Consider the following 57,671-nt stretch of genomic DNA (forward strand, 5'->3'; position numbering starts at 1 on the left):
AAAACCTGCAGTCGGTTCGCGGTGAACATGATCTGGTAAAATCAGATCTCGATGTGCAGAAAAACGATCTGGTCCGGCTGCACCGCGATCTCGAAGCCGCAGCATTACTCCGGTCTACCCTCCAGGGAGACATTGCTACAGCCTCTTCCCGGATCAAAGAGCTGGAGTACGATCTGAAATCAGCCGCACAGGAAAAGGACCGCACCGGTCAGCAGTCCCGCTTGCTGACAGAAGAACTCGGTGCAATAAAAGCAGCGCTCAATGAAGCGCGGGCTTCTCTCTCCTTAGAAAAAGACCAGCGCACTGCTGCTGAAGAACAGCTGAAGACTGCCCTTGAACAGGAAAGAATGCTTCAGGCAGCAGTTGTTGAGAATGCCCGTGCTGCCACCCTGGGAACGGAGACAGCAGAGCCCGAGAATACGTATGCTGCAACGATACAGGTACTCAAAAGGGATCTCGAAGAAGCCCTCGCCCGGCAGCGCATGCTCGAACAGGAAGTAAAGACCCTGGTGTCACAGAAGGCAGAAGCAGAAGCAAGAGCAGAAGCCCTGTCCAATGAGATCGAGCAGGCGCGAACTGCTCTTGCTGATGAGTGGGAAGATCACATGAATGATGAGGAGCGACTTGCTGCTTCCCAGAAGAAAGCCGTTGTTGTCACCCATGCAGGCCTTCCTGTGGAGATAAGGCCTGCTGTACAGGCAGTCGTTGTAACAACCCCGCCTGCATCGCCTGAGGGGACAATACCCCGGGCGATTTCAAACACCCTTAAGGATGAAGCACCCATTTTTGGGATTGAGGACTTGTTTGAAGATGATCCGTCCGTTCCGGCAGCGAGCGATCAACCCTCAGTTATTCCTCAGCCTGCTATACCAGAACCTTCGGCAGAAACGCCGGATAGGATTATGGATGATGCACCGGCACAAGAACCGGATTCTGTTGATGAACCGGAATCAGGGCAGGATACCGGTGACGAAGAGGATGAACCCGATGAGACCGATGAGACTGATGAGGGTGCTGATAAGGATGCAGGAGATGAGAGAGAAACTCTTGATGATTTTATAAAAACCCCGTCCGGTCACGGCATCTCGTTCAACCGCCAGCAATGGTTCGATCTCCTCCAATGGTCGCACCACTCGGGAGCTCTTTCCCAGGTGCAGCGCATGCAGATCGTCCGGATGGGCCGGTTGATCCAGAAAGGTCGCAAGCTGACCCAGAAACAGGATGAACAGGTCAGGGAAATGCTTGCGCTTGTCCAGACGCTCGGGTACCAGATCCACTGACATTTTTTTAACAATTCCAATATGCTTATCCCTCGGGAAATCTTACTAAACGAAATAATTATGGCAGGACGTTCTCCCAAACGAAAAGACATTAACCCCAAAGAAAAAATGAAGAACCGGCCCAACCAGAAATCCGGTTCAGATTACCGGCTTGCGGTTGTCCTTGGTGGAGCGATCATTCTTGCTATTGCAATTATTTGCGCAGTTCTCTTAACTCAACCCCAATGAATCCCGGATTGCAAATGCAGGGTGTATAACCTCCTGTAAGCATTGGGCATTTACCGATCTCTTTTGAAAAAAAATCAGACAAACCGATCCATTGAATTATTGGGTTTTTCATTCCGGATCCAAAGGGGATTGTGCCGATGTTCCCAACGGGACTTCATGAACAACAATCCAAATAACCGGTTCTCACATTTACTGATCTGCTTGGCGAGGCCTCGACAAGGGATTGGGCACCCGCTTAATTGAGTGTGAGTGGAGGTACAAAACACCGGAACCTGCTTGATGATCTGCAAGCAACTGCCCGGCCAACTTTCAGCACCCTGCTTTGTGTCGTGTCCATCGCCTTTAATCTGGCACAGGCATACCGCTGAGCAATCCCCTAAAAAAGTATGTCTGCCGTCTTCTGACCCTGTAAGGATCCCGGCACGTATTCTTACTTGACGATCAGGACCGGGCACGGTGCAAGATGAGCGATCTTCTGGCTGACACTTCCCATAAGCACGCCTTTTAAGGTACCTAACCCCCGGCTGCCAATCACTACCAGATCGACTTTCTCTTTCTGCACATGGGTAAGGATTTCCTGTGCAGGATCGCCAATAGCTACTTTCAGCGTGTAAGTAATACCTGCTGCATCACAACGGCCGAGAGTTGTGCTGATGAGGGTACGTGACTCCTCTTCAAGCAGTGAGTGGACATCGAATTTTGCCTGTACCATGCGGGATTCTGACGGGGGAGACGTCACGATATGGACAATGGTGATGGACGATAAAGAGAGTGCCTGTGCAAGACTGATCGCCGCATCAGCCGCACGGTTGGCATTGTCTGATCCATCGGTTGCAAGTAACATTTTTGTAAATATCATAATCCCTCACTACCCTTTTAGCTCAATATCCTTTTAACCCAATACCAGAATTAATTCTCTGCTCCTTTTTTAAACCACATCATTAAAATAACCAGTTCCCCGGTATTCCGGTAACAAGGTCCTGGATTACGGATATTGCCCGGATAGTGAAGGATGGTCCCCGATTCAACGGGAAATTATTCATTTTGCCAGAATCTGCATCCGCAACAATGTCAGGATCCACAAGTTCCGGTGGAATGTTGATTAAAAACCTGCCGAATGTTAATTGGGTTGCATGCTGATATTGTAGGACAAATTACTTACAGCGTACATTTTTTTATTATAAAAAAATACTATCACGCAGAAATTCTGAGGTTTTTGTGAATTTTCACGCACTCAAACGAGAATGGTTTTCCAATCTCCGGGGCGACTCCCTTGCCGGCATAACCGTAGCACTTGCCCTCATCCCCGAAGCAATTGCATTCTCCATCATTGCCGGTGTCAACCCCATGGTGGGATTATACGCGTCCATCTGCATTGCCATTGTTATCGCATTTGCTGGCGGCAGACCCGGTATGATATCGGCAGCAACCGGTTCAATGGCGCTGATCATGATTGTGCTTGTGCGCGATTACGGGCTTGAGTACCTGCTCGCAGCAACCATCCTTACCGGCATTTTTCAGGTTATTCTCGGGTGGCTGAATGTCGGGCGGTTTATTACGTTTGTTCCCTATCCGGTTGTGCTCGGTTTTGTCAATGCTCTTGCCATCCTTATCTTCCTGGCCCAGGTGCCATTTTTCATCAACGCAACATGGGTGATGTATATCATGGTTGCCGGCACGCTGGCGATCGTTTACTTCCTTCCCCGGTTCACCCGGCTGGTCCCGTCGTCCCTTGCAGCGATCGTTGTGATGACGGCGATTGCGATCGGCACCGGCATCCAGGTCCTGGCCGTAGGAGACATCGGCACGATCACCCAGTCCCTGCCGGTATTTCACCTGCCCGCAGTTCCCATCTCGTTAGAGACACTGTTAATTATCCTGCCCTATTCCTTAACCCTCGTTATCGTCGGGCTGCTCGAATCGTTGCTTACCGCGTCGATCGTCGATGAGATGACCGATACCCGAAGTAACCGCGACCGCGAGGTCCGGGGACAGGGCTATGCAAATACCATTACCGGGTTCTTTGGCGGTATGGCCGGATGTGCGATGATCGGACAGTCAGTCATCAACATCAAATCCGGGGCCACCGGGAGATTGTCATCCCTGGTAGCCGGCCTGTTTCTCCTGTTCCTCATCATCGCTCTCGGGGATGTACTGGCCCGGATACCCATGGCAGCCCTTGTGGGGGTAATGATCATGGTTGCTTTGAGTACCTTTGACTGGAAATCCGTACAGGACCTGCCAAAAGTTCCGGTCAGTGATGCGGCAATCATGGTCATAACCATTGTAATTGTTGTGTTCACCCACGATCTTGCGAAAGGAGTGATCGCCGGAGTCATCCTGAGCGCACTGGTGTTCGGGTGGAGGATATCGGCCATCAACGCAACGGCCACGATCCGGAGCAGCGGGGTTAAAATTTACACGGTAAAAGGGCAGGTCTTCTTCGGTACAATGGCGGCATTCATTGATCTCTTCGATTATGCAAACGATCCGCAGCGGGTGGAGATCGATCTGGCCCAATCACACATATGGGATCAATCCGCAGTGGCAGCGATTGCAAAAGTGGTGGACAAGTACCAGCAGCAGGGCAAATCCGTCTATGTAACCGGGCTGAATCCCGAAAGCCAGGAAACCCTCGATAAAGGATTTTCATAAATTGTCAGGAAAAGAAATGACGATTCTCTCTTTAAAAAAAATAAGCGTTCACGACAGGGCAGGTACACTGCTGCACGGTCGTGTATAGGATCCGATGTCAGGGAGCCTGTCCGGCTCCTGTCGGTTCCCTGTTTTTTCCTGTTCCGGGTTGTCCGGAATCGTTTTTGTTTTCCTGGGCAAACCAGACTGTGCGCTGCGGAAACGGAAATCCGATTCCTTCCAGTTCAAGCGCCAGTTTGATCTTCCAGAGCAACTCGGTCCTGACTGCCCACCATTCGAGGGACGGGGCCCAGATCCGTACCATGAGAATGACCCCGTTATCTCCCAACTCGTCTACATAGATGGAGGGGGGAGGGTTCACGAGAACAAACGGCTCTGCTGCTACAAGATCCGTGATGACCTGGATTGCCCGCCCGGCATCATCGCTGTACCGGATCGCAATACGGTACTCGAACCTCCGTGCGATATTGGCAACATAGTTGGTGATCTCAGAATTGAAGACTGTCTCATTCGGGATGCGTATATACACGCCCTCAAAGTTCTTGATGGTCGTAGAGAGAATCCTGATATCCTCAATGATCCCTTCGGTCTCGCCAATTTTGATGGTATCGCGGATCTTGACCGGGCGTTCGATGAGAAGGAAGATGCCGGAACCCACATTGGTGACGAGCCGCTGGCTGGCAAAACCAATGATAATACCAGCAGTTCCGCCAATCAGGAGGAGTTCTCCTATATCAACCTTAAAACTGGGAAGGCTGATAAAAATGCCCCCGAGTATGATGACTGCCTGGGTGACCTTGATGATCTTCGTCATCTCATCCTGCCGGATGCGGTCAGAGAGGTTCTTTTTGATATATCCTCCGACAATTTTTGCAATAATGACCGAAGCACTGACGATAATGAAAAATATAATGAGATCGAGGACCGTGACATCCCCGATAACCGGTGTTGAAAGAATGACCATCCGGTTTCACCCCATCCCATGTTCCATCAAAAATCCTTTCTTCTCTACATCCACTGAAAGGAGCTTGCGTGCCTTGATTGCCGGTATCGCCCGTTCCATTCCTTCCCGGAACGGCCGTTCAAATATCCGGGTTTCAGCGATCATTTTTGAAAAGATTACCATTTCACCGGACATTACAACAATGTCATCAAAATAGATCGGCATAAAGTAGGATTCAAAAACCGCACGCGACACCTCAACCCACCCCCGGCTCGTATTTTTGATCTCCAGTTGCAGCACTCCCTCGCAGGCAGGATCCGTTTTTTCGCAATGTTCAGAGATCGTGCTCTCGTGGTACCGGGTTATCACGCCGTTTTCAGGAGAGCCGTAAAGGGAATATTTTGGCAGGCATCGTGAGAATACATCGAGGAGCTGGTAATCATCCTTTGCGGTTAAAAAGACCCCAATCTCAAGGGGGAAAGTTAGGAAAACCGTTTTTTTCGATTCCGGCTCGATGACGACTGGCGGGAAGACAATCTCAAGATACCGGGTCACCTCTTTTGGGAGGTTGATCGGTTCAACCGGGTGGATAAAAACGGTTGGGCCTGTCGAAGAGATGATCTTTTCCACACGTTCCTCCTGGCACTCCCTCCGGTACCGGAAAAAATTTCCATCCTTTTCGATACTGATCGAGAACACTTTCCCTGCATGTTGGCATGGATAATTGAAACGGCCATACATTTTTTTAAATCACTCCAGTCAGCATCATGATTTTTTTATTGTTCTTCGTGAGGTTGGGCAGATTGTGTCCATCATCGGACCGCTGTTTTTCTGTTAACTGCAATCCCTTTCTCCAATTCAGATAGTAAGGAAGTAGTTCTCCTACTTCTGCCATTTTATTGCTTAAACTATAAAGAATGCCATGCGTGAAAGACGGATGCGGATATTATTGTTTTTTCCATGCATGCCAATACCGCTCGTAACTATCTGGCAATCGTATGACGTGATTCATCCGCTGATATAAACCGGAACGGGAACCCGGATGTGTTCTCCGGGCGGGGGATGGTCCCAGAAAATGATTGTTTCTGCCCCCGGTGTCTCATTTTTTCCAGGAGACCTGTGGAGATCAGATCCATCCTTTTGAAAATAAGTAGTAGCCTGCGCCGGTATAGGCACAACCTGTGATGATGATTGCAAGAAGCACAAACAGAATGCTGCGGTAATCCCCAGTGCCGATAGCGCTCCAGAGCCAGGAGAAAAAAAAGAGTATGGCAAGAATTCCGGCAATGATAACGGCAAAGAATGCCACGAGCGCCAGGGTCCCGGTCAGCACCAGATCATCCATGGTCAAAGATGCGCTCTCGATCTATTTGAACCGTGCCGGCATTATTCGAGATAGTCTGCCAGCAGGTTGTTATAGAGCCTGCTGACATTTTCTTCGGTTGATGGCATGTCGGGAAACCCGGAATATCCCTGTGCAGCAGGAAGGTCAACGGCAAGATCGAGATGATACTGGCTCTGGGAATGGAACCAGCCCTGCTTCTGGTAATACCACGAGAGATATTCCTGTTCGGTCTGGCCGGGCGTAGGGATGAACAATCCCCGTTTCTTTTTGAGTTCTGCAAGTTCCATCATCGTGGTATACCCGGAACGGCAGATAACAAACTTTGCCCGGTTCATCAGCTCAACTTTCTCTTCATTGGACACATACCCTTTGACTATGCAGTTCTCGGTGCCGGTAATCTCGGTCTTCCTTTTCGGGCTGCCGAGAAGTACCACGCTGTTACCCTCGAGTTCGTGAATGGACGGAAGCAGTATCTCTTCAAGTTTTGTGCGCTGGGGTTCAGGTCCCGATATCAGGACAAGGTAATCGAGATCTTCTGCGCAGTCCCGTTTCTGGATACTGGTGAGAATGCCGGAGAAGAATGCCTTTTTCTGGGTCTCATCGGATCCGGGACGGGAGAGTTTTCCCGCAAGCGCGAGGGGGCCCGGTTGGTTGTCCGGTACAATGATCCGGTCATATTTCTGGTGGAGGAATGTATTGATCCTGATTGCGAAGAGCTCAACGGGCCAGAGGGCAAGAGGCATATGGTAGTGCAGCTGGTGGGTGATGAAGAGCGAGGGCACTTCCGATGAATACGCACCCAGCCGGTTGTCGCTGATGATCAGATCATAGCGATCCTTTGCCAGGATCTTTGCAAGATTCTTTCGTTCGTTTGAGACTGCGTTGAGCAGGATAGGGAGGTACAGGAAGAATTTCGGGAGGAAGAGGCTGCCCGAACTGTATGGCGAGGGGTAATCCTCAAACTCGATGAACCGGCACTGGGGAAATTCCTGTTTGAGGGCAGACAGGGCATTGCCGCATGCGGCAATCGTGACATCATGATCGTGTGCAAGGAGTTTTTTTATGAGGGGAATATCCCTCATCGCATGACCGAGTCCCCAGCTCAGTGGTGAGAGCAATACCTGTGCCATCGTCTAGTCCCTCATATTCGTGTATAGGTGTTCTACTTCGACCTATATTGAATTGTTCGAAGTATTTTCACTCTCTCCGCATAATCCATAAATTCTTTTACGGCCATTTTAGTGTAGACATCAGGAAGATATCTGGAGAGAATTTTTATGTATCACCCAATGAAACGACTCATACGGTTCGAGGCTTATGGCATTCTTTTTGTGATTGCCGGGATTTTCGGGGCGCTCCTTGCTGCGGGCCGGTTCGATTTCTCCCTGCCGGTCTTCCTGATCTTTATTGCGGCATCGTCTGCCTTTGGTTTTGTTATCAACGACATCTCGGATATGGCACTGGATGCCCGTTCTGCAAAACCCCGGAACCCGCTTGCCGATGGGTCCATGACCTGCCGGACCGCAAAACTGGTCAGTGCGGTGCTCTTTGTAATCACCCTCATCTGCATGGCACTGCTGCCGTCATCCCTTCTCATTGTCGAACTGGCAGTCCTGTTCGTTTTTATCACCTACTCGTTCTGGATTGAAGTGAAGAATATCGCAGGACTCGACCTGATATATCATGCCCTGTTCCCGGCCCTCTACGGTCTGATGGGGTACCTGCTGTATCACCCGCTGGATCTTACCGGCCTTGTCTATGTCGTCCTGCTCGGGATATTTGGTGCAGTCGGGGAACTGGGCAATGAGATCCGGGATCTCGAGAAAGACCGGACCGAACGGAAAAATACTGTTGTGATTATCGGAGAGCGGGCGGCATTTTTCTTAACTATTGCGTTCATGGCCTGCGCCTTTTTTATCATTGCGGTATTTTCCATCCTCGAACCGGGCTTTTTCTGGCTCCTGCCGTTTGTGCCGTTCGGACTGTTGCTTATCCACCCGGTAGTAAAGGCAATGAAAGAGCCTGAATACAAGCTGCAGTTTGTGGATGCAATCAACAACCGGGCGATCATACTTGCAGCGGCAATGCTGGTTGTGTACAGTTTTTTGAGATTCGTCGCTGTCCTGTGATCTTTCTTTTTAAAAAGGATCAGGTATTCAAGGATCCATGGTGAATAATTCATCAGGTACTCCAGTGAAAAACGATAATAATCCGGAAACAAAAATGCCCGAAAAAAACAGCCAGGATTCAGGAAAGTCAGGACAGCAGCCCTTTTTTAACAAAACTGCTCTCGCAGCCATTATCGGCATCGCAGCAGTGATCATTATCCTGCTCGTGTACGGAGTCATGCAAAGCACCCCGGGCCAGGGCGCGGTCGTACCTGCACAGGCCTGCACTGAAAAAACCCTCCGGTATATTAATAATAATCTTGTTTCTCCCGGCACATCAGCCTCTCTTGTCACGGTCACAGAATCGCACGGAATGTATGAGATGAAGATTGCATACCTGGGCCAGGAGATGTTGGTGTATACATCGCGGGACTGTTCTTCCCTGTTCACCCGCAGTATCGATATGAATGCGGCAACCGGGGGAAGCGGAACTGCTGCAGCACAACCCGCTGCGGCTCCGGTAAAAACCGAACGCCCGGTCGTTGATCTCTATGTCATGGCCTTCTGCCCGTACGGCACCCAGGCTGAGATCGTGATGAAACCGGTTGTTGCCCTGCTGGGTTCCAAGGCCGATATCCGGGTGCGGTATATCACAACTGCGACAGGGTCTACGGTTGCTTCTGTCTATTCATTGCATGGCCCAAAAGAGGTCCAGGAGGACCTGCGCCAGATCTGCATCCTCAAGAAGAGCCCGGAAAAATTCTGGGAGTATATAGGCCGGTTCAATGACGCGTGTTATTCCCAATACCTGAATGCAGACACGTTTGACGCATGTCGGGGAAATGTCACGGCGGCTCTTGGGATTGATACCAATGCGATCGAAACCTGTGCCAGTGGTGAAGAAGGACTGGCGCTGCTCAATGCCGATGAGGCACAAGGAAACCGGGATGGGGCCAGTTCATCACCGACCCTGATCATCAACGGGCAGGTGTACCGTGGCTCGCGGACCCCTGAAGCGTATAAGCAGGCCATCTGTGATCGTTTTGTAACCGCTCCAAGCGAGTGTTCCACGGTCCTTTCTTCGGTGCAGGGAGTCGCGACCGGTAATTGCGGGTAACTGCTAGGAAAAATCCCCTATACCTATTTCTTTTATCCTGCCCTATGGGTACACAATGGCAGTCGAGCCCGAATTCCGGTATAAGCAGTGCCTCATCATACGAAATGATGTCAAGATGAGCTGCGGTAAGCGGTGCGCCCAGGCAGCGCATGCATCCATTGGTGCATACAACAATGCCGACAAGACACTGGCAAAAGCCTGGATCTCGGAAGGGCAGAAAAAAGTCGTGCTCAAGGCCAATGACGAGAGAACCCTGCACGAGCTCCGGGTGATCGCAGAACGGTCCGGTATCTCCCACTCCCTCATCCAGGATGCGGGCATGACCGAGATTCCCCCGGGCACGATCACCGCGCTCGGGCTGGGTCCGGCAAAGAGCGAAGACCTCGATAAGATCACCGGCACACTCACCCTGTTATGAAACCGAGCACGTATCCTCTTGAACGCGAGCTCGGTATGCGGTATTATGCGAGCGATGCCGATGGGATCGGTGGCAGGCTCCGGTCAGCACCCGAGGATTTCCTTGTCGAAGAGCTCCCGCTTCCGGAAAAGGGCGGTACCGTCGGCCCCTATCTCATCTGCCTGCTTGTAAAAAAGAACTGGGAACTCCAGCATGCGGTCAAGGAGATCGCAAAACGGCTCGGTATCAGCCACCGCCGTATCGGCTGGGCAGGCACCAAGGACCGGAACGCGATCACCCGCCAGTGGATCTCGATCTATAACGTGACGGCAGAACAGGTTACAGCAATCCATCTCAAAGATATTACCTTAGAACCGCTCCGGCAGTCCAATGAGGCATTGTCGCTGGGCCAGCTGCTTGGCAACCGGTTTGACCTCGTCATACGGGATACGCAATCTCCTGATCTTGCAGGGCAGGTTCAGGCTCTCACGGTCACTGCATCCGAAGGTGTCCCCAACTATTTCGGGCTCCAGCGGTTCGGGGCGATCCGACCGGTGACCCACCGGGTCGGGGAATGGATCTTACGCGGGGATTATGAACAGGCTGTTGTCACCTACGTTGGCCAGGAATTTCCCGGTGAGGTAGACCCGGTAAAAACAATACGGGCTGACTTTTTAGCCACCCGGGATCCCGAACCCGCCCTGCGCAATCTTCCGGTTCACATGGCATTCGAACGGGCGATGCTGCACCATCTCTATACCCACCCGGGCGATTATCCCGGTGCTCTTAAGGAGCTGCCGCCAAAACTGCTCTCCCTGTTTGTCTCTGCCTTCCAGTCGTACCTGTTCAACTGCGCACTCAGCCAGCGGTTCGATGACGGGCACACCCTCAATGATCCCATACCCGGTGATCGTCTTCTCTTTGCCAACGGGCGTACGGACGTTGTTACCGCTACGAATGCCAACGCAGTCTCGATCCACATAAAGCGTGACCGCTGCACGATTGCGCTGTTCATGCCGGGCAAGGGAAAATCTGATGTAGCTACGTACGGGGAGCAGATCATGGAATCGCTCCTGCAAAAACACCAGATCACGGCAGCAGACTTTGAAAGGGCATCGGCTTTTGTCAGCACAAAATTCGATGGTGCATGGCGCCCGATCACGTTGAAAACGGCGATTGAATCCTCTCTTGAGAATTCTGATGTGCGGCTGAAGTTTACCCTGCCCCCGGGCCATTACGCGACAACAGTCTGCCGGGAATTTATGAAAGCAGATCCGTTGCAGATGATATAAGCGAGACTGGAGAAATGCGCATATTACCGTCTGGTTTCAACCTGAAGCATGGAAATAAGTTCTAATTTTTTAGATATTAGGATTCTCCCCACCCCCTTCGGGGGTCGCTCGGCCGCCTCGTCGGGGCCTCGCTGGGCAGATTGGTTTAAGGATATCGCCAGTCCATAAATCCCCTTTTCCAATTTGCAATGTTATGTAACCTGTTCTGGGGTTATCCTATTCGGGGGGAGCCACAGCAGCAGGGGGGTGAAACCCCCCATGAGCGTTTAGGTTGTTATCAGATTTTTTCAAATCTAAATCATTAAAAAAAAATTAATCCCGTGACTGTGCCATCTTCTTTGCACCGTCAATCGCATCGTTTAAGTTGCCCAGTTCATCGACAACATTTATTTTTACTGCATCAGCGCCACGGATCACCCTGCCATCATCAATATCGGACCGGGAGATCATGCGCTGGGATGTCACGTCAGAAATAAAGGTGTCGAAACTGTCATCCACTATCTTCTGGGCGTAGATCTCTTCATCCATGCTGAGCGGGCGGGCAGTAGATCCCATATCCTTCTTGCTGCCGGACTTGACAACGCTCAGGTTGTAGCCTTCATTTTCCATCCAGCGGCTGATATCCGAGAACTTCCATATTACGCCGACTCCGGAAGTGAAAGTATCCGGGTTGGCATAGATCCTGTCTGCATGGGCGCTCACGTAATAGGCAGCCGAGGTTCCCATGTCGCCCATGGAAACAACCACCGGCTTTTTCGATTTCGCGTACTCGAGATCCCCAATGATTTCCTGTGCGGCCGCAGGTGTACCGCCGGGACTGTTCACCCGCAATACAATGGCTTCTACCATCGGGTCATCGGCAGCCTGGCGCAATTCTTTTCCCACCACTTCACTGCCAATGTTTTCCCCGTCTGCGATCTCGCCGGTCATCATGGTGCCTTCCATGCGGACCACCGTCACGCCCATCTGGTCACAGTGGGTGACGTAGTATGCGGCAAAAATACTCCCAATCGCCACGATAAAACCGAAAACGATAATCAAAAGCCATTTCAGTCCTGCATGGGACGGGGGGGATGGGGATTTTTGAGAACCTGAAGGAACAAGGGTGTAGGTACCATCCATATATTACTCCTTAGTATAGAGGACATCGAACTCGGAGACCAGGTTGCTGCCGCACATATAATATTTCTTGAGATTGAGCCGGATCATCTCGTCTTCTGTATTGATATGCATGCCGCCTACCAGTGACGGGGTATCGGCACCACCGACAATGAACGGCAGGTGTATCAGGCGGATCTCGTCAACCAGCCGGTCATGGAGCATGTGCCAGTTGAGTGTAGGTCCGCCTTCGATCATCAGCTTGTTTATGCCAAATTTTTCCTTAAGAATTTTTAAGAGCAGCGGGAGCTCGACATGGGTCTTGCCGGCAACAATCACATGGGCGCCTTTCTTTTTTATTGCATCAATGCGGTCTTTCGGAGCTGCTTCACAGACCGCAATAGCCGTTGGCGCATCGGTTCCCAGCACGTTGGCATCGAGCGGGATATCTGCCAGGCTGCTCGGTATCACCCTGAGCGGACTCTTGCCCTCTACATAGCGGACCGTGAGAAATGAGTTATCGATACGGATCGTGTTGGCACCAACCATAATCGCATCATATTCCGCCCGGGTGTTATGGAGCAGCAGCTCGGTTTCGTGGGCCATATATTTCATGAGTATCTTGGAAGAGGCGCCCTTTTTTAATGTGAGCTTGCCATCAGCGGTGATCTCCGACATCATCAGTACATGCGGGCGATCGGCAGGTGAGACCATGGAAATTCAACTCTCCGGTAACATTGTGCGTGTGATATAAATAAAGTAATGATAGGGCTATTCAAAGTTACCGACGACATAGTGCAATTATTAAACGTTTAGTTCCTATGATTTGAGCTATGAACATTACTGCACTCCGTCCAAGGTTCACCCGGTACCTTGAGCCGGTCGCAGAGGTCTTTGTCAGGATTGGCATAACCCCCAACCAGATCTCCCTGCTTGCGCTTCTTGCCGGTATTGTGTGTGCGTTTTTATTTTTCCAGCGCCAGTTCCTGTTAGGAGCGCTCTTTCTCCTGCTGTCAGCGATCTTTGACCTTGTGGATGGAAGTGTGGCGAGAAAGACCAATGCCCATACAAATTTCGGAGCCGTCTTTGACTGGATCGTTGACAAGTATGTCGATGCCCTTGCAATCCTTGGCGTAGGGCTGAGCGGGATTGCGATTGTCAGCCAGTACTTTCCCGTTCCCCCGCTTGCGGACTTTGCCGTTGTGACGCTGGCCATCATCGGTTCTCTGATGAACACATTCATAAAACCGGTAGTGTATGCAGAGATCGGCTACCATGAAAAAGTGGAAGGAAAGATTGATGATCCTCTCGAAGGCGTGGGTTTCTTCGGCCGGCCCGAGACCATTCTCGTGCTGATTCTTGGCGGGGTATTTGGTTTTATCTGGTTGTCGGTAATTGTTATTGCAGTCTGCACAAATCTTTCGGCAATCCAGCGGATTATCTATCTTTACCGGACGCTTTCTTGACTTCCTTGAGATACAGGCTCTGAACCTGATAGTAACTCATTGGATTATGAAAATCGTCTTAGACGAGAGTTCCCCGCCTCAGGGCATATCAGAGGAACGGCGGGGCAATGAGGTTCCGACATTTTTCCGTTATTGAACCGCAGCGGGAGCGCCCCGCAGGGGGCGGCGGGGTCCATCATAAAGGGACTATGGAGGCATCAAACCCCACATTCTAATCTGCAAACGCACAACTCCTTAACGTGCGCAGACTTTCCCGCTATCCAGCGGTTCATCTGTCCTTAAAAAACGCATTTTTGACTTCTCCGTAATAGAGCTGGTAGAGGTCATCGGCAAATCTGCCGAGTTTTGGGATAATGGTAAAAAGCCCGTACGCGATCACGACCAGGCAGACCAGAGCCAGCAGTTCCGCAATTACATTGTGTGCCCAGAAGAAACTCTCGTATCCCAGTTCACCATTGCTGGCAATTTCCGGGTAATAGGGGAACATCTGGTCGGTATATGCAATAATTACAAACACATTTCTCAGGAGGTTGAGGAAATAGATGGTCGGGGCGATAATAAGGAAGGCATAGCATTTCTGTTTTAACGTTGTCGGCACTGCCGCCGCCACCCCCAGCATGATTGCAATGCTCTGGATGCCGGTGCACCCGAGAATGATCTCTACCCGGAAACTGTTCCGGGCAATGATATTCCAGTCGGTATTGGTGACATTGAACTGGAGCAGGTCGAGTATCCAGATTACCTGCCCCACCACAATGGCGATCAGCCAGTCGCCAAAGGCAGGGAAGTACTCAAACGGTGCGTAGATAACAAACGCAACCGCTGCGGCCCGTGAGAGGTGCATCACCCGGTCATCCTCTTCAAGGAGATACTTGGCAGTGATTACAAGAAATGGTACGGAAAGGGCAGCGATCACCGGGTACAGAAAATTATTCTCAGAAAAAAATTCCGGCAACTGGGTAAACAACGCAAGTACAATAAATATCCAGCCAAGGATAGCCGTATATTTCCTGTGCCGGCCGGGTATGAGGAATGCAAGAAATCCAATACAGGAGATCAGCACCAGATACTCGATCATTATACAGTTATTCACTCCTTACCAAAAAAAGGATTCTGAAGGTTCACTCTTCTGATTATAGGGATACCCGGATATTGGGCAATTTTACCAAACGTGGAACTATCCCGGCATCTGTTTTACCCGGTAAAATACGGTGTTCCTTACAAGAGGGTTAATCTTCTTTGCTCACCCATGTTATACCGATGTTCTGTCCTGAATGTAAGACGATGATGATCTCTTCGGGGGGTCAGCTCAAGTGCCGCAAATGCGGATATATCCGTAACATTGACTCTGACGACAAGATGAAGACCAAGAAAACCCGCACGGAAAATGAGATCACGATTGTGGATGATGAAGAGCAAAAACTCAAGACAATGCCCACGATCCAGATAAAATGCCCGAAATGCTCGAACAATCTTGCCATCTGGTGGCTCCGGCAGTTGCGGGCTGCAGATGAAAGCGAGGTGCGGTTCTTCCGGTGCACGGAATGCGGTCACACGTGGCGACAGTATGACTAAGTAACCGTCATACCCGGACAATCAACAAAAAACTTTTTAGGAATTATCCGGGATTTTTTTCCCAAAAAAATATTCTGTTCACTAGTGAACAAAAACCAACACGATAATTTAAAAAACCTGCTGGCCCCGGAGCTGACGGGCTGCTTTCATTGGAGATATCCGTAACACCGGTATTGTGCATAAAAGAGCCCAACTCCTTAAAAAACGCAGGTTATCCCGGTAAATATCATAATGGTTAAACGAAATATCTCTCTTATTACATAAACAAAGATACTCTATTGACCCTTGGAGATAAAGCGATGACTTACACTGATGCTTTGATCCTGCTCACCGGCATTGTCGTGGCCTGGTGGATTGGATGGTTTATGGGATATGCCAGCGGGCGATATAAGCAGGACGAGAAATGACAGACGAATTCCAGGTGCTGATATTTTCTCTCTGCCTGAACGCAGGTAAACAAGTTTTTTCCAGATCTATTTTTTCCGGAAACCGGTACATGGAGATGGGTTATGAAACCCGGAAGAATCCGGAAAAATGTATACCGTTTTTTTCCGGTTAACCATTTTTAGTTCTCATCGGAGAATATCGCAAGGGAACCGGTATCTGCAACGGATGCGATCCCGACAGGTGCGCATCTCAAAGGAAAACGGGGTGTGGTTCCTGGTAAAATAAATAAAAAAAGTTTGAATTTTTAAATGATTTTCAGATAAGTCCCGGAGCCCTGACCCGGAATTTCTGCCAGAGCACCCTGCCCATGACCCGGAAGGTGAAATCCAGTTCTTCAAAACTCGGGATATTATTTTCTTTTAAGATTTCCCGGCCGACATCCATAGAGCCTCCCCCGAGCAGGGTAGCTATAAGCCGGTTATCGGTCATATCTGAAAATTTCAGGATCTTCTTTGCGAGATGCTCGGAGGTGAGCACAAGGTTTGGGAACCCGATGACAAATGCCATGTCCCAGAGATCATCGTGTCGTGCCAGTACCTCAAAGGTTTTTTCAAACCGTTTATCACTTGCATCGCCGAGCAGGTCAATGGGATTTCCCTTGTTCCAGAACTCCGGCAAAAATCCGTTGAGTTCTTCAATTACTTCCTCGGGAAGATCAATGATCTCAACACCGTAGCGTTCGGCATAATCCGATGAGAGAACGGCAAAACCACCGGCATTGGTGATTACGACTGCACGTTTTCCTTTCGGGTAACCTTTCGGGTGAGCAAGCATCTGTGCGGCAAGGAATGCACCGGTTAAGGTGTGAACCGCAATGACTCCGGACTTCCGGAATGCTTCCATATATACATCATAAGAACCGGAAAGAGAACCCGTGTGGGAAGAGGCTGCATGTTCACCTTTTGCGGATGAACCGGATTTGATCGCTACTACCGGTTTGGTTTTGGCCACTTCAGAGACGACTTCCATGAATCCTTTGCCGTCAGTGATCTGCTCGATATAGAGAATGACTGCCTTGGTCTTCTCGTCTTTCTGGACATAGCGGAGGTAGTCGAGGAAATCAAGGTCGGCCTGGTTGCCGACGGATATGACATTTGAAAATCCTATGCCTTTTGCAAGACTCAGGTCAACGACCGTGTTGATGATTGCACCACTCTGCGAGATGAATGCAATATTACCGGGATTTGGTGACTGGTGGACATAGGTGGTATCGATCCCCCGCGGGGGCACGATGATGCCGAGGCAGTTCGGGCCGATGATGCGGGTTCCATGACTGCGTGCGATGGCCTTGATCCGGTCTTCCAGGTGTTTACCGTCTTCTCCCATCTCCTTAAATCCGGCAGTGATGATGACAACCATCGGCACGCCCTTCTGTCCGCACTCTTCAATCACGCGGGGAACATGGATGGCGGGAACCGTGATAACTGCAAGGTCTACCGGGGCGGGGATTGCCGTGATGTTGGAGTATGCTTTAAGCCCCTGTATTTCTGAGCGTTTGTTGTTGACCGGGTAGAGCTGGCCGGGGAAATGGAGCAGGTTATGCATGACTGCATATCCCATCTTGGATGAATCCTGCGAAGCACCGATGACTGCGATGGAACGCGGGTTGAAATATTCCATGGGGACCGGTATCCGTTCAGCAGCCTGTACCGTCGCAATGTCGTCGGAGGTGATAATGCGTGCATCAACCGCAAGGGCACCGCTCTCGTACAGCCTGAGGGGGTTGATATCGAACTCAACGATATTCGCATTCTCTTCAAAAAACCTGTTGATCGCCGTGAGTGCCGTTACCAGTGCCTCTTCGTCTTTGGGTTTCATCCCGCGGTAGCCTTTAATCAGGGGGTAACCATTTATCTCCTTTATCATTTCGCGAATTGTCGGCTCATCTAACGGGAGGATGCGAAGGGTTACATCTTTCATCAGTTCGACAAGCGTCCCGCCCATGCCAAAGGTTAATACTTTCCCAAAGGCCGGATCGGTTTTTCCCCCGATAATGAGTTCCAGACCCGGTTGCGCCTGCTGTTCTACAATAACTCCTTTAATCTCAGCGTCGGCCCGGTATTGTTTTGCACCCGCGATGATCTGTTCGAATGCAGCAGCAGCAGCTTCCCTGCTCCCAATACCGACAACCACGCCGCCCGCATCGCTCTTATGGATGATCTGGGGTGAGATGATCTTCATTACCACCGGAAATCCGATTTTCTCCGCTGCATCAGCTGCATCATGGGGTGTGATGACAATCCGGTACTCGGGAACGGGAATGTCGTATTCCCTGAGTAGATCATACCCCTCAGATTCAGAAAGCATTTTTTGCACCATATTAATCACCAGAACAAAGAAATGTTGAATGCCAAAAAACCTGTGACCCTGCAAAGAGGTTAAACCGGTTCAGGTTTTTCGTCGCAAGATCGCGGGTCATAATAACTTTAACAAATCGTGACACTGCTCTCATAAATGTTTGGGACAAAGAACGCGTTATTCACTAAACGATGTCCTTTAAATCTGCCGCGCGCACTTTAACTGAGAAAATACCTTTAATTCGGGTCTGGATTTGGAAAATCCCGGCCGTGTGCGGCAATAATTGCAAATAGAACTCATTTTGGTAATAACTCCTGAAAATCCCCTGATTTACGAATGGAGTATGATAACCTTTTTTTAAGGATACACATTATTAATAATGTAGAATCGGGGTTTTTTAATGGCTGAAGATTTTAACGTCAAATTCACCGACAAACAGTATCTGACAGATCCTCAAATAAAAAAGAACAGTTGGATCGGAGATTACCGGGAAGCGTACAATGCATTCTTACAGGATCCTGATGGTTTCTGGGACAAGATCGCATCAGAACTCCACTGGTTCTCTCCCTATAACAAAGTTAAGGAGTGGAATTTTCCCGATGCCCGGTGGTTTATTGACGGCAAGACCAATATCTCCTATAATTGCCTTGATCGTCACGTGCAGAGTTCCCGGCGTAACAAGGTCGCTCTCATCTGGAAAGGCGAGGATGATACCGAGAGAATCTACACGTACCGCCAGCTCTACCGTGATGTGATGCGTTTTGCCAACGGCTTAAAGAAACTCGGCGTGAAAAAAGGTGACTGTGTCTGCATTTACATGCCGATGGTACCAGAACAGATCATTTCGATGCTTGCCTGTGCACGAATCGGCGCTGTCCATAGTGTGGTCTTTGGCGGCTTTGGTGCTGCAGCACTTAACAGCCGGATCACGGGTGCAGAGGCCAAGGTTGTCATCACGGCAGATGTTACCTTCCGGCGGGGAAAATCCATACCGCTTAAGCATGTTATTGAAGAAGCGATCATCAATGCCCCCAGCGTGGAACATGTGATCGTGCTCCGGAGAGAACTTTACCAGCCGGTTGAGATTCACCATGAGATGGAAGTGGATTTCTATGACCTGATCAAGGATGTCAGCCCGGACTGTGAGGCTGAAGTGATGGATGCAGAAGATCCTCTCTTCATTCTGTATACCAGCGGATCCACCGGTACGCCAAAAGGTATTGTCCATACCTGTGGCGGATACATGGTTGGCGCCTATTATACCACGAAAAATGTCTTTGACATTAAAGATAATGATGTGTACTGGTGCACCGCAGATCCCGGCTGGATCACTGGTCATTCGTACGTGGTCTATGGCCCTCTCTCGAATGGTGCAACGATCATCATTACCGAAAACACACCGGATTATCCGGATGCCGGTGTTTACTGGCGAATGATCGAAGATTTCGGTGTCACGATTCTGTACACTGCGCCAACCGCAATCCGCATGTTCATGAAGATGGGTGAGGAATGGCCCAACAAGAGCAACTTAAGTACCCTGCGCATACTGGGTTCTGTGGGAGAACCACTCAATCCTGAAGCCTTTGAATGGTATTATCGTGTTATCGGGAAAAACCGGTGCCCGGTCGTGGATACCTGGTGGCAGACCGAAACCGGTATGCATATGATAACGACAATGCTTGGTGAACCAATGTACCCCGGTTTTGCCGGGAAGTCCATACCGGGTGTTGTGGCAGATGTGGTTGATAAGGATGGAAAATCCGTTCCTCCAGGCACGGGAGGTTTCCTTGTCTTAAAAGAACCCTGGCCGTCCATGTTTCGTGCAGTGTTTAATGATCGTGAGCGGTACAAGATGTACTGGAATACTATTCCGGGCTGCTATGCAGTCGGGGACCTTGCGGTTAAGAACGAGCAGGGATACATCATGGTCCTCGGGAGATCCGATGACCTTATCGTAGTAGCCGGTCATAATATCGGCACTGCAGAAGTTGAGAGTGCATTAGTCTCGCACAAGGCCGTTGCTGAGGCTGCCGTCATTGGAAAACCTGATGCAGTGAAAGGTAACCTGATCAAGGCTTTTGTTATCCTTCGCATAGGTCACGAGCCTACCGACCGGTTGAAAAATGAGCTCCTGTATCACGTCCGTATCACCTTAGGGCCGATTGCCATGCCTTCAGAGATTGAGTTCGTTACCACTTTGCCAAAGACCCGGAGCGGCAAGATCATGCGACGGGTTTTAAAGGCAAAAGAGATGGGGATGGACCCGGGTGATGTATCAACCCTTGAAGACTGATCAACCGAAAATCATACCCAACTTTTTAAATACTGATTTATATCATTTATAAATATGAAGGTCAGGCCGGAAGATTCCCTTAAGATCGAAAACATTGTTGCCTCAGCCAAGGTGACCGATTATCTGGATCTACCCGATATTGCATCCAAGATTACTGGTGCAGAATATAACAAGAAGCGTTTTCCGGGCGTTGTGCTCCGGATGCAGGATCCCAAGATCGCAGCGCTCGTCTTTGGTTCAGGAAAAGTGGTGTTAACCGGTGCAAAGAGTGTTGACAGCCTGAGCAAGGGTCTCAATATACTCGGCGGTCTCCTGCGGGATCTGGGAATCGATATTCCCAAAAAACTGGATTACAAGATCCAGAACATTGTCACTTCCGCAGATCTTGCAACTCCTATCAACCTGAATAAGATCGCCGTTGGTTTCAATCTCGACCGGATCGAGTACGAACCTGAGCAGTTTCCCGGCCTGGTATACCGGCTCGAAGTCCCCAAAGTTGTCGTACTTTTATTCGGGTCCGGTAAGTTGATCATCACCGGTGGCAAGCAACCGGAAGATGCAAAGAAAGCGGTGGTCAAGATTCTCTCTGACCTTCGCAGTCTCGGTCTCATCTGACCTTTATTTTTTCTTTAATCTATCTTAGCTGATATATCGTAACTGTTAATTTCAAAACCTTTATTTTTTGTAGGTTTATGCAATAATTTTGTAATCTTATATAAAATATCTCGTCGTTGCACCCCAATACGAGGGCATATATATCAACAATTAGATAATTTTATGGGGAAATCTTCAGAAAAATAGTGTGGTGTTGAATGAGAACTGAAAATGTAATGTATTTTACCGAAAAGGAAGAGGAATTTGCAAACCTCCTCATCGAGATTGGAACCAAGAGAAATGTGGCAAAGGTGCTCGTATTTCTTGCAAATACTCCTGAAGCCACATCCCGGGCAATCGAGCGGGGAACCGATCTCCGCCAGCCGGAAGTCAGCATTGCCATGCGCTACCTCCTCGAACAGGACTGGATCTCCAGCCGCGAGAGCAAGGCAGAGAGCAAAGGCCGCCCGGTAAAGATCTACGAGCTGGCAAAACCCATACACCAGATTATGGACAGCATCGAAAAAGAGAAGAAGAAAGAAGCGAACAACCAGCTCGCTCTTGTTCATAAACTACGCGATTATCTCAACTAAGGGATAATCCTGCATTTTTTTTCGCCACCGACAATCACGGTGGTTTTATCCGTAAAATTACAGAAAAGCCCACTCTCGACTACCCCGGGGATAAGGCCGAGGGCTGCTTCGAGTTTATCAGGTTCAGCAATCGTTTTGAATTTTGCATCAAGGATGAAATTCATGTTATCGGTGATCACCGGGCCGTCTTTTTTCACCCCTTCCCGCAATACCGGGTCACATCCCATTGCCCTGAGCTGATCCATAACCGGCCGGATAGCAAACGGGACGATCTCTACCGGTACCGGGCCGTCCAACCGGGTCACTATCTTCTGCTCATCGACAACGACAACAAATTGTCGAGCCGCCGCCGCCACGCATTTTTCCCGGGTATGTGCCGCACCCCGGCCTTTGATCAGCCGTAACTGCGGGTCAACTTCATCAGCCCCGTCAATTGCCAGATCGATGACAGGGTGATCATCGAGCGTTGTTAACGTTATACCATACCCACGAGCCCGTATTGCCGTCTGAAAAGAGGTTGGAATCCCGGAGATTGTAAGTCCTTCCTGCATGCGCTGAGACAGCCGCTCCATGGTATACATGACCGTTGAACCTGTGCCAAGGCCGATGATCATTCCGTCTTTTACCATCTCTGCTGCCTTGTAGCCTGCTGCACGTTTGGCTGCTGCGGGATCGCGTGTCGCTGAGTCCATTAAAGTGATACATATCGGTACAGGAATTATTAAAACTGGTGATGTGGTGGTGGGAGGATGAGTATTGATGCTCTTTGGATGAGTGTTCCCCAGAAGAAAAATTGCTCAGGTCTTTTTCCTTCCCATTGAGGGGGGCTGATGCCCCCATACCCCCTCTTGTGATGAACCCCGCCGCCCCCGAAGGGGCGCCCCCGCGGCGGTTCATTCAGTTTAATTAACAGGAGAATTAGCCCCTCCCTCAGTATTGACGTGGGCAGGATCAACCTCCCTGCCCAGCGAGGCCCCGACGAGGCGGCCGAGCGACCCCCGAAGGGGGAGGGACTCATCATTATAAAAAAAAATCATATTGTCTCAACAGCATTAAACGGGATTAACCGATTTTATTTCAGATTTAAAAAACGCAAAAAAGATTTTAGATTTGAATCGTTAAAATTAAAAAAAAATCAATTCTTAAACACTTTTTTTGTATCTTCCCATGCCGGGTAGGAGGTACAGTCCAGCGTGATGGGCGTAATCGAGACATTTCCCTTCCGGATTGCATGTACATCTGTTCCTTCTTCGGCATCGTCATACAGCGGTCCATTGATCCAGAAATACGGTCGCCCGCGGGGATCCATCCGTTTTTCCACGCCGGTGTGGAACAGTTTGGGACCCAGCCGGGTCACTTCATACCCGCCTTTTACTACCGAGGGAATATTCACGTTGATCACATCGGTGTGCTGGGAGAACCCCTGTTCGAGCACGCGGGAGACCACATCGTGCACTACTTTTTTTGCTGCATCGAAGCTGTGCCCGATATTGCGGGGGTCATCGAACTTATCCCCTTGGTCTTCTACCTGCAATGAGAACGCGATGCCCTTCGTGCCCTGGTTGGATCCTTCGAGCGCTGCCCCTACCGTGCCGGAGGTCATGATCGATTCCGTTGAGAGATTCTCCCCGATATTAATCCCGCTGACAATCATGGTCGGGGCGAGTTTGAGCGCATAGAGGCCAATTATGACCGCATCCGTGGGTTTACCGGCAACAGACCACGCCGGAAGCCCGTTGATGGTGATCTGGCTTGCCCGCAGGGGTTCAAAGATCGAGATCGACCTGCCGACTGCACTCTGCTGGGTTGCCGGTGCAACTACTGTAACATCGGCAATGGGGGTGAGCGCTTCATACGCCGCCCAGAGCCCGACTGAACTAACGCCATCATCATTCGTGAGCAGGATCGAAGGTCTCATGTTCAAGAAGTCTATTGATGCCACCCCACAAATAGTTCACCGATCGGATAGGGTAATTTTCTTTCAGCGCGTACAGGAAATGGATGAAAGTCCTGCTCGCAGAATATGCCACCTGTCATGATCCCGCCCTCGCTCCTGAGGGTGCAGCAATGTTAGCGACTTTGAAAAAGAGTTTTGAGTGCTGCGGGCATGAAGTCATTCTGCCGGGATGCGGGGATTTTGCTGATGAGATCGAGCGCCTTGCACCAACGTGTGATATGGGACTGGTGATCGCACCCGATCACCTGCTTGCGCGATATACACAGATCCTCGAACAGCACACGCACAATCTCGGCTGTGGTTTCATGACTGCTGCACTCTGTGCCAACAAGATGCAGACCGAAAAGATCCTACGTGCGCATGGCGTGCCGGTACCGGCGGAAGCATCTGCAGGAAAGCGAATAATCAAACCGGTAAAAGGTTGCGGTGCGCAGGGCGTACGTGTATCAGACAATCCTGCGGGTGAGGGAGAATTTTCCCAGCAGTTTATTGAAGGAGAACATTTCTCGGTAAGCCTGGTTGCCAGCCGGGTAATCGGGGATGCGTGCGCATATTTTACCGGTAAACCCCCGCTTGTCCTTGCCGTGAACCGTCAGCTTATTGGGCAGTCCGCAGACGGTTCGATCCAGTACCTTGGCGGTGAGACACCGGTCCATCCCGCACGGGAAGCAGAGATCATCGAAACTGCCAAAAAAACAATTATTACCCTCGGGGGACAGGGATACTGCGGCGTGGATGTGGTAGTTGCCGACAAGGTTTACGTAGTGGACGTGAACTCCCGGATCACCACAAGCCTCGTGGGTATCGCGGCCTGCATGAAAGAAGAGATCGCAGGAATTCTTGTTGATGCTTCGAAAGGAGGAGGCCCGGACGAGGTCCACCTTACGGGAAGTGTCCGCTTCGATACGCACGGGAAGGTTTCCCCGCTATGATCGGCATCGATGTGGGAGGGGCGAATCTTAAAATCGTCAATGAGGCCGGTGCTCACATCCATTACTGCCCGCTCTGGAAGAATGCACCCATCACATCCCTTTTGAAACCATATGTTGGTGCTCCTGATAATCCGGCAGCTGTGGTGATGAGCGGCGAGCTTGCGGACAGTTTTTCTAACAAGCAGGAGGGGATCTCGTTTATTGTGAGTGCAGTGCAGGCTGCATTTCCCCACGCCCGTTTTTACGGTATGGATGGAATGTTTCATTCTCATGCAGTGCCCCAACTGGCTGCGGCCAACTGGCTCGCTTCTGCGGATTTCCTGCGACAGGATTATCCAGACGCCGTGCTCCTCGATATCGGGAGCACGACTGCTGACATCATTCCACTTAATCATTTTAACTCACTGCGTGGCCTGACCGATCTTCTGCGTCTGCAGAATGGGTATCTCATCTATACCGGTATGCTGCGGGGAAATATCGCCACGCTCCTTTCATCAGTTCTGCTCGATGGTGTACCCACTCCGGTCAGCTCGGAATTTTTCGCTGCAAGTGCCGATGCTCACCTTGTGCTTGATCACATCAGCGCTGAGCAATACACCTGTGATACACCGGATAAGAAAGAGAAAACAAAATCAGCATCCCTGCGCAGGCTCGCCCGAATTGTCTGTGCCGATCTTGAAGAGATTGGTGAGCCCGGCGCTAGGGAGATTGCCGGACAATTCTGGGAGAAGCAGCGGAACCTGATTTGCGATCAGGTCCGGAAGTTAGCCGCAGATTCCGGTGCCCGGCAGGTTATCGTTGCCGGTATCGGTGCTCCGCTCTTTGCAAAGGAGCTGGGCGGGATTGATCTGAACCGGAAACTGGGGCCGGTTGCAGATGCTCTTCCGGCGTATGCGGTACGGGAACTCGCGCTTGGGAGAGAGCTGGATTAGATTTCTACCGCGTAAAAAAGTTAGTAAATATCGGTTCCACCGTCTCTCTTTATTTTCAATAATCTACGGCAAGTTTCCTTGATGGGGGCTGTTGCCCCCATACCCCCTCCTGTGATGAACCCCGCCGCCCCCGAAGGGGCGCCCCCGCGGCGGTTCATTCGGTTTAATTTACGGGAGAATATGCCCCTTACTCCGTATCGGAGTGGGCAGGATAAACCTCCTTGCCCAGCGAGGCCCCGACGAGGCGGCCGAGCGACCCCCGAAGGGGGTGGGAAGCATCGCAAATCCTGTGAAAACAGAATAATGATTTCCACCATCCGGATGTGAAAACATGGATTTGTATCCGGTTCAACAGATTTCTCACAATAATCCGCCAGCATTCACTTAATTATATAAAATTCGCAACAATAGTTTATCCGGATAAAGAAAGAAGTGAAGGCAATGAAACCCTGGATACTCAGCCTGCTATTGTTCATCGTTTCGATAACAATCACAGCAATACTATGGGCGCTCGGCCTGCCATTCTTTTTTCTCTTCCTCTTCGTGCCGCTGCTCCCTTTTCTCTCCCGCCGGGAGGAAGTGAAGCGCTGCCCGGTGTGCGGATGGGAAACCACAGGCAGCGAGAATTTCTGCCCCTTCGATGCCACTCCTCTCACCCGCCCGGGCAGCAAGTGAAGAGAGCGAGATGATTGAGAAGGGAAGCTGCATATTGAAAATATCGGCAGTCTTTATCTCTCCAAAATCCCTGTTTGCATAGTTTCGGACGCTGGTGCGGTCGATTACTATACCCAGCCGGGAGAGGTGGGTGGCGGTGCGGCAATAGGGTATCGTTGCTGCAAACGTTTTGCAGAGATCAATCACCGGCGATCCCATCCGGGTGTCCGGGTAAAATGGTTCATCTGCGTAACAATAGGTTTTGCAGGATTTGCAGTAAAACCGCCTGACTCTGACATTGATTACCCGTTCCTCTTCGTTTTCAAGTATCACCGCGAACTGTTTTTTCCGGGTATCATACCCCTGGACTTCCCCGCCGCATGATGGACAGGAAGGCTGGTCGGAGAATTCGATCCCGTCGCAGGCTAATAATGCAGTCTGGATAATATCCATAACCATGGGGGGAAAACGGGGTTTTTTCATAGTTTTTTTTATATTCTGTATCTGCCGCAGGTCCGGAGAAGGAACGTGGTGTGCTGGTACAGAGTTTTATGATTAATATTCCATTATCCTATAAATGCCCACGGTTAATCACCATATCGCGGGATTTTTCAGGTTATGACCTGACAAAAAAGAGGAATTCTGTGGTATTGTTACGGCCTGATTATTTCCATTGGAACAGGGGAAACATTGGTTTGAATGGTTCGTACTCGTTTCCTAATGCAGATAACGCAAAGGATTTGGAAAAGACAACTTTTTCTTCATTTTCATAGGTCAGGACAATTTTGACATTCTGGACCATCGAGTCGAGCAGGCGGGAATGGGATTCATCGACCAGTAGTGAAGGAACATCATATTCGACATCCATAGGAACAAGGGCTGCATGGATATGCAATGCTGTTGCATTTCCCGAATTTTTCAGGATGATTGATTTCGCATCCTCAGACAGGCTCGCCGCCACATCCGGCCGGGATATGCTGTCCTGCATAATCTGTAATGACATAAATAACGTGATGAACAGGACAAAGGCAATTCCTGCGAGGTAAATGCTGATAAAAAGTAAAATTATGGTGATGGCGAGGCCCAAAACCAGAACAATCTGAGATCTTTTATCCATACCCAATCGTTGTACATCACCCTTTTTTTGCTTAACGGTTTATCTTTCTAAAAATACTGGTATGCCGGGCGGAATAATTGCTTGAACGAATAAATCCTGTCGAAGTGACCGGTATTTTTCTTTTGTAACCCGGTTATGATCCCAGATACAACGAATAAAACAAGTCTGAACGATATTTCATGGTTTTCCCTGACTGCGCGTCGAAAAAATGTCCATTTTTTTTCACGGTACCCTTTTTTTTAGATATCCGGTCACCCAATTGTATTTAAAAAATGTATTAATCATTTTATCCGGTATATCGTTTTTTATTAACTCCCGTGGATATTTTTTCTTCGAATCATTGCTGTATAGATGTCAGATCGACAAACAATTCGAAAATTATTAATATCCACACAAAAGAGTGTAAAATGGCCTATACGAAAAAGTGATTTAATAAGTTGCTGGTATAGGTGGATATTTCAGAGGTGTGTTAAAAAATGGTGTTTCATCCTCCGGTAGCAATTACTGCAAAAGCAGGAGATGCCGGTAAGTACAAAGTTGGCTTGCCCGCATGGAATATGCTCCTTCGTGGATTCATGGCTGGTGCATATATCGCAATGGGTGCCGCTCTCGCAACAATGTGCAGCACGGGTATTCAGGCAAGCGATGCCGCACTGCGGTTTGGTACTGCCAGTGCAGGTTTTTCACAGCTGATTACAGGAGCTGTCTTCCCGGTTGGGCTTATTATCATCATCCTGACTGGTGCTGAGCTCTTCACCGGTGACGCAATGCTCGCCCCGATGGCAGCATTTATTCACAAGGTCAGCTGGGCACAGGTCCTGAATCTCTGGGTCTGGGTCTATGTGGGTAACCTCATTGGATCATTAGTATTTGCCTACATCATGGCATACGGTCCATTCGTATCGTTCGATGCAGCTGGCGTCGCAACCGTAAATGCATTCGGGTTACGGGCGATTGGCATAGCAGGCGCAAAGGTCAGTTATGTAGGACTGATGGGCATGTGGTCCTTGTTCCTCAAGGCTATTGCTTGTAACTGGCTTGTCAACCTCGCTGTCCTGCTCGGAATCTGTGCAGATGATGCAGCCGGCAAGTTCTTTGGTATCTGGTTCCCTATCATGGCCTTCGTTTCCAGCGGATTCGAACACTGTGTTGCGAACATGTACTTCATTCCCGCCGGTATCCTTACGCAGGGATTCATTACTGACCCCGCTAAAATCAACATGGGTCTGAACTGGGTCACGATGTGGACCAGCAATGTTATTGTTGCCACCATCGGAAACATCGTTGGTGGACTGCTCTTTGTCGGTGTCCTTTACTGGGTCGCATTCCGCAAAGAGATTGCAGCGCTGAAGTAATTATTCACCACAACAATTTTTTTCCATTTTGGTGAATTCAACAGGCGTATATCTCTCATCCAGACAGTGGTTTTGTGTTTCTCACTACCGCTCACTATCGCCTTTTTTTTCAGTCACGGAACGCGTATCTTTTTTCCTGATCATGAGTTCCGGAAAGCGAGTCTGTCTTCACCCGCTGCACCGCGATAAAATCGTGTGCACCTAAATAGTATAATTATCTTAATTACATTGAACCGCAAGTAAAACATCCTCCTGCGAAAAACGATCCGAGCCCTCTGCACATGTACCGATTCAATCGCTTAATCGATCCCTATAAACGCGTCCTTTTCATCGCGATAGTTGTCGGGATTATTTCCGGGATTGGTTCGCTTCTCTTTTATGAAGGATTGAAACTGGGCTCGGAGTTCTTCATGGGTTACCTGATGAACTACCAGATGCCGCTCGAGGGGGAGAGCCCTGCGGTAATCTCCCAGTGGTCGGCGCCGGGCAATATGTTTCTCCTGCTCCCCATCATCTGTACCGGAGCATTGCTCTCGGGACTGCTCATCGCATATCTTGCTCCCGAGGCGGAGGGGCACGGGACCGATGCGGCGATAAAAGCCTTCCATACGGATGGAAAGATTCGCCGGAGAGTCCCGTTTCTAAAAGCGATTACTGCCATCCTGACCATATCGACCGGTGGTAGTGCGGGAAGAGAAGGACCCGCGGCCCAGATATCAGCGGGTTTTGGTTCCATGGTGGCGGATTATTTCCAGTTGTCGGCCAGGGAACGCCGGCTCGCGCTTACGACCGGGATCGGGGCCGGGATAGGGACGATCTTCAAGGCGCCGCTGGGTGGAGCCGTTCTCGCCGCCGAAATCCTTTACATCCGCGATTTTGAATCTGAAGCGATCATCCCCTCGTTTCTTGCCTCGATTATCGGGTACTCCATTTTCGGGTTATTCGAGGGGTTTGATCCGATATTTGCCTTATTGCCGGTATCGTGGAATATCTGGCAGCTCCCCTTTTTCCTCGTACTTGGGATTTTCTGTGCCTTAATCGGGCTCTTATACATCGCAGTTTTTTACGGAACCCGGGACGTGTTTGCCCGGTTCTTTAAGGAACGGAATCTTCCCCGCTACTTAAAACCGGTCAGCGGGGCGTTCATTCTTGGCGTTATCGTCATTGCGCTCTCTTTTATCTCCGCTGACGGGCAGATGCTCGGTCTTGCCGGGCTCGGTACGGGATACGGGTTTGTCCAGCTCACCCTCTATTCCATGGTTCCTCTGGTCGTCCTGCTCTGTCTCCCGTTCATGAAAATCCTTACCACCTCTCTCACGTTAGGTTCCGGGGGAAGCGGCGGTGTCTTTGCGCCGGGCCTGACCATTGGTGCTGCCACCGGAGGCGCGGTTGGTCTGATCTTTCATCTCCTCTTTCCGGATATTATCCCGCTCGCGTCCGTTCCGGTTTTTTGTATTGTCGGCATGATTGCGCTCTTTGGCGCAATAGCAAATGCCCCGATTGCCGTGCTGATCATGGTTGTTGAGATGATGGGAAATTTCTCGCTTCTCGTGCCCGCGATGGCCGGCGTTGGCATCGCATATCTGATCACTGCAGGAAAGACCATTTACCGGGAGCAGGTGCCCACAAAGGCACAGTCCGGGGCTCACCGGAGTGAATACGGGAAGCGGGTGCTGGAACAGATCACGGTTCGTGAGGCAATGATTGCAAAAGACCAGGTGATCACCCTGAGTCCTGATGATCCCATCCAGAGGGCGCATTCCTTAATCGACCAGACTACCCATACCGGTTTTCCGGTGCTTGACAATGGCCGGCTTGTCGGTATCCTTACCGCGACCGATGTCCGCCGCTGCGAGAATATCTTTGCCCTGTCTTCACCGGTCCGTGACGCGATGTCGTGCAAGCTTGTCGTGGTCTCCTCTATGGATTCAATGGAAAATGCCATGCGGCTGATGCTTATGAACAATATCCACCATATTCCGGTTGTCGAGCCTGAGAACCCTGGACAGCTGGTGGGTTTTCTCACCCGGACCGATATGATGAAGATCTATGCCCGGGCCTGCCAGATCATCGAAGATTGCAGGTAATCGGCATGTTCCCTCCATTTAGGGATTTACTGTTCATCAGCCGGAATTCCAATCATTACGTTTCCGGCGAAGAACAATGCCAGCTGGGATCGGCGATTATACCCTTCTTCATCTGATTATCAACCCGCTCCCTTTCTGGATTCATTCTCCCCGATTATAACCCGGAAAAGAATCGCAGCACTGAAGTAGGTAAACGGTAAATTATCTTTACGATGAAGATTGGAAATGTCGATGTGAAGATATCAATCGTCTCTGTTGCGGTGTTTGTGTTCTTTACCCTTATCCTGATTGTCGCCTCCCTTTTCAGCCCGGAGATCCGGACACATCTCATCTGGCTGATCCCGGTCCTGTTCCTGCTCCTGGTTATTCCCGTTGTGCTCAACTACATGAGCCGCAGCCAGTACGCGGAGCTTGAACCGGAGTATGAACGCCAGGCAAAGACGGTGCGGGTCAAGCTTATCAATGAAAATATGATAGGAAAAATTGTGCGCATCGAAGGCGTTGTTGAACGCATCCATTTCCAGTTCATGAACCGGCCCCAGTACTCAATTGCTGACCGCTCCGGCGCGATCTCGGTCAAGATGTTTACGAGCCCGGATGAGAATATCAAAGTGAACGATGTAGTTGAGGTGCTCGGGCAGGTTATCCGGCGCTATATCGTGACGGGCGAACCGGTCATCAACTGCGTATCGATCCGGAAAAAAAGTGCCCGGCCCGCAAACGATGACTAAGACCGGCAGCCTTTGAAATTTCAGTCTAATCATTTCCGGTTTTTACCGGTGGGAGCCCAACAAGCATGACCCGTTCAGCAATCAGAATTTTGTCAGAGAATAAAAACCAGCGATACCTTGAGCTTGCGATTCCCCTTCTCTCGTTTGGCGCAACGCTTGTGGGTGTTCTTGTCTGGATGATGGGCTTTGAGATCGATTTTCAGTATTTTGCCATTGGTTGTGTGATTGGCTCCTTCCTCCTGGCATACCTTGCCTGGAACCGGCCCAAAAAAGATATTGTGGCATTATCCACACCGATCTATGCCATCATCTTCTTTATTGTACCGACCGATTACATCGCCGGTCTCACACTTCAGCTGCTCTATGCGGCAAGTCTTACCATCTTAATCATCCGCCTGAATTACCGTTTCGGTGAATCCCATACCGGGGTCTCGTCGGGAAAGGAACTGGCAGCCCCCTTAAAAACCTATACCGGGCAAACAAGCGATGCGCTGAGCGGCATCTCTTTAGAAACGGCACACCGGGCTGCTGTGGTAATCAGCCAGTTTGCCCGGGCAGAATACGGGCAGGTGGCTCGTGCAGCCGGACAAATCGCAGACGCCGGGAATGAACCCGGTCTCACCCGTGCCTTTGCTATTGTCAACGAGCACGCAACCGTGCTCGATAGGTCACTGCCCCGGCCGGAACTGTACCGGACATTTTTGCCGGAGGATGAAGGCCTGCTGGCAAACCCCCCGCACCCGGAATACAGCGAAGACCGGAAATTCGATGCCATGCTTGACAACGCCCTGCTCCTTCTCTTCAGCGCAGCATGGCATGGTTCGGAAGCGGATCGCCCGCACCTGTTGTCCTGCCAGGCGTTTTTGTTAAAACTGCTGGCTTAAGTGAGCATTTTTTCCGGAATTTTTTTATTTTTTTTAAGCGGTTGAATCTGACATAAGGCGATGGGTCTCACCATAGAACCAAAAAATTTCATGAATGTGTGAGGTTCTCCCCCTTCATGGCCTCTCAGCAGCTCGTTGGCTCAAAGTGGTTTTTGGCATTATTCCCTCATTGATTTACTACGGGAGCAGTGGAGTCTTTTTTAAAAACGATGGAGAAAAATAAGCCCATTCCGTGCTTATTTTCCTTTATCTGTTTCCGGAAAACTGCGCAAATCCCTCCGTTTTAGTTCCTGTTAAAAAGACGCCCGGATTTCGCTTTGATTGCCAAAATACGGGCGGAAACCCCCTCGCACAACGCCTGCCAAAGCCCCGGAAACCGAGGCATTTTTCGCGACATAGTTTAGCCCATCCGGGCATCATAAACCCTGCCGGAATGCCAATAGGGGGCTCTTTTTTTTCGGGGGGGTTATAGGAAACGTGCAAAAAAGAAGAAGTTTACAGTCCTGCCCGGTCAACAATGACATCGGCAACTGCCTTTGCACTCTTGAAGGGGAAGTCAGAAGCCTTGAGCAGTTTTCCTGCATCCCCGGCAGTCATCTTCAGGTCCCCGACCTGGCAGGTTGTAGCTGCACCGTTGGGAAATGCTGCGATAAGATCTTCAGGGGTTTTTACCGGGAACTTTGTTCCCGCGAGAGCTCCTGAAATCTGTGCATGAATTTGTTCCTTCACTGATTTTGTCATGGTACTTTCACCGGATATGCATCGTTATGTTAGCAATATATACTTGAGCGTCATTAAAATATACAAAGCAAAGCGATACAGAAAAATGACCCGCTGGGTAATAACCGTGCATCGCGAATGATGATAACAAGAGGAGGAGAAGTATGGGAGCGACATCAGGAACCCTCACAGAAATGCGTGAACTCAAGACGGAGGTTACCGGGCTCCGGACCGAACTGAAACGGTTCATAGAGCGGGCTAACCAACAGCACGTTGATACCGTTCTTACGGATCTGAAAAAAAATTATTCAGATCTCTTCACGAACCACCAGGTCGGGAGTGCGAAAGCGGATCTCTCCGCACACATGGTTAAGGACTGCACAATGCGGGACAAGTGTTATGAGGTATTTATGGATTTTTTACAGAATACCGCAAAGCACATCAAAGACGGGAAGGTCTCGGATGAGATTATCCAGTCGTACCGCGAGCAGATGAAGACGATGCGGAGTAAGGGCCCTTACGATCGCTGCGATACCTGTTTTTCTGAAGTTCACCGGCTGTTTGGGAAACAGATTGACCTGATGCAGTCGCTTGGAATCTACGAAAAAACCCGGGAGGCAGGAGAGACCGGGCTGGAAATCCTTGACGAGTCCGTGGTAAAAGAGCTGCTCGAACCCGTAGCAAACATCCAGCGTTTTCAGATCCTCAAGTCACTTGCTGTCCAGACCCGGACGTTCTCTGATATTTCGCAACTGACCGGGCTGCGGGGGGGCAATCTTCTCTTCCACATCCGGAAACTGACGGATACCGGTATGATCCTCCAGCGCCATGATCGGGGAGATTATGTGATCACCGATAAGGGTTTTAAAACAATGACGGCGATCGCAGAGCTGTACCGGGTACTGAACCCGAACTAAAACCCCGTGATTTTTTTCCTCCCTCCCCCCTGTCCGCGATTCAATCTTCAACCTCACGACTTATTTTCTATCCATTTCACCATCACGTCAAGGACACGTCCGATCTTCCCGATCCGGTAGTGGTTCTGTCCCTGTTCCTGCCTTGAAGATCCTAGCCCTATGTAAGAATTGGTTCGGGAGCTGCCGGGAAACGATCATTGCAACCTGAATGCCAGGATGCGGTGCGCCTTTTTTGCCAGAGAAAACATGCCGGCAATTTTAAAAATAATTTTATAACCCGGATCCAGTTTCCGGATCTCGTCAGACCTGGAGAAAAACCATTCTTCGAGCAGGCATATCCCCCCATGCCATTGTTCAATATCCCGGGCATTGTCAATTCCCCAGAAAATCTCTGCACCGGTTTTTCTTATGGATGGGTGTCCGGCCATGCGTTTTACCGCGCGTGTACTGAAACAGTCGAATACCAGGATGCACCCCGGAAATGCCTGCTGCAACCTGAGCAGGAGAGATTTGACTTCCTTTTCATGGAGATACATGAACAGGCCCTCGGCAAAAATGAGAACCGGCCCGGTTTTTCCGGCAAGGGCATCCATCCATTGAAAATCCATCACCGATGACGGGATGAGATGGTACTGGTCCGTCTCATCATTGAATTGTCTCCGGAATGCAATTACCTCCGGATAATCAAGATCGTACCATTCCATTTTCCCGTTATTAACCCGGAGATAACGGGTATCCAGCCCGCAACCCAGGTGGATAACGGTGCCAAACGGACAGGCATCCAAAAAGTTTCTGGCATACTCGTCAAATTGTTTTGCCCGGATACAGAGGGTGACCTGGGTTTTTTTTGGGATTTTTAATGACGAAAAATTATAATCTATGCTTTCAATCAACCTGACCGCATTCAGATCGGACAGGATAGGGCGATCTTTCAAAGATTCCCGTGCTTTGCAAACAAGAGGCACGATCAATGTTTCCTTTTCCTTTTCCAGGGTGAATTTTAATTTTCCCATGTTCCCGGTCCTGTCACGTCCCAGTCTACTAAGTAATGAGCTTTCTGTAAACCAGTAAAAACCATTCGGTTTGCATCCCCCCCGGAAAAGAGAGGAATTTTGTCTCCCTCTGCCGCGGAGGACCAAATAATCGCGGGAAAAAGATTTCAACAACTCCGTCTTCCTTAAAAAAAATCATCCTGGCCGTTGGTATCAAAGGAATTAATTATCCCCGCCAACATCCCAAAGAAAATTACATGAAAGAAGATACCCGGTGGAAACTTCTGGCAGCGATTGGGCTGGTGACCTTATCCCTTGCCCTGTATACCCTTCACTACCTGCTCTTTAATGACCTGCATCACGTGTTCATCTATTTTGTCGGGGACTTAGCCTTCATCCCGATTGAAGTGCTCGTTGTCACGCTTATCATCGACCAGATGCTTGAATCCCGCGAGAAGCAGCGGAGGATGGAAAAACTCAATATGGTCATCGGCACCTTCTTTTCGACGATAGGAACTCCCCTTCTGGCCCAGCTGAGCCGGGCCGATACTGCGATCGGCAACGTGAAAGGCCGCCTGGTCATTGGCGCTGACTGGCACAATGAGCAGTTCAAGGATGTGCGGGGGTGCCTGGAGAACCATACGTGCAGTGTTGTCGTCGACCACGTGGATATGGACAGCCTGCGGGATTTTCTTGTCAGCAAAGAGGATTTTTTACTCCGGCTGGTTGAAAACCCGATGGTCTTTGAGCACGAGACCTTCACCGATCTCATCCTTGGCATCAGCCACCTGACCGAAGAGATGAAGGCCCGGGGCGATCTCGCCACGCTCCCGCCTTCGGACAGGAGCCATCTTGAAACAGATATCGGGCGGGTCTATTCCCAGCTGATTCCTGAATGGCTCAAATATATGGAATACTTAAAGATCCATTACCCCTATCTTTTCAGCCTTGCGATCCGGAAGAACCCGTTCGATGAATCGGCCTCGGTCATTGTCCGGCAGACCTCTTAATCTTCCTTTTTTTCGCGGGTTGTGAATTCCTTAACATACAAATGCTATTTTTTGTAATCCGGATAATAGTATATCCAGGAATATTTCTATGGTAGCCGAACTCCTGACTGACATCCTGATCATCTTTGCTATTGCGCTCGTAGTGGGGATGGTCTTTAACCGGATCAAGGTCCCCCCGCTCGTTGCGTTTATCCTGACCGGCGTGATAGTCGGTCCGTTTGGTCTCAGCATCATCAAGGGACAGGAGCAGGTCACGAGCTTAGCTGAGATCGGCATCATCCTTCTGCTCTTTACCATCGGTCTTGAGTTCTCGTTTAAGGATCTCTGGAAGATCCGGCTCATTGCAATCGTAGGCGGTGCACTTCAGGTCGGGCTGTCGTTTGCATTCTTCTGCGGCCTTGCGTTCATGATGGGCCTTCCGACAAACGAGGCTATCCTGATGGGGTTCCTCTTCTCGCTCTCCAGTACCGCAATCGTGCTGAAGATCCTGCACCAGCGGGGCGAGATGGATTCCCCGCATGGCAGTATCGCGCTCGGGATCCTGATATTCCAGGATCTTATGGCAATTCCCATGATCATGGCAATCCCGTTCCTTGCCAGCATCCCCGAGCTGGATCCCACTCCCCTGTTTTCGGGCGATGTGCTCTTCATGATGGTAATTAAGGACCTGGTCATTGTCCTCATCCTTGTTGCCTGCGCAAAATGGATCATACCCCGGGTCATGCACGAGATAGCCCGGACCCGCAGCCAGGAACTTTTCCTGCTTGTGGTCATCCTGACCTGCTTTGGTGTCGCGTGGCTGGTCTCGTTCACCGGCATGTCGATTGCCATTGGTGCCCTGCTTGCCGGGCTGATCATCTCGGGATCGGAATACAGCCACCAGGCAACGAGCATTGTGCTGCCCTTCCGGGATATTTTTACCAGTTTCTTTTTCATATCGGTCGGCATGCTCGTGGATGTCCGCTTCCTGCTTGCAAATTTCTGGCTTGTCCTTTTCCTGATCGTTATTGCGATCGTGGTAAAAGCCCTGCTCGCAACCGCAGCTCCCCTTGCGCTCGGGTACCCGCTGCGGACCGCTGCCATGACCGGGCTTGCCCTTGCACAGGTGGGGGAATTTTCGTTTATCATTGCCCAGGGAGGATTTACCTCCGGCATCCTGCCGTTTTATGCCTACCAGACGTTCCTTGTCGTTGCCCTGATCACGATGGCTGCCACGCCCTTTGTGATCGCGATCGGCCAGCCGGTCACCGGACGGCTCTGTAAGATGCCGGCATTATCCCGGATTGCGCAGGGGACGTGCGGCATCGATGACGAAAAGTCACGCCAGCGGCATAAGGATCACCTCGTCATCATCGGGTATGGCGTTACCGGCCGGAATCTTGCGCTCACGGCACGAAAGGCGGGAATTACCTACAGTATCATCGAGCTGAACCCGGACCTTGTCATCGAAGCAAGAAACGCGGGCGAATCGGTAGTGTTCGGCGATGCTACCGGAGAAGGAGTGATTGCCCATGCCGGTATCCAGCAGGCCCGGATTGTCGTAGTGGCGATCAATGATCCGGTGGCGACCCGGAAGATCGTCAGCCTGTGCCACAGCCTCAACCCTTCGCTTTCGATTATCGTGAGGACCCGGTACGTGAGTGAGGTTGAATCACTGCACACCCTGGGGGCTGATGAGGTGATCGCAGAAGAGTTCGAGACCTCGGTGGAGATCTTCACGGTCGTGCTGAACAAGTTTTTCGTGCCGCGTGACCGGATTGAATCCTTCATAACGGATGTCCGGGCCAATGGCTACCGGATGCTCCGCACCAGGAACACCGTTCCCGGTACCCTGCCGGATCTCGCCCGGCACATCCCCCACATTACCATTACTGCTCTCACGGTTGAACCGGGATCAGCGCTTGCCGGTACCACGCTCGGGGCAATCAATCTCCGGAAACGGTACAATATCCTTATCCTCGCCATCAAGCGGGGCGATGAGGTGCTGACCAGCCTTGGCGGCGAGACCCGGGTTGAAGCGGGGGACCACGCGATCATCTATGCAACGCCGGAAGATATTGCAAAGAATGCGGGATTGTTTGCCGGGCCCAAAAAAGAGGATTAAGGGATTTTTATCCGGATATCACCGGATGATCCCGGTGAGCGGAGAGAGGCACTTTTTTTTTAAACAGTTCCTAACCCTTCCGTATGCCACGACATTTTCCCGATCAAAGATGGGAAAAAATGTCCTGCTCTGTTTTTCCCCGGAATCAGCCTTGTGATCCGGGGGAACTTCGGTGATTTTTTTAGGGAATTCCTGACGGAAGAAGAATCCGGTTCATGCCCGCTTCTGCCGGTAAAAAAATCCTGTCAGGTCTCGTCTTTGGGGATTTTGTCAACATCGATCACTTCATCGACAAAGGTGATCAGCTGGGTGAGCACATCCGGGTCAAGTCCCTTTTCTACAACAAGGAATATTCCGGAAAAATTCATCAGCCGCAGTTTGTTTGAGATAAAATGGACAAACTTTGTGATGTGATGAGAGGTGATGTAGATCAGCATAGAATTGACTGAATCCAGGAGCAATGAGACTTTCTTTCCCTGGAGTTCGCTTAAGGACTCGGTGACTGCAATCCCGATACCGGTCAGATCGGCAGGATTATTGACGAACCTGCAGTTCTTTACCGGTTCGTGATCATGTCCCATGGCATATTTCGTAACGGTGTCAACAACGAAGATCTTCTCCATTGCGATCCCTTCTTTTTCATAATTCTTTTTTAAGATATCATACGGCTGGTTTGTCGTGATCACCAGGACATAGTAATCTTTGGCCAGCAGCTCTTTGATCAATTCAATATTCTTATTCCGGATATTACTGGCTGATGCTACAACGAGATAAATCTCATCTTCTTTTAATTCAGGTAAGGGAAATGCCATAAAAAAATATCTATTCCATTAAGAATTTTTTCGATACTTCAGACATCTCACCGGAATGTTCTATGATTGCTTTATTCAGCTCGATGATATTCAACCGGATCTGCTCTAAGTTTTTTATCTGGACCTTAAGCAGGAGGGCTGCATTCCGGGATTCGAACTCATCGCGTTCAATATCGTTTACTACGGAAGCAAGGTTTTCTTCAATAACTACCAACGGGTTCTTGAACCGCATGGTCGCTTCCTTGATGAAGGAAAGAAAACGATCATTGCTCTCCTTTAAAGACGCCTTGTCCTGCTCGATTAGTTCGGACTGCTCGCCTACGACTATTTCCTGTACGTCGAGCAATTCAGTTAAGGAGGCTATCATGATCTCAAGATTTTGTATTTTTTTTACGGTGGCATCGGTGTTCATGTAAGTTCATTCCTCCGGAATATGTCTGTTTTTTTATTCAAATCAGGTAAAGAGTTTCACGCCGACAAAGGGCAGGATTGCGATCTTCACGCTCAAAGCCAGCGACTTGAACAGGTCTGCGGTCTGCCGGGGGACCGGAACTTTACTGAACAGGATGATGGCAAAGAGGTTGCCTGTCGGCAGGATGCCGCCAAAGCCAATGACTGAACGGACCTTAAAGGGGATGACAAAATCATCCTGGGCCGGTACATATTTGCTGCCCACTGCTTCGGGTATACTGAAAACATTGTAGGTTTTCTTTGTCATATCCATGACAACATCAGGATCCGGCTGGAGTATCGTATTGATCTCAAGGCCCATCTGCTGGATAAGCTGCCTGACCATGGGAAACGTTTCAACGAAACGTTCACTGGGCAGGGGAATTGCCTTGTGTCCCCGGGACTGTTTCCTTGAATTCCATTCCGGTTGTGTTCCGGCACTTGCCAGCAGGATCATGCATTTCATTGCCGGGGATTCGGGAGGCGAACTCAGCATGGTGCGTGCAAACTCCTGCAGCCCGGCATCAAGCTCACTGTAGGGATAGGTCTTGAAGAAACGGACCAGGACGCATGCCTTATCCCCGGTATTTTTATCGATAAGATGGTCATGCAGGTAATGCACGATCTTATCGGTCACCTCTTCCATGCTGGCCGCATCTTCTCCCATCCGTCTGAGTGCGGCGGAAACCTCGACCATATCTTTTAACGTAAATTCGTCAATGTTCGGCATAATATCCTCTTATCCCGCAGGATCCCGGATGATTGAAAGGATCTTATCAGGCATCCGGAGTTTTCTCCGGCCGGAATCCAGCCTGTCAGGATTCTGTCTTCCGGCGCAATCCGGGTGGTATCAGAACAATTCCTTATTTGGGGAACATTGATATAAATATATTCAACACGGTAGATTATTTCCGGCCTGCCGTCAATGGAATGGATACGGTTTAATTGTTTTTTTGGATCTGCAAAGTATCTGCTCTTCAGGATAAAAAATAAAAGATGATGCTTGCCGCTGATCCCCCGGAACATTTACCCAGAGAAACGCCCGGAGCAGGAACACAAAAAAACGATGTCCGGATCAGAACCCGGTTTCAAGTCAGTCGGTGTTCTTTGGTTTCTTCTCCCGGTTGAGTTCCGAGATATATCCCCGGGCCGGTGGATGCGGGTGCTGAAAGGGAAACGGGATGCCGATCGCAGGGATGATCGCCCCGGCCAGGAGCCGGGAACCTGGTACGGTCGGATCTTCACTATTCCGGTAATTTTTCCGGGTTGGGGACTCAGCCCGCAATGAATACTTATCCGGAAGTTTTATTACGGTCAGCCGGCTCTGCGTTTCATGGGGCAAATCTCTGCGCCCTTCATCTCGCCCAGGGCCCACGCGTATCTCTCCCGGACGGTCAGGGGCAGATCCCTTTCAGGAATGGGTTCAAACCCGAACGATGTATAGAAATCCACGAGATGCTGCACGGCGTACATGTACAGGGTGGAAGCCCCGCACTCCCGGATCAGGGCTTCAATGGCATTCCGGGCATACCCGTTTCCCCGGAATTCATCCCAGGTAAAGATCCCATCCACCTCGTACCCGTCATCATGACGCTTGCACCGGGCAACGCTGACCGGCGTGTCTTCAATAAAAACGGCAAAGATCCGGTCATGCTCAGGATCTGATTTTGTCTGGTGGTAGTCAAACCAGATCTTCTCGGCTAAGTAGAATTCGGACGGGGCGAGCTCGCGGGTATTGATCTCTAACTGGATCGCGGTGAACATGACCAGCACGGGTTTTTTGGTGAGTGCGGTCACCTTCGATGTCGTGATGCCGAGGGGAACTTTTCGTATATAGTCCCTCTTCCCGAAACGGGCCATCATGACGAGCGAGACTGCCTCTTCGTCTGCGACAATCACGATCTGGCTGGTCGGGTCGCCGTACCGGACCATCATCTTCACCTGTATTCCCGGGTGGGCTGCCTTGATCTTCTCCCGGGTGTCCGCGAGGCGTTTTTCCGCTTCCCGCAGGATGAAATTCATCCGCTCCTCAGTTTCGATCTTCCGGATGACATGGAGTAAAATGATCTCTGAGACTCCCTCGAGTTCGCCGACATATTTCAGCGCCACGTTTGCGGGCCGGGAGAAATCGAGCGGGAAGAGGATCCGAAAGAAGAGCGGGGCCTCCATCATCCGGGGGTGGAATGGTAATATGCCCTGCTCGGGAAACCGCATGATGAGGACGTGGGTCCGGCTGTGGGCGAGGACTTCGATGTCGTCATGGCCCAGGAGGATCTTACTGAGGCGCCCTTTCCTCGCCCCCATGATGATTAAGGATGGCCGATCGGTCTCGGCGGTTTTGAGAATTACTGCCGGAATATCATGGGCGGGATCTTCTTTGATGAGGCATCTCACTGCAATATCCGGGTTTGTGATGAGGGCCTGCTGCTGTTTTACCGCCTCACGTTCCTTATCCCGGGTATGCCCGGTGCGGATGATATGGAGTAAGACGACTTCCTGTATGTTCCGGATATCATTTGCACAGGCCACGAGCTTTTCGGATGTCTCCGACAGATCGGTGGGGATGAGGACTTTTTCAAACATCGTGTTGACCGGCTCTTGCTGATTGTATGTCCGGTTTGTTTTTATGCGTGGTGATTTGGAACCGGAGGGGGGAAAAAGCGGCGGTGGATCAAAAATCCGCTGTCAAGCCCGTCGGTGATCTTCTGTTTCTTTTCCCGGTTGAGTTCCGAGATATAGTCCTCGAACCGGAGGATGCGGGTGCTTACGGGAAACGGGATGCCGATGGTGGAAATAATCGCTTCGCCCCGATCGAGGGTCTGGATCTCGATCTCCATATTACTCAAATCCTATTTTGTGCTGCCCATGACGATGTCGCGGTCCCCCCGGTCCCCGAGGTCCACGACCCCAAACGTGTTGATCTGGGCAAGCACCTTTGGGTCAACGTTCTTGGGATGCCGGGTGATGATGTAATGGACGGCACCAAATTTTCTTCCCTTCATCGCACATTCGCGGAAGACCCGCGTTGAGGAACCGCCACTCGCAAGCACTCACTGAGCTTCATCATTACGGTGACAGGATATTTCCCGCCCCAATTCTATTCCCAGTGCCCGGAATTCTATCCTGGGTAAGAGAGTATTTTACCTTGTACAACGAGGTAACATGCTGCAATCTTTTTGAGATACGAGGAACGTTATGCAAATGACCGGTTATTCTCCACCGTTAACCATGATTACCCGAGCCGCAGAGACTGGCAGGTACAAGGCAAATCTTCCTGTCTGGAATATACTCCTCCGGGGGTTCATGTCAGGAGCATTTGTTGCCATGGGCGGGGCACTCGCAACGGTATGCAGTACGGGTATTATCGCCGCTGAACCCGCATTGCGCTTCGGTATGGCCAGCCCGGGTTTTGCCCAAATGGTCATGGGAATGGTATTTCCCCTCGGTATTATTTTAACCGTCATTACGGGAGTAGAACTTTTCACGGGCGATGTTATGCTAGCCCCGATGGCATCCTTTGTTCATGGAATGGCCTGGTCAAAAGTCCTGAATTTATGGCTTTTTGCGTACATGGGTAATTTTGCTGGTGCAATTACGTTTGCTTATATTGTGGCTAACGGCCCTTTTGTTGTAATTGATGCATCCGGGGCCGGCACGGTCACATCGTTTGGTATGAGAGCCATCGAGATCGCCACCCTGAAAACGAGTTACGTTGGTGTAAGCGGACTGTGGTCGGCGATACTGAAAGGTATTGCCTGCAACTGGCTTGTCAATCTGGCTATCCTGCTTGCTTTTTTTTCAGAAGACCTAACCGGAAAAATTATCGGAATATGGTTTCCCATTATGGCCTTTGTCGCGTGTGGGTTTGAACATTGTATTGCGAACATGTACTACATTTCGGCCGGTATTTTTACCCAAGGCTATCTGGGGGACCATGGTTCACTTACTTGGACTTCCCTGTGGATGAATAACGTGATATGGGTGACTATAGGCAATATTATCGGGGGTCTGTTTTTCGTCAGTATTTTTTTCTGGATTGCGTATCAAAACGAGGTACAACCGGTAACGTAGGGTAATGCCGGTTTTTTGTGGCGAGTCACTTAATACAGAACCTGCTGCCTTAGTTTCCTGAACCCCCCCGGAATGCTGTTTTTTATAAGAAGGCATTCTGCCGTCCCATTCTCGATGGAGGTGGATGAACCTTAAAGTAAAAACCCCGTACGCGGTTCTACTGGTAATCAGACGCTGGCTGATTACCAACATCTATGGGGATATTTTTGAGTATGATTAAAACCCGGTCTCAAGCCCGTCCCGGATATTCCGCTTCGGTTCCCGGTTGAGTTCTGAATATAGTCCTTGAACCGGTGGATGCGGGTGCTGACCGGAAACGGATACTGATAGTGGATATGATCGCTTCATCCCGGTCAAGGGTCTGGCTCTCGATCTCCGAAAAATCCTGCTTGGCACTGCTCATGATGATGTCGCGGTCGCCTTGGTCCCCGAGACCCATGACTACAAACGTGTTGATCTGGGTGGTAAGGCGGGAAAATGAGCTGGGCGTATATTTTTTACCGGTAACAACCGTACCTCTGTGATGATGTATCTGAAAAAAACCGTCTCGCCGGAAAATCAGATGTCCGGAACTGAATTTTCTCTCAATGCGAGCAGGTGGTGGTATTGCCAGTCCCTTTCTTTTGCTACGGCAGCATCTGCCCCGGGGGAGCTGGTGGCTCTCCAGACTGCCTGCCGGGCATAAATTGCAGCACCCAGGGAATGCGTGGGGACATGGGCCGTTGCTACCGCCTGGCCTGCGGCCCGGGCAGCCGAGCGGGCGGGCGAATCCTCACCCACTTCCCGGGCAGCGGCATGGGATGCAAGCGAAGCGCCGCGTATAACTGCCATGCGAAATACGCCGGTTGCTATCCATGCCCGGAGTGCGTCAAGAGCTTGCCGGGGGCGGGGGTCATCCGGATATTTTTCTGTAAAGTACGGCAGGACACGTTCGGCGCAGTCAATTGCCCAGGCGGCCAAGATTTTCTTGTCGGTCCCTCTCACCAGCTCATCCATTGCCTCGTCTTTGCGGGCAAGGGAGAATTTTTTTCTTTTTGTCTTTGGTTCAGGGTTCATGGCAAGGGTAATTTTATTTTATCCATTCTTCTGGTGAAAAACCTGACCGTTCCTCTCGTCTCTTTATCCGCCTGAATTACCTGCAAACCCGGGTAATCGTATCGCTTTTTTTATCTGCCCGGTTCGCGGTGCTACCCGGCACCGGGTTCCTGGAGTAACTGACGGATAAAAAACACGCCCGGCATCACAACCGTTTTTTCTCTCGTTATAATGAAATAGTTTCCCTGCTCAACGATATCTCTCACAGGATTGAGTGGTACGTATGAGTGAAGCACAATCATCCGATGCAATGAAAAATCTCGTGATCTTCATGATAGGACTCGCAATCGCAGGCACGGTCATCGCACTGGCATGGTACTTTGCGGTAGTACTCCCGGTCCAGCACGCAACGCTCCTCCCGCCCGCAAATTTCGATTGATCCAATGATTGACTGCCGGGGTTGAACCTGCCCCCGGCGCTCCTGCTTTGGTGTACAAGTGGACCGTATATTAGCAGTAAACACCAATAGAATAATCCCATGACTGAATCTCAACAATCTGACGCAATGAAAAATCTCGTATTCTTCATCATTGGACTTGCCATCGCAGGCACGGTCATTGCACTGGCATGGTACTTTGCGGTGGTACTCCCGGTCCAGCACGCAGCACTCCTCCCGCCAGCAAACTGCTGATGATCCAATACTCGTCTTAAAAAAATCCGGCGTTTTCTTTTTTTTTTGATCCGATACCCCGTTATGGTCTCCCCGGTGCCGGATGACCGGTATCACGAACCCTTAAATAATTCCGCTCCCTTCATTGAAAGATATCCTGAGGAGTTGAAAAACCGGTATGACAGAAGCACAATCATCGGATGCAATGAAAGATCTCGTGTTGTTTATGATTAAGCTGGCAATCCTGGGCCTTGTCATCGCGTTTGCCTGGTATTATCTTGTGGATCTGCCCCTCCAGCAGGCAGCGCTCCAGGTGCCAGCAAACACAGGCTTTGGTACCTGAAAAGCGCCCCGGCGTTTTTCTCTTTGCGCGGACCGGGACTACGGCACCCTATCCCCGGGATTCCCCGGCTAATTTTTTTTAATTCTTCGTGCCAGGCCGCCGGTACTAGATCCGCCCGTAGCGATCCTTTTCTTCTGCCAGTGCCCGGTTTTTCACGCACCGCTGCAGGTATCTCCGGAACAGTTCCTGCGAGATATCCCCGGCCTGTCGGGTCATGAGGGGAGCTCAAAAGGTTACCTCATACCCTGCGGGAGCATCCTTTCAGAGTCCCGATGGTAATGCTGAAATAGTCTCTTGCTGACCGGTATTATTCACCGAATTTAAGTGGTACCTATGACAGAAGCACAATCATCCGATGCAATGAAAAATCTCGTGTTGTTTATGATCAAGCTGGCAATCCTGGGCCTTGTCATCGCGTTTGCCGGGTATTATCTTGTGGATCTGCCCCTCCAGCAGGCAGCGCTCCACCCGCCCCTGAACGTAACCTGACACTTTTAACCCTGCCGCAACAGACCGGGACTTCCCGGCTGATCTTTTTTTTTAATTCTTCGTGCCGGGCCGCCGGTACCAGATCCGCCCGTAGTGATCCTTTTCTTCTGCCAGTGCCCGGTTTTTCACGCACCGCTGCAGGTATCTCCGGAAGAGTTCTTCTGAGATATCCCCGGCCTGCCATGGCGTTGTGGCAAGACAGAATTTTCCCCCGGACCGGGTAAGATAAATATCGAGTCTCTTTTCCATCCGGGTTTCAAGGGGCTCAGTTTTTTTCCTGATTGTCGGTGAAGGGCCCGGAAACGAAGACTCCCCGCCCGTGGACCGGTCCGGGCCTTCGCCCTCTTTCCAGATATTCTTGCACCGCTTGCAGCGCCAGGTAAAGAGATGATCATACACCTCATCGCTGGAACAGAACGGGCAGTTTGGCATGGCTTGTCATCCGGTAAGGGGAACGTAACGATGGTTGCCCTGGGTCATTCGAATTCCTTTATGCGGCTTGTGCAGTGCCGGTATTCTTTCCGGTGTCTTATTAAGTTTTCATGACGGGAAATATTTCTTAAATCTCTTCTGACCGATCGAGGGGATCAGAACCCGGAGTCAAGCCCGTCCCGGATATTCTTCTTTGGCTCCTTGTTGAGGCCCGCGATATAATCCTCGTAGTAGTGGATCCGCGTGCTGACGGGAAACGGGATGCCGATGGTAGAGATGATCGCCTCTCCCTGGTCGAGGGTCTGGATCTCGATCTCCATCTTACTCAGATCCTGCTTGGCACTCCCCATGATGATATCGCGATCGCCCCGGTCGCCCAGCCCCATCACGACAAACGTGTTGATCTGGGCCAGCACCTTCTGGTCGATATTCTTGGGCTGCTGCGTGACAACGCAGAGACCAACGCCGAACTTCCGCCCCTCCATGGCACATTCGCGGAAGATCTGGGTGCTCGAACCCCCGGCCCCGAGCACCCGCTGGGCCTCTTCTATCGTGATGAGGACTTTCTTCTGCTCCATGGCTTCCGTCTCGACCCCGAACTCCTCGGCCGATTTGCGGTGGGCCTGCATGATGCGCCGGGTGATCATCGAGAGGATGAAGAGCTCGCTGCGTTCGCCCATGCGGGGGATATCGATCAGCACGACCTTGTTCTCGTGCAGGTGGGAGAGGATCTCGGTGACTGCTGAGCCGGACTCACGGAAGAACTTCCGGTTGCCCTCCACGATGTTTCTTAAGCGCCGCTGGATCACCTGCAGGGTGCCCGGGTGGAATGAGCCGAGTCGTTCAGCGATATCCGGGTACGGCCCGGTGTACCGGTTCTGTTTCACTTCATCCTGGAGCGTGTCCACGTTTGCCTTGAGGAAGAACGGAATGATCTTATTTCCGGAAAAATCCTCGAGCGACTCGACCACGTCCCGCTGGGCCTGCGAGAGATCGTAGAGTAAGTTAAGGTCCGTCATCCGGAAATCATCGTAGTCGAGCCAGAGGCTGTTGAGCGAATATTTTTTCCGGTCCGTCTCGCTGATGGTAAAGACCACGAGGCCGTCCATGCCGGCACTGTAGTGCACGAGGCCGAGTGTCCGTTCGCCGGTGCTGGACTGCCCGCCCCGCACATATTCGCCGTGGGGGTCTACGACCAGCAGGCCGAACTTCTGCATCTTCATGCAGCTGGCACAGAAGGTCTTCATGAAGTTGGACTTGCCCATGCCGGTGGTGGCAAAGACGCCCATGTGCTGCGGGAGCACCTCGCTCGGGATCTTCACGTGAATATCTTTGAGCACTCCTTGCCCGGTCCGCATTACGCCGACTTCGATATCGCCCATGACTTTGGTGAGAAACGCAAAGTCTTCGGTCTCGGGGATCTTTACTTCCGAGAACTTGGTAGGAAGCGTGCGGGGTTTTTTGAAAACTCCGTGCTCGTCTACAAAGCCCAGCGGGACAGCCTCGACCCCGATGAAGACATCCTCGCCCAGCCCGTAGAAGTGTTCGGCGAACGGTCGCGTGTCCCAGTTCTCATCGGCAAAGTTGCTCTCATGGACGAGATCGTTGACCTTGGCATAGAATGAGTACCCCTTGGCGGTATCGGTGATCTTGAGGATATCGCCAACGAAGAGTTTCGCTGCGTGCGGGATGATGAACCGGTACGAGAGCACGCTCCTGCCGATCAGCCGGAATTTTGTTGCATCAGTTGTGTCAATATCGTTCAAAGTCACCATGGAGATCACCAAAGAGGTCTTCGTATGTCCGGTTCCCTATTCCCTGTTTGGAGAGACCGGCTTTTATGTCCTGCTGTATCTGCTGCACGAGCGCTTCATCGATCACGACCGTGCGGTGGGCGTCGAGGAGCGGGTACGGGTACCCGGGAATTCTCCCGTCATCGGCACACGCGGACAGGGCGGCAAATGTTTTTCCTGCGGTATCGATACCCGTGCCTTTCGGCAGCTCCATCTTGAGCGGACGGCTGTACTCCGGGTGGAGCGACGCCACGTAGAGTTCCCCGTGCCGGCCCTGGTGGTACTCGGTGTGGTCGAGCAGGTGTTCATCGATCTTCGCCCACCACGGGCCCGTGATGCCGAGCTGTGCCACAAGCCCGCTTATGGCGGGAAGAAGCGGATGCCCGCTGCCCCAGGAGGCGCTGGTGCGCTTGGCTACGGCTGCAAGCAGGAGGTTTCGTTCCCGTGCGGTTTTTACAATGTCGGCCAGCACCGGCTCGTGGTTCTGGTTTGAGAAACGGAGCGCCCCGTCCATGAGCAGGAGGGCTCCTGCCGGCAGGATCTTTGCGGTTTCGAGCGTGACCCAGTACTCCAGTGTGTCGCGGAGGATGGAGGCAGCCCGCTCCGTGTCGGCGTTGTCGAGACCCTTGTGCGGCGGGATGCCGAAGCATTCCTCGTACAACTTGTCAAAGTCCGTATTATGGTGGCCGGGGCCGATCGTGACGAGCGTGAGGGGCGTGACGGAACGGTTCTCGCGTTCATGACCTTTGAAGGTGGTGCGGGCGGCCCGGATGGCGGCTAACGAGATGCAGCCCCCTTCTGCGATCATTGCGTTGCTTCCGTCAATTGCGCTGACAATGCCGGCAGGGCCGGGGGTGATGGGGTGGATGTCGGCTTTGGTTATGCCGCTTTTTTCTGCGAATATCTGGACAAGATCTTCCGGGATATGATTGGTGATTTGCCGGAGTGCCGCAGTAACGGATTCTTCATAGGATTCCCGGACGCCCATCATTCCACCTCCTTTACCCGGCTGGCCCCGTCCGTACCCATCTCGATCATGAGCGTGTTTGCAAACTCGCCCTGCATTTCCCCGATGTGCGAGATGAGAAGGATCTGGGGGAAGCGGGACTCCTGCGTGCGGAGGGCGGTTAAGAGGTTGGTTCTCCGCTCCTCATCCTGGCTGCCGAAGATCTCATCGAAGATGAGGAAGGTGGATTCGTGCACCTGGTGGAGCTCGGCTAAGTACCGCGAGAGGGCGATTCGCAGCGCGACGGCAATATCATCCTGCTCGCCGCCGCTGAACCGGTCGATCGCGTAATCATCGTCCACGTCCCGGACAAGCAGGTTGAAGTCTTCGTCCAGCAGCACCTGCTCGTACCGGCCTCCTGTGATCTCGCTGATGATGTGGCTCACTTCGCCTTCGAGCCGGCTCCGCACGACCTGCATGAGGTACACCACGTACTCCGCGATGAGGGTCCGGGTGAGTTTCAAGAGATCGATCTCATCCCGGAGTGCGGTTGCCTGCTGTTGTAAGCCGGCGATCTGTTCTGCGGCTTTTTTGTAATCTGCGATTTTTTCCTCAGTGAAGCGGAGGTCCTTAATCGCGTTTGCTATGACGATCTCAACGTTGCGCAGCGCCGCATCGGTTGCTGTGACGGTGGCCTCTGCCTTCGTGGCTTCAGCGGGATCGAATGCAGCGGCTTGGATCTCTTCGCCAAGTTTTGTAAGTTCGGCGTTCCGCTCCGCAATCTTTCCCGTGAGTGCGGCGAGCTGCTTCTTGGCCTCGATGCCCTGGCCGATCTTTTTGCCCAGCTCGGTGAAGCGGAGCTGCAGCTTCTGGACTTCTGCGGCTTCCCGCTCGCCGGAAAGGCAGGCCGCTTCGTTGTACCCGAGTTTCGCGATGGACTCTGTGATTGCCTGCTGCTCAGCTGTCCGCTTCGCATGATCGGCTACGAGCCCGGCCAGTTCCTCCTCGTACGCGGGTTTCTGCCGGCATTTCTCTGCAAGAGTGCGGCACTGGTCGAGGGCCGGCTTTAAGGCCTCGATGATGGATTTTTCCTTTGCCAGCTTCTCCTGCCGTTCGAGATCCGCTACGGCTTTTTCGCTGAGTTCCTGCAGCTTTGCATCGAACTCCTTGTCAAGACTCCCGAAATGCTCCCCGAGTTTCTGCCGGCAGAGCGGGCAGGTGCCGTCAGCGCCGGCGGCCTGGATGGTCTTCCGGTCCGCGAGAATCTTCTCCCGCTCCTCCTTGTACCGAATCTGCTGGGCCGCGAGCGTGCCGGTCCGCTGGTGGATCTCGGCGAGCCGGTAACTGAGGGTTCCTTCGAGCCGGTCGTCCGCGATCTCCGGTCCTGCGCCAAGACCGGCCCGGACTTTTGCGATGAACTCCGTTCGTTTCTCCGCATCGCCATCCAGCCCCCTGATGAGCGTCCGCTGTTTTTCGGCCCGGGCTGCGAGGTCGGCGACCTGCTCTGTTGTGTGCCTGAGTTCGCTCGTAAACCGGAGATGCTCGGCCTTCTTTTCCCGGAGGGCATCGAGGCGCTGCCGGACTTCCGCGTACGAACCGGCGGCCGTTTCGATCCGGTGGTACTCGGCTTCCTCATCTGCCAGCAGGGCAAGCGAGGCTTCGAGTTTCTTTGCCTGTTGGGTGTCAGCGTCCCGCTCGCGCTGGAGCGTCTGCTGCTGCTGGAGGAGCCGGGCATACGCGGTCTTCTTCTCGGCGAGCACTTTGAGCTCCGCATCGAGCTGCGCCCGCTTTGCCCGGTGAAGTCCCCGGGCTTTCCCGTGCTCTGCGATTGTTGCGTGGAACGAGGTGATCGATGCCTGCAGTGCAGCAAACTCCTCTTCGCTCTGCCGGCCGGCCATGGCCTTAAGCTCGCCTTCCCTGCGCTGGAGTTCGCCGGCCTTTTCATCGATCTGCTCTTTTAAGACCTTCTGGCTCTCGGTGTTGAGGAAATCGATCCCGAGCGCCCGTAAGAACCATTCCTTCCGCTTCCCCGGCGTGGTCTCGAGCAGCGTGAGGAGATCTTTCTGGCCGGCATAGATGGTGTTCTTGAAATCCACCGGCCCCATGCCGAGCGTGCGCCTGACTTCGGTCTCCACCTGGCTCACCCCCGTTGCCATCAGTTTCCCGTTCCGGTGGATGGTGGCATCGTGGGTGACGGTCTTGCCCTTCCTGAATGTCCGGACAACCGTGTACATGTCGCCGCCGATCCGGAACTCCAGCCGGACCTCGCACTTGTCTTTCGGGGATGCAAAACTGGAGACCACGTAATCGGCGGCAATGCCGGTCGCCTGCACGCCATAGAGCGCAAAGAAGATTGCCGTAACAAGGCTCGACTTGCCCGTGCCGTTGTTGCCGAGGATGCCGGTGATGCCATCCTTAAAGCAGATCTCCTCGTTCCGGAACCGCTTGAAATTTTTCAGGATGAGCCGGTCGAGGATCATGAGGCGGCTCCTTTCCTACGCTCTTGGGGGCTTTGCCCCCGCCGCGTGGGCATCCCCCGGTTGCGGGGAGGACATAGTACCGGTATTCCTGCCGCGTCCATCCCATCAGAGAAGCGTACCAGGATTTCCGGGAAAATGAGAGATAATTTCAGTGTTTCCGTGATTTTCCGGTACAATGATGGGGGCTGATGCCCCCATGCCCCCGGATGCGAGGGATGCCGCCGCCCCGAAGGGCGCCCCGCGGCGGCTCCGATTACCGTTTCACTCAAAAGACCGGCAAATAACAATTCTTCGTGTGGAGTCCCCGTGTGCGATAACGTATTACCGGTAACCGACCCCGCCCTATCGCACTGCGCCCCGTCCCCCAACGGGGGACTGGTGGTGCAACAGGGGGGCACCTTAACCCTTAAAACCGGATAAGATGTATCCCGATGATTCCAGCACGGTGCAGAATCTCCGGAACACTGTTCATAGGCGGTAATCGCAATCATTCCGCCGTCCCCCGGTGCTCGTCCATGACGGCCTTGAGGATCTCGCGTCCCTTTGTCGCAACGAACTCCTTCTGCTTTGCCGAGAGCTGCTTCTGGCCGATGAAGCCATCGAACTCCTGCAGGTAATCGATCATCCGGATATCCTGCTGGAGTGCAACCGGCGTCTCCTCTTCCTCTTTGCGGGTCCGGATCTTGAGGTCAAGGAGCTGCTCGCGGACGTGGGCAAGATCCTTCATGTCGATGCCCTTGCCGTGCTCCCGCGAGAGGCCGTCGAGCGTCACCTGCGCCATTGCGTACTGCGGGAGGTGCTTCTGCGTGACCCGGGCGATGATCTCTTCCGTGATATCGCCGGGGTGCATGTCCTGGCATTTGATCGTGCCGAGATCCACCATCGGGGTTTTGGGGAGATCGAGATGCCGGACCTCGTTCCGGCCCGGGTCCACGAGCAGGCCGCCCTTGGTGTCGGCGATCTCACCGTACGTGAGGTACTCGGTGGAGCCCGAGTACCACGCATTGTCCGTGATCTGGCACTGGCGATGGTAGTGGCCGAGCGCAATGTAATCGAACTTTTCGGAGAGGATCGTGCCGTCGAGTTCGTGCTCCGCAACGGTGGCGAGCCGCTTGTCCTTGATCGCGGTTGCGAGGCCGTGGGTTACGAGCACGTTGTTGTGCTTCTGGCTGAGTTCTATTGCATCGTACGCAGTCCGGTAATCTTCCACGCGGAGCATGTTGGGGATCAGGTGGAAGAGGGTGTCTTGTAGTTCCACTTTTTCGTACCGGAATTTGTACGCGGCTGTGATCTTTGACGGGTGGTACGTGAGGACTTCGAAGGGGCTCGTTGTGTACCGGGTCTTGACCATGCTGTGGTTGCCGGCGATGATGACGAGCGGGATCTCTTTTTCGTGGAGTCTTTCTAATGCTTCTAAAACAGTTGTGTAGGCTTTGGTTTTTGGTTTGACCGTGTCAAAAAGATCTCCGGCATGTACGAGCACGTCGGGTTTTTGGTGAATAATCTCATCGATCGCTTTGAGGAAGTTGTCGTACACCTGTTTTTCCCGGAGGTTCATGCCGCTTTCCGGGTCGAGCCGGTTGAACGCGGAGAGGCCAAGGTGGGTGTCGGCGATGTGGATGAGTTTCATTGTGTCTGATTTTTATTTGGGGTGTACTGGGATATAAGGGGAGGGGGAAAATGTGTGGATCTTGTTTGCAGTCCATGGGGTAGAATTCTCGTAAATTTTTTTTCGACTGTGAAATAAATACAAAAAAGAAAAGAGGTTAATCCTTGATTATCATAAATGGAAAATAATAAAAAAAAGGGTTGTTATGTTTCTCTCTGAATTGAAAATTTGGAATTTTAGAAAATATGGAATAACTGGAGATTCTTTTGAGAAATCCGATCCAGGAATATCTGTTCGGTTTCATGAGGGAATGAATGTTCTTATTGGTGAAAATGATTCTGGGAAAACCACGATTAGTGATGCAATAAGGTATACTCTAGGTACTCAAAGCGGCGAATGGATGCGTTTCGACGAATTCGATTTTCATGTTGATGCTGATAAACGGGCAGAAGAATTACGAATTGAATGCATTTTCCGTGGTTTTACTGATGATGAAGCAGGCGGATTCATTGAATGGATTGGGACTGAGCCTATTGAAGGTGCTCAAAATTATATATTGACCGTTCGCTTAACCGCACGAAATAAAGGATATCGAATTATCTCAGATATTAGGGCGGGTCAAGATCCCATTGGAATCCCACTAGAAGGCGATGCCCGATCTCTATTGCGTACTACCTATCTCAAACCTCTACGTGATGCCGATGCCGAATTAATCCCTGGACGACGTTCTCGATTTGCGCAAATTCTAAAATCACATCCCCTTTTCCAAAAAAATGATGTTACCGATCATAAACTGGAAACGATTTTTAATACTGCCAATTCTGCGATAGAAGATTACTTCAAATGTAAGGCTGATGGCACCGGTGCCACTGGGTTAATGAAAGAGTTAAATAAATATGTTGACGCGTTTTTCCCGCAAAACGAACCTCATCACCCATCAGTTACAATTTCCGGGGGCGACTTATTCGATATTCTTCAACGTTTAAGTCTCTCACTTGACGCAAATCCTTCGGGTCTTGGAGCGGCCAACCTCTTGTTTATGGCAACGGAATTGTTGCTCTTGCAATCTGAAGAAAATAATGGATTGAAACTTGCATTGATTGAAGAGTTAGAGGCCCATTTACATCCACAAGCCCAACTTCGTTTGATCCGATATCTTGAAGAACGATCTAAAAATGGCCAATATATTCTAACCACTCATAGTACCACAATGGGATCGAGTACCCCACTTGAAAATTTGATTATATGTAAAAATAACAAGGCATTCCCTATGGGTATTGATTATACAAATCTTTCTCCGGCGAATTATGGCTTTTTATATAGATTTTTGGATGCAACAAAAGCCAATCTTTTCTTTGCAAGAGGTGTATTGCTCGTTGAAGGTGATGCAGAGAATCTTTTGATTCCTACTATTGCAAAAATTATTGATCGCCCCTTACATCGGTACGGTGTTTCAATTGTTAATGTCGGAAGTAAGGCGTTTGATCATTTTGTAGAAATTTTCGACCGTAAAGATGGAGATTTGATGGGAATCAATGTCTCTCTAATCACAGATATGGATGTCAAACCAATTGAATATCCACTAGATCCCAAAAAAGATTTCAAAAAAACAAGAACTCCTGAGACGATTGAAGTTGATAAAGCAGCTAATAACAAAAAAATTTCTGAACTTGGTAATGCCCAAGTGAAAGGTTTCATCTCACCGAATTGGACTTTGGAATATGAAATTGCGTTGTCCTCATTTAGCGAAGATTTTTACCGTTCTTTACTGTGGGCAGAAAAAATTTCAAATTCAAACACTGGGGAGCCGAAAGGAGGAAAAGCCGGAGAAGTTGATGAAAAAGTCCAATCGGATTTTTCGTTCTGGAGAACAACTTTCGCTACAGACGATAGAAAAAATCAAAAAATCGCATTCGAAATTTATAAAAAGACGATGCTGGATAAGGATATTTCGAAAGCAGTAACTGCTCAAGTTTTTGCACAAACATTAAATGAAAAATTCGAAGATGAAAGTAAAGTAGAGTCTCTTAAGACAGATCTGCAATCTGCATCGTCTCTAAAATATCTTTTAGATGCTATCTATCATGTAACCGAGCCCCGGAGTCCGTAGCATGGCAATTGAAATAACGGACTCTGATATCACTTACGCCGAGAATTTATTACTGCCTCCAGGGCATTCTTTCAATAAAGAACGTAGGGATTTCATTCGTTGCATGAGTTCTCACGATGTTGTAGCCTGTCCCGGTAGTGGTAAAACAACTGCTTTGCTGGCGAAACTTATAATTTTGGCAAGAAAGATGCCATTCGACGGGGGTCGTGGCATTTGCGTTTTGACACACACAAATGTTGCAATTGATTTAATCAAACAACGTGCTGGTAAGGAAGCAGATTCGTTATTTCAATATCCAAATTTTTTTGGTACAATTCAAACTTTTGTTAATCAATTCCTGACAATTCCCTATTTTCGATCAAAGTTCAGAAAACCAATTGTATCAATTGATGATGAACGATTTTATGCCGAACTTAAAAAAATCTGTTCGGTCGATCGCAATCTTTTGATCTGGATGGAACACAAACATATTTCTTCGTTAGGAGAATTTTGGTTTAATCCTGAAACACTTGATCTTGGAAAAAACCTAGATGATCCGATACCTAACCTAAGTAAAGAAACAGCCCAATATAAAAAAATTCATGGAATTCGTATGAATCTCCTTGAAAAAGGAATTCTTAGTTATAATGATGCGTATTCGGTTGCACTTAATTATATTCATTCAAATCCAGCATTATTTCAAGCATTTCGTGGTCGGTTTAATCTGATTTTTCTTGATGAATCTCAAGATACAGATGTTCATCAATTACGCGTACTCGATTCAATTTTTCCACCGGCCTCTTTTATCGTTCAACGGATAGGAGATCCAAATCAAGCAATTTTCAACTCAAAAGTTGGAAATGAATCATTCTGGACGCCACGAGCCCCCCTCTACTTTTCGGATTCTTATCGATATGGTGAATCTATTAAAAAAATATTAACAGCGGTCCGAGTGTACGATCATGTTTGTCTTCAACCATGTCAAACAATAGAATCATACCCCCCACAATTGATTTGTTTTAATGAAGGCGAAGAACAACAGGTCATTTATGCGTTTAAGTATTTAATTGAAAAATATGGAATTCAAGAAAAACCGTTTTATGCTGTTGGATGGATTGGAAAAAATAGAACTGGTGAGGCGAAGTTATGCATTCCATCATATTATCCCACCTATGATCAAATACAAAAAAAATCTACAATTATTTTTCACAATTTGATTTCATATTCGGCCTATGCAATTAAAATTTCAAGTTCTGAATCTGTTAAGCGATTTTATGATATAATTTTGCAAAGTATCGCTCAATCTCTTAATACTGCGGGAATAAAAACAGAAGAACACCTCCAGATTTATACTCCAAGATCCGTTGAACGTTTTTGGAACCAACACGATGAACGTTCATTTAAAGATTTTCGAAATAATATCGCAATTCATTACCGATCTGCAATCCATGCACACATTTCTCCTACCGATCTATGTAGTTTTATAAAATCAGTGATTCTTCATATTTGGCCATTGGAGAATTCAAGTGCACAATTTTTCCTTACTGATGCACACATCGATCCAATAGTTCAATCCGATGTAAAAAAACCGGCAAATCAAATTATATTTGAAGATGGCGTCGTTATACATGTTGGAACTGTACATTCCGTCAAAGGCGAAACTCATGCATCTACTTTGTATCTCGAAACAAATTACCAATCAAAAAATGACTCCGAACGGTTGATAGAATTTTTAAAGGGTAACCGCCCAAAAAAATATCTTGATAAACCGCATCATATTCAAAATCTGTTGATGGCACATGTTGCTTTTAGTCGCCCTCAACAATTATTGGCATTTGCGTGTCAAGCATCAAATATTTCTGGCCACGAAGCAGATTTGATGAAAAATGGATGGGAAATTAGTTCCGTATCTGATCTAATAAAAAAATAAAAACTTTTTTCATTCGCTTTTCTTGAAATTGCTTGCTTTAGTGAATCCTTCTGAAGCAAATTCCTGTTTTTTTGGCATATATGTTTGTATGAGCGACTTATTATCCGATTTTCGTCGCTCTATGGCTTTTTCAACCAACGGAGATTTTTCAATACAACTCATTATTTTTTCGACATGAATGTCGATATATTGATTGTAATCATTAAATGCAATGTCTAATTTTTGAAGATCTTTTAAGAGATTTTTATTGGATTCTGCACTTAACGCTGCATTTTGAATGAGGTCAGAGATTCCTTGCTGGATTTTCTGCCTGCGATAACAATTCTCTGATATTGCTTCCAAGTGACTGGCAATATCCGCATCAACTTTCTGACCCCCCATGTATGAAAATATCGCGTGAG

The 57,671-nt window shown here is 50.4% G+C and carries 52 protein-coding genes and 2 pseudogenes (1 of these 54 cut by a window edge); 26 read left to right on the plus strand and 28 right to left on the minus strand.

Annotated features, from left to right (window positions below; all coding sequences use genetic code 11):
* Nucleotides 1-1,280, plus strand: partial view of a hypothetical protein gene (locus CVV30_11120; protein ID PKL68454.1) — the end only. Its footprint begins 1,714 nt before the window's first position; only the last 1,280 of its 2,994 coding nucleotides appear in the window; the start codon falls outside the window, past its left edge; it ends in the stop codon at nucleotides 1,278-1,280.
* A 658-nt stretch (nucleotides 1,281-1,938) separates the two neighbouring features.
* On the opposite strand, the gene CVV30_11125 is transcribed toward CVV30_11120, so the two are convergent.
* Complete coding sequence (locus CVV30_11125; GenBank protein ID PKL68541.1) at nucleotides 1,939-2,364, minus strand: universal stress protein; 426 nt, start codon at nucleotides 2,362-2,364, stop codon at nucleotides 1,939-1,941.
* Between the two features lie 362 nt (nucleotides 2,365-2,726).
* Between CVV30_11125 and CVV30_11130 the strand changes: the two genes are divergently transcribed.
* The gene (locus tag CVV30_11130) at nucleotides 2,727-4,163 is read left to right on the plus strand and encodes a sodium-independent anion transporter (GenBank protein PKL68455.1); all 1,437 of its coding nucleotides are present in this window, start codon (nucleotides 2,727-2,729) and stop codon (nucleotides 4,161-4,163) included.
* Between the two features lie 97 nt (nucleotides 4,164-4,260).
* On the opposite strand, the gene CVV30_11135 is transcribed toward CVV30_11130, so the two are convergent.
* From CVV30_11135 to CVV30_11150, 4 genes are all read right to left on the minus strand, one after another.
* Complete coding sequence (locus CVV30_11135; protein ID PKL68456.1) at nucleotides 4,261-5,127, minus strand: mechanosensitive ion channel protein MscS; 867 nt, start codon at nucleotides 5,125-5,127, stop codon at nucleotides 4,261-4,263.
* 6 nt (nucleotides 5,128-5,133) lie between these two features.
* A complete protein-coding gene (locus tag CVV30_11140; protein ID PKL68457.1) occupies nucleotides 5,134-5,847 on the minus strand; it encodes a hypothetical protein in 714 nt (237 codons plus the stop codon).
* Between the two features lie 385 nt (nucleotides 5,848-6,232).
* Nucleotides 6,233-6,451: a hypothetical protein gene (locus CVV30_11145; protein PKL68458.1), complete on the minus strand. Its 219-nt coding sequence runs from the start codon at nucleotides 6,449-6,451 to the stop codon at nucleotides 6,233-6,235.
* Nucleotides 6,452-6,492: 41 nt separating this feature from the next.
* Nucleotides 6,493-7,581, minus strand: coding sequence for a hypothetical protein (locus CVV30_11150; protein ID PKL68459.1), 1,089 nt, complete (start codon nucleotides 7,579-7,581; stop codon nucleotides 6,493-6,495).
* A gap of 147 nt (nucleotides 7,582-7,728) precedes the next feature.
* Between CVV30_11150 and CVV30_11155 the strand changes: the two genes are divergently transcribed.
* Genes CVV30_11155 through CVV30_11170 form a run of 4 tightly spaced genes read left to right on the plus strand, consistent with a single transcriptional unit; the run spans nucleotide 7,729 to nucleotide 11,365 of the window.
* Nucleotides 7,729-8,580 (plus strand): hypothetical protein, encoded by an 852-nt coding sequence (locus tag CVV30_11155; GenBank protein ID PKL68460.1) that lies wholly within the window; start codon nucleotides 7,729-7,731, stop codon nucleotides 8,578-8,580.
* A 37-nt stretch (nucleotides 8,581-8,617) separates the two neighbouring features.
* A complete protein-coding gene (locus CVV30_11160) occupies nucleotides 8,618-9,676 on the plus strand; it encodes a hypothetical protein (protein ID PKL68461.1) in 1,059 nt (352 codons plus the stop codon).
* Nucleotides 9,677-9,731: 55 nt separating this feature from the next.
* Entirely contained in the window at nucleotides 9,732-10,094 is a 363-nt protein-coding gene (gene pth2, locus CVV30_11165) for an aminoacyl-tRNA hydrolase (GenBank protein ID PKL68462.1), read from the plus strand.
* The gene (locus tag CVV30_11170; GenBank protein PKL68463.1) at nucleotides 10,091-11,365 is read left to right on the plus strand and encodes a tRNA pseudouridine(13) synthase TruD; all 1,275 of its coding nucleotides are present in this window, start codon (nucleotides 10,091-10,093) and stop codon (nucleotides 11,363-11,365) included. Before pth2 ends, CVV30_11170 begins: the two co-directional genes overlap by 4 nt.
* Nucleotides 11,366-11,677: 312 nt before the next feature.
* Here the strand turns inward: CVV30_11170 and sppA are convergent, their stop codons facing one another.
* Entirely contained in the window at nucleotides 11,678-12,487 is an 810-nt protein-coding gene (gene sppA / locus CVV30_11175; GenBank protein PKL68464.1) for a signal peptide peptidase SppA, read from the minus strand.
* Between the two features lie 3 nt (nucleotides 12,488-12,490).
* On the minus strand, nucleotides 12,491-13,177 hold the full coding sequence (locus tag CVV30_11180; protein ID PKL68465.1) for a 5-amino-6-(5-phosphoribosylamino)uracil reductase: 687 nt from the start codon (nucleotides 13,175-13,177) through the stop codon (nucleotides 12,491-12,493).
* Between the two features lie 119 nt (nucleotides 13,178-13,296).
* Here CVV30_11180 and CVV30_11185 point away from each other — a divergent pair, with 119 nt between their 5' ends.
* On the plus strand, nucleotides 13,297-13,929 hold the full coding sequence (locus CVV30_11185; protein PKL68466.1) for a CDP-alcohol phosphatidyltransferase: 633 nt from the start codon (nucleotides 13,297-13,299) through the stop codon (nucleotides 13,927-13,929).
* Nucleotides 13,930-14,197: 268 nt separating this feature from the next.
* On the opposite strand, the gene artA is transcribed toward CVV30_11185, so the two are convergent.
* The gene (gene artA / locus CVV30_11190; protein PKL68467.1) at nucleotides 14,198-15,007 is read right to left on the minus strand and encodes an archaeosortase A; all 810 of its coding nucleotides are present in this window, start codon (nucleotides 15,005-15,007) and stop codon (nucleotides 14,198-14,200) included.
* A gap of 182 nt (nucleotides 15,008-15,189) precedes the next feature.
* Between artA and CVV30_11195 the strand changes: the two genes are divergently transcribed.
* A complete protein-coding gene (locus tag CVV30_11195) occupies nucleotides 15,190-15,504 on the plus strand; it encodes a transcription factor S (GenBank protein PKL68468.1) in 315 nt (104 codons plus the stop codon).
* 702 nt (nucleotides 15,505-16,206) lie between these two features.
* On the opposite strand, the gene CVV30_11200 is transcribed toward CVV30_11195, so the two are convergent.
* A complete protein-coding gene (locus CVV30_11200; protein ID PKL68469.1) occupies nucleotides 16,207-18,270 on the minus strand; it encodes a CoA-binding protein in 2,064 nt (687 codons plus the stop codon).
* A gap of 379 nt (nucleotides 18,271-18,649) precedes the next feature.
* On the opposite strand from CVV30_11200, the gene acs reads away from it, so the two are divergent.
* The 3 genes from acs (at nucleotide 18,650) to CVV30_11215 (ending at nucleotide 21,729) form a co-directional block, all read left to right on the plus strand.
* Nucleotides 18,650-20,542, plus strand: coding sequence for an acetate--CoA ligase (gene acs / locus CVV30_11205; protein ID PKL68470.1), 1,893 nt, complete (start codon nucleotides 18,650-18,652; stop codon nucleotides 20,540-20,542).
* A 54-nt stretch (nucleotides 20,543-20,596) separates the two neighbouring features.
* Complete coding sequence (locus CVV30_11210) at nucleotides 20,597-21,157, plus strand: TATA-box-binding protein (protein PKL68471.1); 561 nt, start codon at nucleotides 20,597-20,599, stop codon at nucleotides 21,155-21,157.
* A gap of 197 nt (nucleotides 21,158-21,354) precedes the next feature.
* Entirely contained in the window at nucleotides 21,355-21,729 is a 375-nt protein-coding gene (locus tag CVV30_11215) for an ArsR family transcriptional regulator (GenBank protein PKL68472.1), read from the plus strand.
* Here CVV30_11215 and CVV30_11220 read toward each other — a convergent pair.
* Together CVV30_11220 and CVV30_11225 are read right to left on the minus strand one after the other, a co-directional pair.
* The gene (locus tag CVV30_11220; protein PKL68473.1) at nucleotides 21,726-22,421 is read right to left on the minus strand and encodes a ribose 5-phosphate isomerase A; all 696 of its coding nucleotides are present in this window, start codon (nucleotides 22,419-22,421) and stop codon (nucleotides 21,726-21,728) included. The two genes, CVV30_11215 and CVV30_11220, sit on opposite strands and share 4 nt — an antisense overlap.
* A 443-nt stretch (nucleotides 22,422-22,864) precedes the next feature.
* Nucleotides 22,865-23,647 (minus strand): 5'/3'-nucleotidase SurE, encoded by a 783-nt coding sequence (locus tag CVV30_11225; protein ID PKL68474.1) that lies wholly within the window; start codon nucleotides 23,645-23,647, stop codon nucleotides 22,865-22,867.
* A gap of 83 nt (nucleotides 23,648-23,730) precedes the next feature.
* On the opposite strand from CVV30_11225, the gene CVV30_11230 reads away from it, so the two are divergent.
* The 4 genes from CVV30_11230 to CVV30_11245 all read left to right on the plus strand — a co-directional run bounded on the left by CVV30_11230 (nucleotide 23,731) and on the right by CVV30_11245 (nucleotide 26,588).
* Nucleotides 23,731-24,618 (plus strand): ATP-utilizing enzyme (ATP-grasp superfamily), encoded by an 888-nt coding sequence (locus CVV30_11230; GenBank protein PKL68475.1) that lies wholly within the window; start codon nucleotides 23,731-23,733, stop codon nucleotides 24,616-24,618.
* Nucleotides 24,615-25,550: a H4MPT-linked C1 transfer pathway protein gene (locus tag CVV30_11235; GenBank protein ID PKL68476.1), complete on the plus strand. Its 936-nt coding sequence runs from the start codon at nucleotides 24,615-24,617 to the stop codon at nucleotides 25,548-25,550. Before CVV30_11230 ends, CVV30_11235 begins: the two co-directional genes overlap by 4 nt.
* A gap of 441 nt (nucleotides 25,551-25,991) precedes the next feature.
* Nucleotides 25,992-26,225 (plus strand): hypothetical protein, encoded by a 234-nt coding sequence (locus CVV30_11240; protein PKL68477.1) that lies wholly within the window; start codon nucleotides 25,992-25,994, stop codon nucleotides 26,223-26,225.
* 126 nt (nucleotides 26,226-26,351) lie between these two features.
* On the plus strand, nucleotides 26,352-26,588 hold the full coding sequence (locus CVV30_11245) for a hypothetical protein (protein ID PKL68478.1): 237 nt from the start codon (nucleotides 26,352-26,354) through the stop codon (nucleotides 26,586-26,588).
* Between the two features lie 280 nt (nucleotides 26,589-26,868).
* Here CVV30_11245 and CVV30_11250 read toward each other — a convergent pair whose 3' ends face one another.
* A complete protein-coding gene (locus CVV30_11250) occupies nucleotides 26,869-27,321 on the minus strand; it encodes a hypothetical protein (protein PKL68479.1) in 453 nt (150 codons plus the stop codon).
* Between the two features lie 476 nt (nucleotides 27,322-27,797).
* On the opposite strand from CVV30_11250, the gene CVV30_11255 reads away from it, so the two are divergent.
* The 4 genes from CVV30_11255 to CVV30_11270 all read left to right on the plus strand — a co-directional run bounded on the left by CVV30_11255 (nucleotide 27,798) and on the right by CVV30_11270 (nucleotide 32,378).
* A complete protein-coding gene (locus tag CVV30_11255) occupies nucleotides 27,798-28,676 on the plus strand; it encodes a formate transporter (GenBank protein ID PKL68480.1) in 879 nt (292 codons plus the stop codon).
* A gap of 281 nt (nucleotides 28,677-28,957) precedes the next feature.
* Entirely contained in the window at nucleotides 28,958-30,763 is a 1,806-nt protein-coding gene (locus CVV30_11260; GenBank protein PKL68481.1) for a chloride channel protein, read from the plus strand.
* A gap of 212 nt (nucleotides 30,764-30,975) precedes the next feature.
* A complete protein-coding gene (locus CVV30_11265; protein ID PKL68482.1) occupies nucleotides 30,976-31,494 on the plus strand; it encodes a nucleotide-binding protein in 519 nt (172 codons plus the stop codon).
* Nucleotides 31,495-31,559: 65 nt separating this feature from the next.
* Complete coding sequence (locus CVV30_11270; GenBank protein ID PKL68483.1) at nucleotides 31,560-32,378, plus strand: hypothetical protein; 819 nt, start codon at nucleotides 31,560-31,562, stop codon at nucleotides 32,376-32,378.
* Nucleotides 32,379-32,873: 495 nt separating this feature from the next.
* On the opposite strand, the gene CVV30_11275 is transcribed toward CVV30_11270, so the two are convergent.
* Nucleotides 32,874-33,119 (minus strand): hypothetical protein, encoded by a 246-nt coding sequence (locus tag CVV30_11275; GenBank protein PKL68484.1) that lies wholly within the window; start codon nucleotides 33,117-33,119, stop codon nucleotides 32,874-32,876.
* A 143-nt stretch (nucleotides 33,120-33,262) separates the two neighbouring features.
* Between CVV30_11275 and CVV30_11280 the strand changes: the two genes are divergently transcribed.
* The gene (locus CVV30_11280; GenBank protein ID PKL68485.1) at nucleotides 33,263-34,015 is read left to right on the plus strand and encodes an ArsR family transcriptional regulator; all 753 of its coding nucleotides are present in this window, start codon (nucleotides 33,263-33,265) and stop codon (nucleotides 34,013-34,015) included.
* A 194-nt stretch (nucleotides 34,016-34,209) separates the two neighbouring features.
* Here the strand turns inward: CVV30_11280 and CVV30_11285 are convergent, their stop codons facing one another.
* Nucleotides 34,210-35,028, minus strand: coding sequence for a class I SAM-dependent methyltransferase (locus CVV30_11285; GenBank protein ID PKL68486.1), 819 nt, complete (start codon nucleotides 35,026-35,028; stop codon nucleotides 34,210-34,212).
* A gap of 236 nt (nucleotides 35,029-35,264) precedes the next feature.
* Here CVV30_11285 and CVV30_11290 point away from each other — a divergent pair, with 236 nt between their 5' ends.
* Both CVV30_11290 and CVV30_11295 read left to right on the plus strand, forming a co-directional pair.
* Nucleotides 35,265-36,017 (plus strand): hypothetical protein, encoded by a 753-nt coding sequence (locus CVV30_11290; protein ID PKL68487.1) that lies wholly within the window; start codon nucleotides 35,265-35,267, stop codon nucleotides 36,015-36,017.
* A gap of 88 nt (nucleotides 36,018-36,105) precedes the next feature.
* A complete protein-coding gene (locus CVV30_11295) occupies nucleotides 36,106-38,121 on the plus strand; it encodes a potassium transporter KefB (protein ID PKL68488.1) in 2,016 nt (671 codons plus the stop codon).
* A 245-nt stretch (nucleotides 38,122-38,366) separates the two neighbouring features.
* On the opposite strand, the gene CVV30_11300 is transcribed toward CVV30_11295, so the two are convergent.
* The 3 genes from CVV30_11300 to CVV30_11310 are packed head-to-tail and all read right to left on the minus strand — an operon-like array spanning nucleotide 38,367 to nucleotide 40,113.
* Nucleotides 38,367-38,933: a hypothetical protein gene (locus CVV30_11300; protein PKL68489.1), complete on the minus strand. Its 567-nt coding sequence runs from the start codon at nucleotides 38,931-38,933 to the stop codon at nucleotides 38,367-38,369.
* A 10-nt stretch (nucleotides 38,934-38,943) separates the two neighbouring features.
* On the minus strand, nucleotides 38,944-39,345 hold the full coding sequence (locus tag CVV30_11305; protein ID PKL68490.1) for a hypothetical protein: 402 nt from the start codon (nucleotides 39,343-39,345) through the stop codon (nucleotides 38,944-38,946).
* Nucleotides 39,346-39,387: 42 nt separating this feature from the next.
* Nucleotides 39,388-40,113 carry a hypothetical protein gene (locus CVV30_11310; protein ID PKL68491.1) on the minus strand — a complete coding sequence of 242 codons (726 nt, stop codon included), beginning with the start codon at nucleotides 40,111-40,113 and terminating at the stop codon, nucleotides 39,388-39,390.
* Nucleotides 40,114-40,145: 32 nt separating this feature from the next.
* Between CVV30_11310 and CVV30_11315 the strand changes: the two genes are divergently transcribed.
* Nucleotides 40,146-40,328 (plus strand): hypothetical protein, encoded by a 183-nt coding sequence (locus CVV30_11315; GenBank protein PKL68492.1) that lies wholly within the window; start codon nucleotides 40,146-40,148, stop codon nucleotides 40,326-40,328.
* A 148-nt stretch (nucleotides 40,329-40,476) separates the two neighbouring features.
* On the opposite strand, the gene CVV30_11320 is transcribed toward CVV30_11315, so the two are convergent.
* The 3 genes and pseudogenes from CVV30_11320 to CVV30_11330 form a co-directional block, all read right to left on the minus strand.
* A complete protein-coding gene (locus CVV30_11320) occupies nucleotides 40,477-40,668 on the minus strand; it encodes a hypothetical protein (protein PKL68493.1) in 192 nt (63 codons plus the stop codon).
* 29 nt (nucleotides 40,669-40,697) lie between these two features.
* Nucleotides 40,698-41,966, minus strand: a complete 1,269-nt coding sequence (locus CVV30_11325) for a GCN5 family acetyltransferase (protein ID PKL68494.1) — start codon at nucleotides 41,964-41,966, stop codon at nucleotides 40,698-40,700.
* A 41-nt stretch (nucleotides 41,967-42,007) separates the two neighbouring features.
* Nucleotides 42,008-42,448 (minus strand): annotated as a pseudogene (locus tag CVV30_11330) (hypothetical protein).
* 136 nt (nucleotides 42,449-42,584) lie between these two features.
* On the opposite strand from CVV30_11330, the gene CVV30_11335 reads away from it, so the two are divergent.
* Nucleotides 42,585-43,454, plus strand: coding sequence for a formate transporter (locus CVV30_11335; GenBank protein PKL68542.1), 870 nt, complete (start codon nucleotides 42,585-42,587; stop codon nucleotides 43,452-43,454).
* A gap of 216 nt (nucleotides 43,455-43,670) precedes the next feature.
* Here the strand turns inward: CVV30_11335 and CVV30_11340 are convergent.
* From CVV30_11340 to CVV30_11370, 7 genes and pseudogenes are all read right to left on the minus strand, one after another.
* Nucleotides 43,671-43,926 (minus strand): annotated as a pseudogene (locus CVV30_11340) (ATP-binding protein).
* A gap of 86 nt (nucleotides 43,927-44,012) precedes the next feature.
* Entirely contained in the window at nucleotides 44,013-44,510 is a 498-nt protein-coding gene (locus CVV30_11345; protein ID PKL68495.1) for a hypothetical protein, read from the minus strand.
* A gap of 1,532 nt (nucleotides 44,511-46,042) precedes the next feature.
* On the minus strand, nucleotides 46,043-46,423 hold the full coding sequence (locus tag CVV30_11350) for a hypothetical protein (protein PKL68496.1): 381 nt from the start codon (nucleotides 46,421-46,423) through the stop codon (nucleotides 46,043-46,045).
* Nucleotides 46,424-46,578: 155 nt separating this feature from the next.
* Nucleotides 46,579-48,198, minus strand: coding sequence for an ATP-binding protein (locus CVV30_11355; protein PKL68497.1), 1,620 nt, complete (start codon nucleotides 48,196-48,198; stop codon nucleotides 46,579-46,581).
* Nucleotides 48,176-49,207, minus strand: coding sequence for a hypothetical protein (locus CVV30_11360; GenBank protein PKL68498.1), 1,032 nt, complete (start codon nucleotides 49,205-49,207; stop codon nucleotides 48,176-48,178). Before CVV30_11360 ends, CVV30_11355 begins: the two co-directional genes overlap by 23 nt.
* Complete coding sequence (locus CVV30_11365; protein PKL68499.1) at nucleotides 49,204-51,642, minus strand: hypothetical protein; 2,439 nt, start codon at nucleotides 51,640-51,642, stop codon at nucleotides 49,204-49,206. The genes CVV30_11360 and CVV30_11365 overlap by 4 nt, the downstream gene beginning before the upstream one ends.
* Before the next feature lie 487 nt (nucleotides 51,643-52,129).
* Complete coding sequence (locus CVV30_11370; protein PKL68500.1) at nucleotides 52,130-53,272, minus strand: metallophosphoesterase; 1,143 nt, start codon at nucleotides 53,270-53,272, stop codon at nucleotides 52,130-52,132.
* Between the two features lie 184 nt (nucleotides 53,273-53,456).
* Between CVV30_11370 and CVV30_11375 the strand changes: the two genes are divergently transcribed.
* Nucleotides 53,457-55,361: an ATP-dependent endonuclease gene (locus CVV30_11375; protein ID PKL68501.1), complete on the plus strand. Its 1,905-nt coding sequence runs from the start codon at nucleotides 53,457-53,459 to the stop codon at nucleotides 55,359-55,361.
* Nucleotide 55,362: 1 nt separating this feature from the next.
* Nucleotides 55,363-57,270, plus strand: a complete 1,908-nt coding sequence (locus tag CVV30_11380; GenBank protein PKL68502.1) for a hypothetical protein — start codon at nucleotides 55,363-55,365, stop codon at nucleotides 57,268-57,270.
* Nucleotides 57,271-57,279: 9 nt separating this feature from the next.
* On the opposite strand, the gene CVV30_11385 is transcribed toward CVV30_11380, so the two are convergent.
* Nucleotides 57,280-57,651: a hypothetical protein gene (locus CVV30_11385; protein PKL68503.1), complete on the minus strand. Its 372-nt coding sequence runs from the start codon at nucleotides 57,649-57,651 to the stop codon at nucleotides 57,280-57,282.
* Nucleotides 57,652-57,671: the final 20 nt, after the last annotated feature.

The organism is Methanomicrobiales archaeon HGW-Methanomicrobiales-1 (assembly GCA_002839675.1).
Lineage (GTDB): Archaea > Halobacteriota > Methanomicrobia > Methanomicrobiales > Methanospirillaceae > Methanoregula.

Excerpts from the sequence above, each read along its gene's own strand:
- CVV30_11135 (PKL68456.1), bottom strand. The coding sequence starts at position 5,127 with ATGGTCATTCTTTCAACACCGGTTATCGGGGATGTCACGGTCCTCGAT.
- CVV30_11140 (PKL68457.1), bottom strand. The coding sequence starts at position 5,847 with ATGTATGGCCGTTTCAATTATCCATGCCAACATGCAGGGAAAGTGTTC.
- CVV30_11145 (PKL68458.1), bottom strand. The coding sequence starts at position 6,451 with ATGGATGATCTGGTGCTGACCGGGACCCTGGCGCTCGTGGCATTCTTT.
- CVV30_11150 (PKL68459.1), bottom strand. The coding sequence starts at position 7,581 with ATGGCACAGGTATTGCTCTCACCACTGAGCTGGGGACTCGGTCATGCG.
- CVV30_11155 (PKL68460.1), top strand. The coding sequence starts at position 7,729 with ATGTATCACCCAATGAAACGACTCATACGGTTCGAGGCTTATGGCATT.
- CVV30_11160 (PKL68461.1), top strand. The coding sequence starts at position 8,618 with ATGGTGAATAATTCATCAGGTACTCCAGTGAAAAACGATAATAATCCG.
- pth2 (PKL68462.1), top strand. The coding sequence starts at position 9,732 with ATGGCAGTCGAGCCCGAATTCCGGTATAAGCAGTGCCTCATCATACGA.
- CVV30_11170 (PKL68463.1), top strand. The coding sequence starts at position 10,091 with ATGAAACCGAGCACGTATCCTCTTGAACGCGAGCTCGGTATGCGGTAT.
- sppA (PKL68464.1), bottom strand. The coding sequence starts at position 12,487 with ATGGATGGTACCTACACCCTTGTTCCTTCAGGTTCTCAAAAATCCCCA.
- CVV30_11180 (PKL68465.1), bottom strand. The coding sequence starts at position 13,177 with ATGGTCTCACCTGCCGATCGCCCGCATGTACTGATGATGTCGGAGATC.
- CVV30_11185 (PKL68466.1), top strand. The coding sequence starts at position 13,297 with ATGAACATTACTGCACTCCGTCCAAGGTTCACCCGGTACCTTGAGCCG.
- artA (PKL68467.1), bottom strand. The coding sequence starts at position 15,007 with ATGATCGAGTATCTGGTGCTGATCTCCTGTATTGGATTTCTTGCATTC.
- CVV30_11195 (PKL68468.1), top strand. The coding sequence starts at position 15,190 with ATGTTCTGTCCTGAATGTAAGACGATGATGATCTCTTCGGGGGGTCAG.
- CVV30_11200 (PKL68469.1), bottom strand. The coding sequence starts at position 18,270 with ATGGTGCAAAAAATGCTTTCTGAATCTGAGGGGTATGATCTACTCAGG.
- acs (PKL68470.1), top strand. The coding sequence starts at position 18,650 with ATGGCTGAAGATTTTAACGTCAAATTCACCGACAAACAGTATCTGACA.
- CVV30_11210 (PKL68471.1), top strand. The coding sequence starts at position 20,597 with ATGAAGGTCAGGCCGGAAGATTCCCTTAAGATCGAAAACATTGTTGCC.
- CVV30_11215 (PKL68472.1), top strand. The coding sequence starts at position 21,355 with ATGAGAACTGAAAATGTAATGTATTTTACCGAAAAGGAAGAGGAATTT.
- CVV30_11220 (PKL68473.1), bottom strand. The coding sequence starts at position 22,421 with ATGGACTCAGCGACACGCGATCCCGCAGCAGCCAAACGTGCAGCAGGC.
- CVV30_11225 (PKL68474.1), bottom strand. The coding sequence starts at position 23,647 with ATGAGACCTTCGATCCTGCTCACGAATGATGATGGCGTTAGTTCAGTC.
- CVV30_11230 (PKL68475.1), top strand. The coding sequence starts at position 23,731 with ATGAAAGTCCTGCTCGCAGAATATGCCACCTGTCATGATCCCGCCCTC.
- CVV30_11235 (PKL68476.1), top strand. The coding sequence starts at position 24,615 with ATGATCGGCATCGATGTGGGAGGGGCGAATCTTAAAATCGTCAATGAG.
- CVV30_11240 (PKL68477.1), top strand. The coding sequence starts at position 25,992 with ATGAAACCCTGGATACTCAGCCTGCTATTGTTCATCGTTTCGATAACA.
- CVV30_11250 (PKL68479.1), bottom strand. The coding sequence starts at position 27,321 with ATGGATAAAAGATCTCAGATTGTTCTGGTTTTGGGCCTCGCCATCACC.
- CVV30_11255 (PKL68480.1), top strand. The coding sequence starts at position 27,798 with ATGGTGTTTCATCCTCCGGTAGCAATTACTGCAAAAGCAGGAGATGCC.
- CVV30_11260 (PKL68481.1), top strand. The coding sequence starts at position 28,958 with ATGTACCGATTCAATCGCTTAATCGATCCCTATAAACGCGTCCTTTTC.
- CVV30_11265 (PKL68482.1), top strand. The coding sequence starts at position 30,976 with ATGAAGATTGGAAATGTCGATGTGAAGATATCAATCGTCTCTGTTGCG.
- CVV30_11270 (PKL68483.1), top strand. The coding sequence starts at position 31,560 with ATGACCCGTTCAGCAATCAGAATTTTGTCAGAGAATAAAAACCAGCGA.
- CVV30_11275 (PKL68484.1), bottom strand. The coding sequence starts at position 33,119 with ATGACAAAATCAGTGAAGGAACAAATTCATGCACAGATTTCAGGAGCT.
- CVV30_11280 (PKL68485.1), top strand. The coding sequence starts at position 33,263 with ATGGGAGCGACATCAGGAACCCTCACAGAAATGCGTGAACTCAAGACG.
- CVV30_11285 (PKL68486.1), bottom strand. The coding sequence starts at position 35,028 with ATGGGAAAATTAAAATTCACCCTGGAAAAGGAAAAGGAAACATTGATC.
- CVV30_11290 (PKL68487.1), top strand. The coding sequence starts at position 35,265 with ATGAAAGAAGATACCCGGTGGAAACTTCTGGCAGCGATTGGGCTGGTG.
- CVV30_11295 (PKL68488.1), top strand. The coding sequence starts at position 36,106 with ATGGTAGCCGAACTCCTGACTGACATCCTGATCATCTTTGCTATTGCG.
- CVV30_11300 (PKL68489.1), bottom strand. The coding sequence starts at position 38,933 with ATGGCATTTCCCTTACCTGAATTAAAAGAAGATGAGATTTATCTCGTT.
- CVV30_11305 (PKL68490.1), bottom strand. The coding sequence starts at position 39,345 with ATGAACACCGATGCCACCGTAAAAAAAATACAAAATCTTGAGATCATG.
- CVV30_11310 (PKL68491.1), bottom strand. The coding sequence starts at position 40,113 with ATGCCGAACATTGACGAATTTACGTTAAAAGATATGGTCGAGGTTTCC.
- CVV30_11325 (PKL68494.1), bottom strand. The coding sequence starts at position 41,966 with ATGTTTGAAAAAGTCCTCATCCCCACCGATCTGTCGGAGACATCCGAA.
- CVV30_11335 (PKL68542.1), top strand. The coding sequence starts at position 42,585 with ATGACCGGTTATTCTCCACCGTTAACCATGATTACCCGAGCCGCAGAG.
- CVV30_11345 (PKL68495.1), bottom strand. The coding sequence starts at position 44,510 with ATGAACCCTGAACCAAAGACAAAAAGAAAAAAATTCTCCCTTGCCCGC.
- CVV30_11350 (PKL68496.1), bottom strand. The coding sequence starts at position 46,423 with ATGCCAAACTGCCCGTTCTGTTCCAGCGATGAGGTGTATGATCATCTC.
- CVV30_11355 (PKL68497.1), bottom strand. The coding sequence starts at position 48,198 with ATGGTGACTTTGAACGATATTGACACAACTGATGCAACAAAATTCCGG.
- CVV30_11360 (PKL68498.1), bottom strand. The coding sequence starts at position 49,207 with ATGATGGGCGTCCGGGAATCCTATGAAGAATCCGTTACTGCGGCACTC.
- CVV30_11365 (PKL68499.1), bottom strand. The coding sequence starts at position 51,642 with ATGATCCTCGACCGGCTCATCCTGAAAAATTTCAAGCGGTTCCGGAAC.
- CVV30_11370 (PKL68500.1), bottom strand. The coding sequence starts at position 53,272 with ATGAAACTCATCCACATCGCCGACACCCACCTTGGCCTCTCCGCGTTC.
- CVV30_11375 (PKL68501.1), top strand. The coding sequence starts at position 53,457 with ATGTTTCTCTCTGAATTGAAAATTTGGAATTTTAGAAAATATGGAATA.
- CVV30_11380 (PKL68502.1), top strand. The coding sequence starts at position 55,363 with ATGGCAATTGAAATAACGGACTCTGATATCACTTACGCCGAGAATTTA.
- CVV30_11385 (PKL68503.1), bottom strand. The coding sequence starts at position 57,651 with ATGGGGGGTCAGAAAGTTGATGCGGATATTGCCAGTCACTTGGAAGCA.